At 69.0% G+C, this 55,966-nt stretch carries 59 protein-coding genes (1 of these 59 cut by a window edge); 19 read left to right on the top strand and 40 right to left on the bottom strand.

The features are described 5' to 3' along the window. Positions 1-347 (bottom strand): transposase (locus tag EB75_RS10320; RefSeq protein WP_073695328.1); only part of this gene is annotated, 347 nt, incomplete at its 3' end. 302 nt (positions 348-649) lie between these two features. On the opposite strand from EB75_RS10320, the gene EB75_RS10325 reads away from it, so the two are divergent. Beyond that, positions 650-2,827 carry a SulP family inorganic anion transporter gene (locus EB75_RS10325; protein ID WP_073695329.1) on the top strand — a complete coding sequence of 726 codons (2,178 nt, stop codon included), beginning with the start codon at positions 650-652 and terminating at the stop codon, positions 2,825-2,827. Positions 2,828-2,911: 84 nt separating this feature from the next. Here EB75_RS10325 and EB75_RS10330 read toward each other — a convergent pair whose 3' ends face one another. From EB75_RS10330 to grcC1, 3 genes are all read right to left on the bottom strand, one after another. Continuing rightward, positions 2,912-3,628, bottom strand: coding sequence for a DUF1326 domain-containing protein (locus tag EB75_RS10330; RefSeq protein WP_073695330.1), 717 nt, complete (start codon positions 3,626-3,628; stop codon positions 2,912-2,914). A gap of 346 nt (positions 3,629-3,974) precedes the next feature. Then, positions 3,975-4,838 (bottom strand): zinc metalloprotease HtpX, encoded by an 864-nt coding sequence (gene htpX / locus EB75_RS10335; protein ID WP_073695331.1) that lies wholly within the window; start codon positions 4,836-4,838, stop codon positions 3,975-3,977. Between the two features lie 97 nt (positions 4,839-4,935). Next, entirely contained in the window at positions 4,936-5,943 is a 1,008-nt protein-coding gene (gene grcC1, locus EB75_RS10340; RefSeq protein WP_073695332.1) for a nonaprenyl/(2E,6E)-farnesyl/geranylgeranyl diphosphat synthase, read from the bottom strand. Positions 5,944-5,964: 21 nt separating this feature from the next. Here grcC1 and menJ point away from each other — a divergent pair, with 21 nt between their 5' ends. Further along, complete coding sequence (gene menJ / locus EB75_RS10345; RefSeq protein ID WP_073695333.1) at positions 5,965-7,185, top strand: menaquinone reductase MenJ; 1,221 nt, start codon at positions 5,965-5,967, stop codon at positions 7,183-7,185. Here menJ and EB75_RS10350 read toward each other — a convergent pair. From EB75_RS10350 to EB75_RS10365, 4 genes are all read right to left on the bottom strand, one after another. Continuing rightward, positions 7,178-8,236 (bottom strand): alpha/beta hydrolase, encoded by a 1,059-nt coding sequence (locus EB75_RS10350; protein ID WP_073695334.1) that lies wholly within the window; start codon positions 8,234-8,236, stop codon positions 7,178-7,180. The two genes, menJ and EB75_RS10350, sit on opposite strands and share 8 nt — an antisense overlap. Before the next feature lie 78 nt (positions 8,237-8,314). Then, positions 8,315-8,599 (bottom strand): pyrimidine/purine nucleoside phosphorylase, encoded by a 285-nt coding sequence (ppnP, locus tag EB75_RS10355; protein ID WP_286150144.1) that lies wholly within the window; start codon positions 8,597-8,599, stop codon positions 8,315-8,317. Between the two features lie 40 nt (positions 8,600-8,639). After that, positions 8,640-9,581 carry a CobW family GTP-binding protein gene (locus EB75_RS10360; RefSeq protein ID WP_073695335.1) on the bottom strand — a complete coding sequence of 314 codons (942 nt, stop codon included), beginning with the start codon at positions 9,579-9,581 and terminating at the stop codon, positions 8,640-8,642. After that, the gene (locus EB75_RS10365) at positions 9,578-10,264 is read right to left on the bottom strand and encodes a demethylmenaquinone methyltransferase (protein ID WP_061003345.1); all 687 of its coding nucleotides are present in this window, start codon (positions 10,262-10,264) and stop codon (positions 9,578-9,580) included. Before EB75_RS10365 ends, EB75_RS10360 begins: the two co-directional genes overlap by 4 nt. Before the next feature lie 85 nt (positions 10,265-10,349). Here EB75_RS10365 and EB75_RS10370 point away from each other — a divergent pair, with 85 nt between their 5' ends. Then, entirely contained in the window at positions 10,350-11,174 is an 825-nt protein-coding gene (locus tag EB75_RS10370) for an SDR family oxidoreductase (protein ID WP_073695336.1), read from the top strand. Positions 11,175-11,188: 14 nt separating this feature from the next. Beyond that, positions 11,189-11,464, top strand: a complete 276-nt coding sequence (locus EB75_RS10375; protein WP_064858463.1) for a hypothetical protein — start codon at positions 11,189-11,191, stop codon at positions 11,462-11,464. Between the two features lie 147 nt (positions 11,465-11,611). Here the strand turns inward: EB75_RS10375 and EB75_RS10380 are convergent, their stop codons facing one another. Beyond that, positions 11,612-12,739, bottom strand: a complete 1,128-nt coding sequence (locus EB75_RS10380; protein WP_073695408.1) for a glycosyltransferase family 4 protein — start codon at positions 12,737-12,739, stop codon at positions 11,612-11,614. A 122-nt stretch (positions 12,740-12,861) separates the two neighbouring features. On the opposite strand from EB75_RS10380, the gene EB75_RS10385 reads away from it, so the two are divergent. After that, positions 12,862-13,545: a DsbA family protein gene (locus EB75_RS10385; RefSeq protein WP_073695337.1), complete on the top strand. Its 684-nt coding sequence runs from the start codon at positions 12,862-12,864 to the stop codon at positions 13,543-13,545. On the opposite strand, the gene EB75_RS10390 is transcribed toward EB75_RS10385, so the two are convergent. The 12 genes from EB75_RS10390 to EB75_RS10445 form a co-directional block, all read right to left on the bottom strand. Then, positions 13,542-14,045 carry a DUF3592 domain-containing protein gene (locus EB75_RS10390; protein WP_073695338.1) on the bottom strand — a complete coding sequence of 168 codons (504 nt, stop codon included), beginning with the start codon at positions 14,043-14,045 and terminating at the stop codon, positions 13,542-13,544. The genes EB75_RS10385 and EB75_RS10390 overlap by 4 nt on opposite strands. Further along, positions 14,042-15,679, bottom strand: coding sequence for a 2-succinyl-5-enolpyruvyl-6-hydroxy-3-cyclohexene-1-carboxylic-acid synthase (gene menD, locus EB75_RS10395; protein WP_073695339.1), 1,638 nt, complete (start codon positions 15,677-15,679; stop codon positions 14,042-14,044). Before menD ends, EB75_RS10390 begins: the two co-directional genes overlap by 4 nt. Before the next feature lie 12 nt (positions 15,680-15,691). Next, positions 15,692-16,480: an alpha/beta fold hydrolase gene (locus tag EB75_RS10400; protein WP_142239531.1), complete on the bottom strand. Its 789-nt coding sequence runs from the start codon at positions 16,478-16,480 to the stop codon at positions 15,692-15,694. Positions 16,481-16,558: 78 nt separating this feature from the next. Then, a complete protein-coding gene (locus EB75_RS10405) occupies positions 16,559-17,272 on the bottom strand; it encodes a DJ-1/PfpI family protein (RefSeq protein WP_073695340.1) in 714 nt (237 codons plus the stop codon). Positions 17,273-17,281: 9 nt separating this feature from the next. Next, positions 17,282-18,277 carry a GlxA family transcriptional regulator gene (locus EB75_RS10410; protein WP_142239532.1) on the bottom strand — a complete coding sequence of 332 codons (996 nt, stop codon included), beginning with the start codon at positions 18,275-18,277 and terminating at the stop codon, positions 17,282-17,284. 71 nt (positions 18,278-18,348) lie between these two features. Next, entirely contained in the window at positions 18,349-18,660 is a 312-nt protein-coding gene (locus tag EB75_RS10415) for a heavy-metal-associated domain-containing protein (protein WP_286150145.1), read from the bottom strand. Between the two features lie 11 nt (positions 18,661-18,671). Further along, on the bottom strand, positions 18,672-22,793 hold the full coding sequence (locus tag EB75_RS10420) for an AMP-binding protein (RefSeq protein ID WP_073695343.1): 4,122 nt from the start codon (positions 22,791-22,793) through the stop codon (positions 18,672-18,674). Further along, positions 22,780-23,025 carry an acyl carrier protein gene (locus EB75_RS10425; RefSeq protein ID WP_073695344.1) on the bottom strand — a complete coding sequence of 82 codons (246 nt, stop codon included), beginning with the start codon at positions 23,023-23,025 and terminating at the stop codon, positions 22,780-22,782. The genes EB75_RS10420 and EB75_RS10425 overlap by 14 nt, the downstream gene beginning before the upstream one ends. Next, entirely contained in the window at positions 23,018-24,514 is a 1,497-nt protein-coding gene (gene fadD10 / locus EB75_RS10430; RefSeq protein ID WP_073695345.1) for a fatty acid--CoA ligase FadD10, read from the bottom strand. Before fadD10 ends, EB75_RS10425 begins: the two co-directional genes overlap by 8 nt. After that, positions 24,511-25,056, bottom strand: coding sequence for an FcoT family thioesterase (locus EB75_RS10435; protein WP_073695346.1), 546 nt, complete (start codon positions 25,054-25,056; stop codon positions 24,511-24,513). Before EB75_RS10435 ends, fadD10 begins: the two co-directional genes overlap by 4 nt. Beyond that, positions 25,053-25,922, bottom strand: a complete 870-nt coding sequence (gene scoE, locus EB75_RS10440; RefSeq protein ID WP_073695410.1) for a (3R)-3-[(carboxymethyl)amino]fatty acid oxygenase/decarboxylase — start codon at positions 25,920-25,922, stop codon at positions 25,053-25,055. Before scoE ends, EB75_RS10435 begins: the two co-directional genes overlap by 4 nt. A 134-nt stretch (positions 25,923-26,056) precedes the next feature. After that, positions 26,057-27,508, bottom strand: a complete 1,452-nt coding sequence (locus tag EB75_RS10445) for a PPE domain-containing protein (RefSeq protein ID WP_073695347.1) — start codon at positions 27,506-27,508, stop codon at positions 26,057-26,059. 252 nt (positions 27,509-27,760) lie between these two features. Between EB75_RS10445 and EB75_RS10450 the strand changes: the two genes are divergently transcribed. After that, positions 27,761-28,570: a class I SAM-dependent methyltransferase gene (locus EB75_RS10450; protein ID WP_073695348.1), complete on the top strand. Its 810-nt coding sequence runs from the start codon at positions 27,761-27,763 to the stop codon at positions 28,568-28,570. On the opposite strand, the gene EB75_RS10455 is transcribed toward EB75_RS10450, so the two are convergent. Genes EB75_RS10455 through EB75_RS10465 form a run of 3 tightly spaced genes read right to left on the bottom strand, consistent with a single transcriptional unit; the run spans position 28,563 to position 32,766 of the window. Beyond that, a complete protein-coding gene (locus EB75_RS10455; RefSeq protein WP_083612148.1) occupies positions 28,563-29,546 on the bottom strand; it encodes an o-succinylbenzoate synthase in 984 nt (327 codons plus the stop codon). The two genes, EB75_RS10450 and EB75_RS10455, sit on opposite strands and share 8 nt — an antisense overlap. A gap of 14 nt (positions 29,547-29,560) precedes the next feature. Next, complete coding sequence (locus tag EB75_RS10460) at positions 29,561-31,126, bottom strand: long-chain-fatty-acid--CoA ligase (protein WP_073695349.1); 1,566 nt, start codon at positions 31,124-31,126, stop codon at positions 29,561-29,563. A gap of 29 nt (positions 31,127-31,155) precedes the next feature. Continuing rightward, the gene (locus EB75_RS10465) at positions 31,156-32,766 is read right to left on the bottom strand and encodes an amidohydrolase (RefSeq protein WP_073695350.1); all 1,611 of its coding nucleotides are present in this window, start codon (positions 32,764-32,766) and stop codon (positions 31,156-31,158) included. 61 nt (positions 32,767-32,827) lie between these two features. Between EB75_RS10465 and fadD8 the strand changes: the two genes are divergently transcribed. Continuing rightward, complete coding sequence (gene fadD8, locus EB75_RS10470) at positions 32,828-34,429, top strand: fatty-acid--CoA ligase FadD8 (protein ID WP_064858453.1); 1,602 nt, start codon at positions 32,828-32,830, stop codon at positions 34,427-34,429. Between the two features lie 56 nt (positions 34,430-34,485). Here the strand turns inward: fadD8 and EB75_RS10475 are convergent, their stop codons facing one another. Next, the gene (locus EB75_RS10475) at positions 34,486-35,196 is read right to left on the bottom strand and encodes a FadR/GntR family transcriptional regulator (RefSeq protein WP_073695351.1); all 711 of its coding nucleotides are present in this window, start codon (positions 35,194-35,196) and stop codon (positions 34,486-34,488) included. Positions 35,197-35,243: 47 nt separating this feature from the next. On the opposite strand from EB75_RS10475, the gene EB75_RS10480 reads away from it, so the two are divergent. Next, complete coding sequence (locus EB75_RS10480) at positions 35,244-36,512, top strand: CynX/NimT family MFS transporter (RefSeq protein WP_064858451.1); 1,269 nt, start codon at positions 35,244-35,246, stop codon at positions 36,510-36,512. Here EB75_RS10480 and EB75_RS10485 read toward each other — a convergent pair whose 3' ends face one another. After that, entirely contained in the window at positions 36,513-37,145 is a 633-nt protein-coding gene (locus EB75_RS10485; protein WP_064858450.1) for a hypothetical protein, read from the bottom strand. A gap of 173 nt (positions 37,146-37,318) precedes the next feature. Between EB75_RS10485 and EB75_RS10490 the strand changes: the two genes are divergently transcribed. Next, positions 37,319-37,771: a nitroreductase family deazaflavin-dependent oxidoreductase gene (locus tag EB75_RS10490; RefSeq protein WP_064858449.1), complete on the top strand. Its 453-nt coding sequence runs from the start codon at positions 37,319-37,321 to the stop codon at positions 37,769-37,771. A 57-nt stretch (positions 37,772-37,828) separates the two neighbouring features. Here the strand turns inward: EB75_RS10490 and EB75_RS10495 are convergent, their stop codons facing one another. Further along, entirely contained in the window at positions 37,829-38,104 is a 276-nt protein-coding gene (locus tag EB75_RS10495) for a hypothetical protein (protein WP_061004016.1), read from the bottom strand. Positions 38,105-38,205: 101 nt separating this feature from the next. Between EB75_RS10495 and EB75_RS10500 the strand changes: the two genes are divergently transcribed. The 5 genes from EB75_RS10500 (at position 38,206) to EB75_RS10520 (ending at position 41,678) form a co-directional block, all read left to right on the top strand. Then, complete coding sequence (locus tag EB75_RS10500; RefSeq protein WP_064858448.1) at positions 38,206-39,123, top strand: 1,4-dihydroxy-2-naphthoyl-CoA synthase; 918 nt, start codon at positions 38,206-38,208, stop codon at positions 39,121-39,123. 118 nt (positions 39,124-39,241) lie between these two features. Further along, a complete protein-coding gene (locus EB75_RS10505; RefSeq protein WP_064858447.1) occupies positions 39,242-39,709 on the top strand; it encodes a hypothetical protein in 468 nt (155 codons plus the stop codon). Between the two features lie 19 nt (positions 39,710-39,728). After that, on the top strand, positions 39,729-40,388 hold the full coding sequence (gene bluB, locus EB75_RS10510) for a 5,6-dimethylbenzimidazole synthase (RefSeq protein ID WP_073695352.1): 660 nt from the start codon (positions 39,729-39,731) through the stop codon (positions 40,386-40,388). A 23-nt stretch (positions 40,389-40,411) separates the two neighbouring features. Beyond that, positions 40,412-41,284 carry an SDR family oxidoreductase gene (locus tag EB75_RS10515; protein WP_064858446.1) on the top strand — a complete coding sequence of 291 codons (873 nt, stop codon included), beginning with the start codon at positions 40,412-40,414 and terminating at the stop codon, positions 41,282-41,284. A gap of 4 nt (positions 41,285-41,288) precedes the next feature. Further along, on the top strand, positions 41,289-41,678 hold the full coding sequence (locus EB75_RS10520; protein WP_073695353.1) for a VOC family protein: 390 nt from the start codon (positions 41,289-41,291) through the stop codon (positions 41,676-41,678). A gap of 60 nt (positions 41,679-41,738) precedes the next feature. Here EB75_RS10520 and EB75_RS10525 read toward each other — a convergent pair whose 3' ends face one another. Genes EB75_RS10525 through EB75_RS10535 form a run of 3 tightly spaced genes read right to left on the bottom strand, consistent with a single transcriptional unit; the run spans position 41,739 to position 43,619 of the window. Further along, complete coding sequence (locus EB75_RS10525) at positions 41,739-42,047, bottom strand: DUF3349 domain-containing protein (RefSeq protein WP_064861223.1); 309 nt, start codon at positions 42,045-42,047, stop codon at positions 41,739-41,741. Positions 42,048-42,058: 11 nt separating this feature from the next. Beyond that, the gene (locus EB75_RS10530; RefSeq protein ID WP_064861222.1) at positions 42,059-42,340 is read right to left on the bottom strand and encodes a hypothetical protein; all 282 of its coding nucleotides are present in this window, start codon (positions 42,338-42,340) and stop codon (positions 42,059-42,061) included. Positions 42,341-42,371: 31 nt separating this feature from the next. After that, positions 42,372-43,619: an inorganic phosphate transporter gene (locus EB75_RS10535; RefSeq protein WP_064861221.1), complete on the bottom strand. Its 1,248-nt coding sequence runs from the start codon at positions 43,617-43,619 to the stop codon at positions 42,372-42,374. 274 nt (positions 43,620-43,893) lie between these two features. On the opposite strand from EB75_RS10535, the gene EB75_RS10540 reads away from it, so the two are divergent. From EB75_RS10540 to EB75_RS10550, 3 genes are all read left to right on the top strand, one after another. Further along, complete coding sequence (locus tag EB75_RS10540) at positions 43,894-44,217, top strand: DUF3349 domain-containing protein (RefSeq protein WP_064861220.1); 324 nt, start codon at positions 43,894-43,896, stop codon at positions 44,215-44,217. Continuing rightward, complete coding sequence (menE, locus tag EB75_RS10545) at positions 44,214-45,362, top strand: o-succinylbenzoate--CoA ligase (RefSeq protein WP_073695354.1); 1,149 nt, start codon at positions 44,214-44,216, stop codon at positions 45,360-45,362. Before EB75_RS10540 ends, menE begins: the two co-directional genes overlap by 4 nt. Before the next feature lie 97 nt (positions 45,363-45,459). Beyond that, complete coding sequence (locus tag EB75_RS10550; protein ID WP_168176024.1) at positions 45,460-47,187, top strand: DUF4407 domain-containing protein; 1,728 nt, start codon at positions 45,460-45,462, stop codon at positions 47,185-47,187. Positions 47,188-47,243: 56 nt separating this feature from the next. Here the strand turns inward: EB75_RS10550 and EB75_RS10555 are convergent, their stop codons facing one another. Genes EB75_RS10555 through EB75_RS10565 form a run of 3 tightly spaced genes read right to left on the bottom strand, consistent with a single transcriptional unit; the run spans position 47,244 to position 49,503 of the window. Continuing rightward, complete coding sequence (locus EB75_RS10555; protein WP_073695356.1) at positions 47,244-48,359, bottom strand: NAD(P)H-dependent flavin oxidoreductase; 1,116 nt, start codon at positions 48,357-48,359, stop codon at positions 47,244-47,246. 49 nt (positions 48,360-48,408) lie between these two features. Continuing rightward, positions 48,409-49,185: an S-methyl-5'-thioadenosine phosphorylase gene (locus EB75_RS10560; protein ID WP_073695357.1), complete on the bottom strand. Its 777-nt coding sequence runs from the start codon at positions 49,183-49,185 to the stop codon at positions 48,409-48,411. 3 nt (positions 49,186-49,188) lie between these two features. Beyond that, a complete protein-coding gene (locus tag EB75_RS10565; RefSeq protein WP_073695358.1) occupies positions 49,189-49,503 on the bottom strand; it encodes a hypothetical protein in 315 nt (104 codons plus the stop codon). Between the two features lie 35 nt (positions 49,504-49,538). Here EB75_RS10565 and EB75_RS10570 point away from each other — a divergent pair, with 35 nt between their 5' ends. Further along, the gene (locus EB75_RS10570) at positions 49,539-50,411 is read left to right on the top strand and encodes a 1,4-dihydroxy-2-naphthoate polyprenyltransferase (RefSeq protein WP_064858629.1); all 873 of its coding nucleotides are present in this window, start codon (positions 49,539-49,541) and stop codon (positions 50,409-50,411) included. 13 nt (positions 50,412-50,424) lie between these two features. On the opposite strand, the gene EB75_RS10575 is transcribed toward EB75_RS10570, so the two are convergent. Next, positions 50,425-50,715 carry a DUF4229 domain-containing protein gene (locus EB75_RS10575; protein ID WP_061004043.1) on the bottom strand — a complete coding sequence of 97 codons (291 nt, stop codon included), beginning with the start codon at positions 50,713-50,715 and terminating at the stop codon, positions 50,425-50,427. A 76-nt stretch (positions 50,716-50,791) separates the two neighbouring features. Here EB75_RS10575 and EB75_RS29275 point away from each other — a divergent pair, with 76 nt between their 5' ends. Then, the gene (locus EB75_RS29275) at positions 50,792-50,935 is read left to right on the top strand and encodes a hypothetical protein (protein WP_165605505.1); all 144 of its coding nucleotides are present in this window, start codon (positions 50,792-50,794) and stop codon (positions 50,933-50,935) included. Between the two features lie 7 nt (positions 50,936-50,942). On the opposite strand, the gene EB75_RS10580 is transcribed toward EB75_RS29275, so the two are convergent. The 6 genes in view from EB75_RS10580 to EB75_RS10605 are tightly spaced (at most 29 nt apart) and all read right to left on the bottom strand, a layout consistent with a single transcriptional unit that may run on beyond the window. Then, entirely contained in the window at positions 50,943-52,004 is a 1,062-nt protein-coding gene (locus EB75_RS10580) for a nucleotide-binding protein (RefSeq protein WP_073695412.1), read from the bottom strand. Positions 52,005-52,032: 28 nt separating this feature from the next. Further along, positions 52,033-52,995 carry a c-type cytochrome biogenesis protein CcsB gene (gene ccsB, locus EB75_RS10585; RefSeq protein WP_061004047.1) on the bottom strand — a complete coding sequence of 321 codons (963 nt, stop codon included), beginning with the start codon at positions 52,993-52,995 and terminating at the stop codon, positions 52,033-52,035. Next, positions 52,992-54,539 carry a cytochrome c biogenesis protein ResB gene (gene resB / locus EB75_RS10590; RefSeq protein ID WP_073695360.1) on the bottom strand — a complete coding sequence of 516 codons (1,548 nt, stop codon included), beginning with the start codon at positions 54,537-54,539 and terminating at the stop codon, positions 52,992-52,994. Before resB ends, ccsB begins: the two co-directional genes overlap by 4 nt. Beyond that, a complete protein-coding gene (locus tag EB75_RS10595; protein ID WP_073695361.1) occupies positions 54,539-55,309 on the bottom strand; it encodes a cytochrome c biogenesis CcdA family protein in 771 nt (256 codons plus the stop codon). The genes resB and EB75_RS10595 overlap by 1 nt, the downstream gene beginning before the upstream one ends. Then, positions 55,306-55,884 (bottom strand): TlpA disulfide reductase family protein, encoded by a 579-nt coding sequence (locus tag EB75_RS10600; protein ID WP_073695413.1) that lies wholly within the window; start codon positions 55,882-55,884, stop codon positions 55,306-55,308. The genes EB75_RS10595 and EB75_RS10600 overlap by 4 nt, the downstream gene beginning before the upstream one ends. A 29-nt stretch (positions 55,885-55,913) precedes the next feature. Beyond that, positions 55,914-55,966 carry the 3' portion of a histidine phosphatase family protein gene (locus tag EB75_RS10605; RefSeq protein ID WP_073695362.1) on the bottom strand. 556 nt of this gene lie beyond the right edge of the window, so the window shows 53 of its 609 coding nt (coding positions 557-609); the start codon falls outside the window, past its right edge; it ends in the stop codon at positions 55,914-55,916.

Consider the following 55,966-nt stretch of genomic DNA (forward strand, 5'->3'; position numbering starts at 1 on the left):
CGGTCTCTCACCGCCTCTCGATATACCCAGCGCCTCGTGGCGCACAGCTCGGCCCCGAAGAAAATCGCCGCTGCTTTCAAGATCTCATTGGCCCGACGCAACTCGGCGATCTCCTTACGCAGCGCCTTGTTCTCCTCGGCCATCTGCGTGGTCACCCCCGGACGCTGGCCGGTATCGACCTCCGAGCGGCGAATCCAGGTCCGCAAGGTCTCCGGGGTGCCGATCCCCAACATGCCCGCGACCGCGGTGATCGCCGCCCACTGCGACGGGTACTGCGGACGGACCTCGGCGACCATGCGCACCGCACGCTCACGCAACTCGTCGGGGTACTTGCTCGGACGTCCCATAACTCAGATCCTCCCAAGATCGGGAGCCTCCGGAAACGCCGGGACGGGTCATCTGGCCCACGGAGAAGATTTGCGTTCTCTATGGGAACTCTTCCTCGCCTTGCGACCCTGTCTGGCGATAAATACTCTCACACTTAGCAATTGACGTCGCTTATCGTCGGCGACCGTCGAACAGTTCTGAAACATGTTGTCTCGCAACATGTTTAATCGACAATGGTGTCGGCGGGTTTGCGGACCGAAACTCGCGCAGCGCATCTGCACATGTGTCCATCGGACAACAATCGGAGAACGGAAACCTAGACATGCTAGAAACCGCCCCGCCGGCAAAGGGTCTACGCGCCATACTGCGCTACGACCTGCCTGCGTCACTTGTCGTATTCCTGGTGGCACTCCCACTGTCGCTCGGCATCGCCGTCGCGTCCAACGCGCCCATCCTGGCCGGCATCATCGCCGCCATCGTCGGCGGCATCGTCGCCGGCGCGCTCGGCGGCTCGCCGCTGCAGGTGAGCGGACCGGCCGCCGGCCTGACCGTCGTCGTCGCCGGATTGATCGCCCAATTCGGCTGGGGCGTGACGTGCGCCATCACCGTCGGCGCCGGCATCCTCCAGATTCTGTTCGGCCTCAGCCGCGTGGCCCGGGCCGCGCTGGCCATCTCGCCGGTCGTCGTCCACGCCATGCTCGCGGGCATCGGCATCACCATCGCGCTGCAGCAGCTGCACGTGCTGCTGGGCGGCAAGTCCAACAGCAGCGCGTGGGAGAACATCCACGAGCTGCCGGCGCAGCTGATGAACGTCCACGGCCCCGGCTTCGTGCTCGGCATGCTGGTCATCGTCACGCTCGTGGCGTGGCGCTGGGTGCCGGCACCCGTCAACCGGATCCCCGGTCCGCTGGTCGCCATCGTCGGTGTGACGGCGCTGTCCGTTCTGCTGCCGTTCGACGTCAAGCGCATTCAGATCAACGGCTCGCTGCTGGACTCGCTGTCTTTGCCGACCCTGCCCGACGGACAGTGGGCCGCCGTCTTCGCGGGCGTCCTGACCGTCGCCCTCATCGCCAGCGTCGAGAGCCTGCTGTCGGCGGTCTCGGTCGACCGCATGCACAACGGCCCGCGCACCAACTTCGACCGTGAGCTGATCGGCCAGGGCGCGGCCAACACCATCTCCGGCGCCATCGGCGGCCTGCCCGTCACCGGCGTCATCGTGCGCAGCTCGACCAACGTCGCCGCGGGCGCCAAGTCCCGGGCGTCGGCCATCCTGCACGGGTTCTGGATCCTGCTGTTCGCAGTGCCGTTCGCCGGCCTGGCCCAGCTGATCCCGACGTCGGCGCTCGCCGGCCTGCTGATCGTCATCGGCTGCCAGCTGGTCAAGAAGGTGCACATCGAAACCGCCCGGCGCACAGGCGATATCGCGGTTTACGCCATCACGGTGCTCGGCGTCGTCTTCCTCAACCTGCTCGAGGGTGTGCTGATCGGCCTCGCCCTGGCGGTCGCCCTGACGGTGTGGCGCGTCATCCGGGCCAAGATCGTCACGGAGCACGTCGCCGGCAACGACTGGCGCATCGTGATCGAGGGCTCGGTCAGCTTCCTGTCGCTGCCGCGCCTGACCTCGGCCCTGGCTTCGGTGCCGACCGGTTCGGACGTCACCGTCGAGCTGTCGGTGGACTTCATCGACCACGCCGCCCACGAGACCATCGACGAGTGGAAGCGCCAGCACGTCGCCGGCGGTGGCTCCGTCGAGATTCACGAGCACGGCACCGCCGAGCTGCACAGCGCGGCCGCCGGTCCGCCGACCCGCACGTTCACGCCGTTCGACAAGCGCTCGGGTGTCGTCCCGTGGAAGTCGCAGCCGCAGACCTCTTCTGTGATGGAGGGCCTGGAGACCTACCACCGCCGCACCGCACCCGTGCTGCGCCCGCACATGGAAGACCTGGCCCACACCCAGAAGCCGGAGACGCTGTTCATCACCTGCGTCGACTCGCGGGTCGTGCCCAACGTCATCACCAGCAGTGGCCCCGGTGACCTGCTGACGGTCCGCAACGTCGGCAACCTGATCCCGGAGGGACGCGCCGACGCCTCGGTCGAGGCGGCCATCGCCTTCGCCGTCGAGGTCCTGGAGGTCTCGTCGATCGTGGTGTGCGGCCACTCCAGCTGCGGCGCCATGACCGCGCTGCTGGGCGGCGATCAGGGTCACGACGAGCACCTGCACACCTGGCTGGAGCACGGCGATGCGACGTTGCGCGCCTTCGACGAGGGCCGGCACCCCGTGGCCGTCGCCGCGGCCGAGGAAGGGTTCGGCGTCGTCGACCAGCTGTCGATGGTCAACGTCGCACTTCAGGCGCAGACCCTCGCCGCCCACCCGCTGGTCCGGGCCCGGCACCGCGCCGGCGACCTCGAGGTGATCGGGTTGTTCTATGACATCGGCACCGCGGCCGCCCTCCGGGTGACGCCGGTCAGCGTGGACCGTCTGGTCGAGGTTGCCGAGTAGTACCTGATTGATCCTGCGCCCAGGGCCGTACCCCGCGAGAGCGGCAGGCCCTGGGCGCAGTGTCATTTCCGGGTCCTCGTCAGCTCAGCCGCAGCAGCATCCGCCGGCCGCCTCCGCGGCGGACGGCAACTCGACGTTCGGCAGTTCGCCGTCGGGCCGCCAGTCGAACGGGAAGTGCTTGCTGGAGACGCCGAGGTACTCGTGGGAGAAGTCGAAGCCGACGGCGTCGGCCTTCCTGACCACACCCCACGTCGCGACCTGTCCCGGCCCGACTTCGGCACCCGGAGCGTTGACGGTGGTGACGCGACGGTTCGGGTCGGCCGTCGGGCCGGTCAGCGCATCCACCCGGACGTCGACCTTGCCCGGAATCTCCGCCCGCCAGTAGGCCAGGTCGTCGGCCGCGGCGAAGTTGATCGGGGCGTACTCGATACCCCGCAGCTCGCTGATCAGGGCGCCGAACTCCCCCGGCCAGCCGCCCTCGTCGCCGCGGAAGATCCGCTCCAGGGCTTTCCGTTGATCAGCGTCCGCCTTCTCGTCGATGTAGAACATGAGCTTCATGGTGGCGTCCGGGTCGCCGATCCACATGTTGCCGGCGAACTCGCCCAGGGCCACCACGCCAAGGCCACTCAAATCGGTTGTGCCGTAATGCCCTTCGTGGACCTGCCAGACGAGCGTGAACAAGCAGTCGCCGTGCGTGGGCTCCTGCGCGAAGCTGCACGGGCACGGCAGCTTGCAGCTGCACACATCGAACCACTCGCCGCGTAGATGCCAATCGGTCTTCGGAGTTACCGCCGCCGTCATCGCTGAATCCCTTTCTCATTTACATACCCCCTATGGGTATCTGACGTCGACGACGTTACGCAGCGAGGCGAGTGTCCGTCAAGTACCCCCGGGGGGTATATTCCTATGAGCTTGGCGTGCCTGATGAGGTGGCCATCGTCGAGATGCACGAAATGGTCGTCGAACGAGCTGCAAACCAGCCATTTCGTCCATCTCGGCGATGCGGCCATCACTTCGTCGCCGCTCTACCCCTGGCACCTCGCGCCAGGAGTCGTCGACTTTCCTTGACGGTCAACGAAAGTTGACGGCGTCGGGCCGAACATGTCGAGGCTCCGCTCCGCGCGATGCGACGGCCGGGCCGGCGGAACTACCGCCCGGCCATGCGCTCCAGGCGCGCGATGCGGTCCTCGATGGGCGGATGTGTCGAGAACAGCTTGCCGATCTTCTCGCCGGCGCGGAACGGGTTGGCGATCATCAGGTGGGCCTGGTCGGCCAGCTGCGGCTCAGGGGGCAGCGGGGCCTGCTGCACGCCCACGCTGATCTTGCGCAGTGCACTGGCCAGCGCCAGCGGGTCGCCCGTCAACTCGGCTCCCGACTGGTCGGCCTGGTACTCGCGCGAGCGCGACACCGCGAGCCGGATGATGGTCGCGGCCAGCGGACCGACGATCGAAAGAACCAGCAGGACAAAGGGATTGGGGCGGTCGTCGCGATCGCCGCCGAACATGCCGATGAAGTACGCGACGTTGACCAACGCCGTCACCACCGACGCCATGGCGCCCGCGACGCAGGAGATCAGGATGTCGCGGTTGTAGACGTGTGAGAGCTCATGGCCCAGCACGGCGCGCAGCTCGCGCTCGCTGAGGAGATTCAGGATGCCCGTGGTGCAGCACACCGCGGCGTTACGCGGATTACGCCCCGTGGCGAAGGCATTGGGCGCGGCGGTGTCGCTGATGTACAGCTGCGGCATCGGCTGCCGCGCCGTGGTGGCCAGCTCGCGGACGATGCGGTACATCGCCGGCGCCTGCATCTCGCTGACCGGCTGTGCGTGCATGGCCCGCAGCGCCATCTTGGCGCTGTTGAAGTAGACGTAGGCGTTCATGCCGATGGCGAACAGCACCGCCAGGTACATGATGTTCTTGCCGAACAGCGACCCGATCAGCACGATGAGCGTCGAGAAGCCCACCAACAGCGCGAACGTCTTCACGGTGTTCGCGTGCGGGTTCCACGTCATCGGCTACCTCCTCCAAGCGCAGTACTCAGCGCAGTCAAACTCACTGAATTGAACGCTCGGCAACTGGTGCCGGGTTCCGCGGTGTCCCGATCGGCGGTCAGCCGTGGCGGTCAGCGGTGTACTCGACCAGGTTGAGCAGGGCTACCCGGCCAGGCAGGTCCGGGAGGTTGTCCAGTTCGGTGCGGGCGTCCGCGGCGAACCGCTGCACGGTGCGCTTGGCCTCGACCATGCCCTGTGACGCCCGCAGCAACCCCAACGCCTCGGCGAGGTCGGCGTCGTTGTCGATGGGCGTGGCCAGCAGCTCCCGCAGCCGGTCGGCGTCGGCCCCGGTGTCGCGCAGCGCGTACAGCACCGGGAGTGTGTGCACGCCTTCGCGCAGGTCGGTGCCCGGCACCTTGCCCGACTCGTCAGGATCGCTGTCGATGTCGATGATGTCGTCGGAGATCTGGAAGACGGTGCCGACGATGCCGCCGAGCCGGCTCAGCCGCTCGATCTGCTCCTCGTCGGCGCCCGAGAACGTCGCGCCGAAGCGGCCGGATGCCGCGATGAGGCAGGCCGTCTTCTCGTACACGACCTTGAGGTAGTGCTCCACGGGGTCGGCGCCCTCGACGGCGCCGCGCGTCTCTCGCATCTGGCCCGTCACCAGCTGGGCGAACGTGTCGGCGATGACGCGGACCGCGTCGGGCCCCAGCCTGGAGACCAGACGCGAGGCGGTGGCGAACAGGTAGTCCCCGGCCAGGATCGCGATGTTGTTGCCCCAGCGCGCATTGGCGCTGTCCGCTCCGCGCCGCACCTGGGCCTCGTCCATGACGTCGTCGTGGTACAGCGTCGCCAGGTGCACCAGCTCGATCACGGCGCCGGCGATGGCGACGTCGTCGTTGTCCGGATCGGGCCCCAGCGACGCCGACAGCACGGTGAACAGCGGGCGGAACCGCTTGCCACCGGCCTGGAACAGGTGCTGGACCGCCTCGGCCATCAGCTCGTCGGCCTTACCCAACTCGGTCGACATCAGGTCTTCGATACGCGCCACCGCGTCACGAACCTGCGCGGCAAAGTCGGCGTCACCAAAGTCCACGCCCGCGACCACTGTCGCTGGTGTCTTCATGGGTCCAACATACTGGGCGGCATGGTCGTGCACGCAGATGTGGTCGTGGTCGGAGCCGGGCCGGCTGGTTCCGCGGCTGCCGCCTGGGCAGCGCGCCGGGGCCGCGACGTCCTGGTGGTCGACTCCGCGCAGTTCCCCCGGGACAAGGCCTGCGGCGACGGGCTGACGCCGCGGGCCATCGCGGAACTGCGCGAGCTCGGGCTGGGCGAGTGGCTCGACGGCCACGTGAGCCACCACGGTCTGCGGCTGGCCGGGTTCGGCGCGGAGCGCGAGGTGCGGTGGCCGGGGCCGTCGTTCCCGGCCACCAGCAGTGCGGTGCCGCGGACCGAGCTCGACGACCGGATTCGTCAGGTCGCCGCCGACGCCGGCGCGAAGATGCTGTTGGGCGTCAAGGCCGTCGGCGTCTCGCATGACGCCACCGGCCGGGTGTCCACGTTGCAGCTCGACGACGGCCAGGAGATCGGTGTAGGCGAGCTCATCGTGGCCGACGGCGCCCGGTCGACGCTGGGCCGCGTGCTGGGCCGGCAGTGGCACCAGGAGACCGTCTACGGCGTCGCGATCCGCGCCTACATCGAGACGCCGCGGCACGCCGAGCCGTGGATCACGTCGCACCTGGAGCTACGGTCGCCGGAAGGCGAGGTGCTACCCGGTTACGGCTGGATCTTCCCGCTGGGCAACGGCGAGGTGAACATCGGTGTGGGGGCACTGGCCACCGAGAAGCGGCCGGCCGACGCCGCGCTGCGGCCGCTGCTCGCCCACTACACCAACCTGCGCCGCGACGAGTGGGGCTTCGAAGGTCAGCCCCGGCTGGCCAAGTCGGCGCTGCTGCCGATGGGCGGCGCGGTGTCCGGGGTGGCCGGGCCCAACTGGATGCTGGTCGGTGACGCGGCGGCGTGCGTCAACCCGCTCAACGGCGAGGGCATCGACTACGGACTGGAGACGGGCCGGCTCGCCGCCGACCTGCTGGGCTCAGGTGACCTGAGCGCGGCCTGGCCCGCGGTGCTGCAGGAGCACTACGCCGCGGGGTTCTCCGTGGCCCGTCGCCTGGCAATCCTGCTGACCGTGCCGAAGTTCCTGCCGCTGACGGGTCCCGTCGCGATGCGGTCGCAGTACCTGATGACGGTCGCGGTCCGGGCCATGGGCAACCTGGTGACCGAAGAGGACACCGACATGATCGCCCGCCTCTGGCGCCGGGCCGGCCGGGGCTCGCGCCGGCTGGATCAGCGCAAGCCGTTCAGCTGACCGACCGCGCGAACCCGACGATGTCGCGCACAGTGGCGGCGAAGACCTCGGGCATGGCACCGGCCAGCAGGATGTCGCCGGCGTGGCAGGTGCCGGCGACGATCCGGCCGACGACGCTGACGCCGGCCGCAGCGAGCCGGCGGTAGTAGATCAGGCCCTCGTCGCGCAGCGGGTCGAGCTCGTTGACCGAAATGACGTGCGGCGGAAGGCCTTCCAGCTCGGTATCGGTGGCCGCCCCGGCCCAGCAGGTGCCGTCGTTGTCGTGTTTGCGGTCCGGATCGTAGATGGATCCCAGCAGGGCCAGTTGCAGGCAGCTGATGAAGTACCCGTCGTTCTCCCGCAGCGACGGCAGATCGTCGGCCTCCTCGAGCCACCGGTTGGAGATGTACGGGCACTGGGCGTAGACGCCGGCGATCTCGCCGATCCAGCCTTCCCGCTTGGCTTTCAGCGCGACCGTCAGCGTCAGGTTCCCGCCGCCGGACTCCCCCGACACGATCAGATGGCTGACGCCCAACTCGTCCTTGTTCGCGGCCGTCCAGCGCACGGCCGCGGCGCAGTCGTCGAGACCGGCCGGGAACGGGTGCGGACCGAGCGCGCCGCCGGAATTGCGGAATTCGACGCCGACGACCACGAGCCCCGCGGCCGCGAGGTTCTCGCGGAGCCGGACGTACTGGATGTCCGCGGCACTGAGGATCGCCATGCCACCTCCGTGCAGGTGCACGACGGCGGGCAGCGGGCCGGTGGCCTCGGTGGGCCGGCTGATGAACAGCGTGATCTCGTTGCCGTCGGCGCCGGTGATCGTGGTGGTCGAGGTGGTGACGCCTTCGGGCGCGGGGGCCTGGTCCCCCAGCATCTTCAGGACGGCGCCGGTCCCCTGCTCCGCGAACGCGGTGAACTCGAGGCGCTGGGCGAGCGGAGCGTCGACCGTGAGCGGCGGTTCCGGGAGGCGGCCGTCCATCCCGAACGCGGCGAGGGCCTTGACCATGCGCGGGTCCGAGCGGCGGTCGGTACCGATGGTGGAGTCGGGATCAGCGAGGCGTCCATAGGGCATGCCTCATCTTGGTGCACGAAGTGAACTCGGTCGAGACTTTGCGAAAAAGTCGCGACCAAGTTCACCGTGGGCGGAAAGTTACCGGTATTCGCAGAGGTAGGCGGTCTCGACCTCGACGCGCACGCCGAACTTGCTGTCGGCCGGCACCGTGAATTGCGTTCCGGCAGCATAGGTTTCCCACTCGTCACTACCGGGCAGCTTGACGGTCAGGGCGCCGGACACCACGTGCATGATCTCGAGGCTCGAAGTCCCGAATTCGTACTCGCCGACAGCCATGACACCGACGGTCGCGGGGCCCTCGGCGGGCGCGAACGCGATCGATGCGACCTTGCCATCGAAGTACTCATTGACCTTGAACAACACATCTCCTCGAACTCAGGTGAGGGGCCAGAATATCCGGGGCCTACTGCACCACGTACTTGTGGACTCCGAGGATGGCGTTCTCGTCGGCCGGTTCGGTCGTGCACTCGTGCAGCGCCGCCCGCACCTTCTCGGTGTCCATGCCGGTGCCGATGCACACCAGTTGGGTGCCGGTGCCGCGGCGCTTCTGCAGCCGCAGCGAGCCGCCCACCAGCTGCAGCAGGTATCGGTGTCCGGCGCCGAAGTCGACGAAACCCTTTGCCCGGTAAAGCCCTTCGGGCCGGTCACGCAGCAGCGCCAGCAAGCGGCGCGGGTTCAGCACGTCACCGGTGGTGTATTCGACGGACTGGTAGACGGGATGGTCGTGGTCGTGGTCGTGATCGTCGTGCAGCAGCTCGTCGAACGACAGCTGGGCCTGCGGGGCGCGCTCCGGGATGTCGATCAGCAGCGTCGGGTCGATGCGCGCGAAATCGGTGGGCTGCACGGGGACTCGCGGATTCTGCGCGCGAATCCGGGCCACCACGGCGTCGACGTCGGCGACGTCGGAGGCACGATTGAGCACGACGAGGTCAGCGACCGGCAGCCCGTGCCCGAGCTCCGGCTCGCATCCGTTGACCACCAGGATCAGCCCGGCGTAGTGGAAGTCGTCGGAGTCGGCCGTCATGATGGTCCGCGCCACGGCGGGCGGCTCGGCGACGCCGCTGGCCTCCACCACGATCAGATCGAGGGCCGGGCGGACGGCCGCCAGCTTGCCCAGCATCTCGGCGACCTCACCGTCCTCGGCGACGCAGCAGATACAGCCGTTGGACAGTGACGCCATGGCGTCAACCTGACCGGCGACCAGCATCGCGTCGATGTTGACGGACCCGAAGTCGTTGACCAGCACGCCGATTCGCGCTCCGCGGCCGTTACGCAGCAGGTGGTTCAGCAGCGTGGTCTTGCCCGCACCGAGAAAGCCGGCGACGGCGAGGACGGGCAGGCTCACGGCTTGACAGCGGCGTGCAGCGCGACGATCCCTCCGGTCAGGTTGCGCCAGCGCACCTGCGACCAGCCGGCCGCCTCGATCTTGCGGGCCAGGTCGTCCTGATCGGGCCAGGCCCGGATGGACTCGGCGAGATAGACGTACGCCTCGGGGTTGGACGACACCGCGGTGGCCATCGTCGGGAGCGCCTTCATCAGGTACTCCTTGTAGGCCGTCGCGAACAGGCGGTTGGTGGGCGTGGAGAACTCGCACACCACCAGGCGGCCGCCGGGGCGGGTCACCCGAGCCATCTCGCGCAGGCCGGCGCTGAAGTCGACGACGTTGCGCAGCCCGAAGCTGATGGTCACGGCGTCGAAGACGCCGTCGTCGAACGGCAGCTTGGTGGCGTCGCCGGCCACCTTCGGGACGTTGCGGGCCGCACCGGCGGCGAGCATGCCGACCGAGAAGTCGCAGGCCACACACCAGGCGCCCGACGTCGCGAGCTCGACCGTCGACACCGCCGTCCCAGCGGCGAGGTCCAAAACCTTGTCACCTGGGCCGATGCCCAGCGCGGCGCGCGTCTGCCGCCGCCAGAACCGGTCCTGTCCCAGGGACAGCACGGTGTTGGTGATGTCATAGCGACGGGCGACGCCGTCGAACATCGACGCAACCTCGTGCGGATCCTTCTCCAATGACGCGCGACTCACGGATATGACGCTACCGGCTGGTCCTGCGCCCCGCGTCTGCGGCGGCCCCGGGAATGGAACGGCCACCACGGGAGCTGTAAGCCGCATGGGTCAAAAAGTCTGGTTCATCACGGGGACATCGCGCGGGTTCGGACGCGAGTGGACGGCTGCCGCGCTGGAGCGCGGCGACAAGGTGGCCGCGACGGCGCGGGACGTGTCGACGCTCGACGACCTCGTCGCCAAGTACGGCGACGCGCTGCTGCCCGTCGCGCTCGACGTCACCGACCGCGACGCCGACTTCGCCGCTGTGAAGGCGGCGCACGAGCACTTCGGCCGGCTGGACGTCGTCGTCAACAACGCGGGCTACGGCCAGTTCGGTTTCATCGAGGAGTTGTCGGAGGCCGAGGCGCGGGATCAGATCGAGACCAACGTCTTCGGCGCGCTGTGGATCACGCAGGCGGCGCTGCCGTACCTGCGGGCGCAGGGCAGCGGGCACATCATCCAGGTGTCCTCGATCGGTGGCATCAGCGCGTTCGCGGGCCTCGGCGCCTACCACGCGTCGAAGTGGGCGCTCGAGGGTTTCTCACAGTCGCTGGCCGCCGAAGTGGAGCGGTTCGGTGTACACGTCACCTTGATCGAGCCCGGTGGCTTCGCGACCGACTGGGGCGGCGCGTCGGCGAAGCGGACCACGGAACTGCCGGAGTACGACGGACTTCGGGCAGACGTCGCGCGCTGGCGCAGCGAGCGCAATGCGGTACCGGGCAGCCCGGAGGCCTCGGCGGCCGCGGTGCTCAAGATCGTCGACGCCGAAAAGCCGCCGCTGCGAGTCTTTTTCGGCAGCGCACCGCTGCAGATCGCCAAGACCGACTACGAAAACCGGTTGCGCACCTGGGAAGAGTGGCAGCCGGTGTCCGAGCTGGCGCAGGGCTGAACGAAGGAACTCCGATGGCGGGATTGAAATTCGTCCGACGGGACGACGGGTTGACCTATGAGTTCACCGAAGACGGCGAGGCGCACGGGTTTCCGTCGTACAAGCGGGTCGATCTGGACATCTGGTGCCGGCGGCTGCCGCACTTCGGGTGGGTGGTGTGCACGGAGCGGGGCGCGGTGTCGAGTCGCCCGTTCGACCACGCGGGGTTCGGTTACCTGCCGCCCGAGGGTGCGTGGGTGAGTCGCAAGGACGACCGCTCGTATGTGTACGACCTGGTCCATGTGAGCTGATCTTCTCTGATCGAGCGTGCGTGTTCTGCGCAAGCACGCTCGATCAGCATGTGCAGTTTCGTCGCGCTCGGCGGCCGCGAGCGGGACGTTTGTGTACACCAAATACGGTGTGTCGCCGTACAAACACGGGCCGCTCGCGGGAAATAACTAGGCAGCGAGGGCGCGGCGCTCGCCGAGGACGGCGGCATAGTGGCCGAGCAGTTCGTCGCACACGGCGGGCCAGGTGCGGCCCAGCACGCTGCGGCGGGCGGCGAGCGAGTAGCGGGACCGCTCGGCGAGCAGGTGATCGACCGCGGCCGGCAGCGCCGCCTCGAAATCCGCTACCGGCAATAGCAATCCGGTGTGCATGGGCGTCACCAGGTCACGCGGGCCGCCGGCATCGGGCGCGATGACCGGCAGACCCGACGCCATGGCCTCCTGGACGGCCTGACAGAACGTCTCGTGCTCCCCCGGGTGCACGAAAACGTCCATGCTGGCGTATGCCGTGGCCAGTTCCCGGCCGTACAGCGCGCCGGTGAAAACCGCTGTGGGCATGAGTTTTTCGAGCTTGGTCTGGTCGATGCCCTCACCGACCACCACGAGCTGCAGGTCGTCGCGTCCGGCCAGCGCGGCCAGCCGCTCCACGTGCTTCTCCGGCGCCAGTCGGCCGACGAAACCCACCACCGGCTTGCCCTCGGGCGACCACTGCGCCCGCAGCGCGGTGCTGCGCGCCGATGGCGCGAAACCGGTGACGTCGACGCCGCGACCCCACTTGTGCACACGCGGAATCCGTTGGGTGACAAGGTCTTCCATCGTCGCGCTGGACGGCGCGAGAGTCCGGTCAGCACGCGAGTGCAGGTGCCGGTTCCAGGCCCACGCGGTTTTCGTCATCATGCCGACGCCGTAACTCTGCGCGAAACCGGCGATGTCGGTCTGGAACACCGCGACGGTCGGGATGCCGAGGAAGCGCGCGGCGTGCAGGCCGCCGTAACCCAGCAGCGCGGGCGAGGCCAGGTGCACCACGTCGGGCTGAAAATCGCGCAGTACCCGCACCATTCGCGGCCGCGGCACACCCAGCGGCAACGACGTCACCTTGGGGAACATCCGGGACGGGATGCGGTGCACGGGCACATCGCCGTGGAAAGTGTCCGCGGGCTTTTCACCCCGGGGCGTGTCGGGCGCGATGACCAGCGCCTGATGGCCGTTCCGGTGGAGGTGCTCCAGCACCCGGAGCACCGAATTGGTGACGCCGTTGACATTCGGGAGAAAGGACTCCGCCACGATCGCAACTCGCACACCTGCAGGCTGGCAGCGCAGCCTGACCGTCAGGTGACCGTCAGGGATCCGCGACGCGAAGACACGCACAACTCGGGTACCACCGGTATCGTCTGTCGCACCGCGGCGAGAAAGGGGTCGGCATGCGTCTACCTCGGCTGATCCTTGTTCTGGCCACCGCGCTGGCGCTTCTCACCGCATCAACCGGCTGCGGCCGCACCGTCACCGGATCGGCACTGCGGGACCCGGATCTGCCGGGCGTCACCCTCACCGCGGACGGCTTCGGCATCATCGCGGGCCGGCCCGACGCCCCCGCGCAGATCGAGGTGTACACCGAGCCGCAATGCACTCACTGCGCGCACCTGCAGGACACCGACGGGCCGGAGATGAAGAGCCTGATCGCCCTCGGCCTGCTGACCGTCACCTACCGCCCGGTGACATTCCTGGACACCGAGTACGGCTATTCGGCCAAGGTCGCCAACGCGATGTTCCTGGCCGCCGCACACGGCACGTCGGCGCCCGCCCTGCAGGCGTACGTCGCGACGCTGTGGGGCCACCAGAATCCGGGCGGGTCGGCACCGTCGGACGGTCAGCTCGCGGGCTGGGCCGCCGACGCCGGCGTCAGCGCCGAGGCCGTGGCCACCATCCAGTTCGGTGAACACGCCGTCGACACCGACGAGATGACGATGACCAACGAGACCCGGCTGCAGGAGATCCGCGACGGCGATGCGGGCACACCCACGGTGTACGACCTCACCGGCAACACCGTGGTGGACATCCAGGAAACCGGGTGGCTGGCGAAGCTGACGGCGGGGCGGCAGACCTAACCCAGCCGGCGCTGCACGAGAGTGACGATGCCGAGCAGCACACCGGCGACCAACCAGCCGACGACGGCGATCGAGCCGGCCGGGATGACGGCCAGCGACGCGTTGCGGTTCTGCACCCGCACCAGGTCCGGGTTGCTGCGGTCGTATTCGACGTAGATGCGCATCCCGGTCTCCAGCTCGGACGGGTACAGCACGCCGAGTTCGGGCCGGTAGGTGACGCGGTCGGGCGTCACGAACTCGATGGTGGAGCGCCGCGGACCGGCCGAGAGCACCTCGGCGGCCGCGGTTCCCATGTTGTGCTCGATCTGCTGATCGTTGCGCCACGCCCCCAGCACCAGCAGCACCGATTGCAGTGTCACCAGGCAGGCCATGATGACGATGCCGATCCGGATCCGGCGGATGACGCGCTGTGACCGGGTCTCCTCGCCGTTGCCGAAGAGACGCAGGATCAGGTTGTCCCACAACGTGTTCAACCGGCAGCGCAGGGGTTCGGGAATCACGGAGCGGCCTTGATCGCCGCCCGTATCGAAGCGTGCAACGACCGTAGGGTGGACCGGTCGGCCTTGACCTCCAGCACCCGCATCCCATCGAACGGTTCGCGCAGCGCGGCGGCCAGTCCGTCGGCCTCCACCTGCCGGCACTCGACGTGGTACGCCCGGCACAGGGCGGCGACGTCGACGTCGTGCGGGGTGCCGAAGATGCGCGACGACACGTCGGAGAACCGGGGATCGCCCTGCTCCAGCAGCTCGAAGATGCCACCGCCGTTGTCGTTGGAGACCACGATGGTCAGCGCCTTCGGTGTCGGCTCGGTGGGGCCGATCAGCAGGCCCGAGCTGTCGTGGACGAAGGTCAGGTCACCGATGAGCGCGACGGTCCGGCCCGAGGTGTGGGCGAGCGCGGCGCCGATGGCCGTCGACACCGTGCCGTCGATACCGGCGACGCCGCGGTTGGACCGCACCGAGATGCCGTGCGAGTTCAGCCCGACCAGCGCGGCGTCCCGCACCGGGTTGGAGGCGCCGAGCACCAGCTGGTCGCCGGGCTGCAGGCCGTCGGCGACGGCCGCCGCCACGTGCAGGCCGGTGGTCAGTTCGTAGGCCGCGAGCTGGTCACGCACGGCGTGCTCGGCACGGGCGTTGGCGTCGGCACACTTCGCGAGCCAGGCCGGATCGGGCGTGCCGGAGGTGATGGCGCGGGTGCCGGTGGCCTGCGAGTTGCCCGACACGTCGGGCCAGCGCGGGCCGGTGGTCAGCGCGTAGACGGGCGTGTGTGGGTCGGCCAGCAGGGTGGACACCGGCCGGTGCAGCGTCGGGCGGCCCAGCATGATCACCTGCTGCGGCCGGACCAGCGACAGCGCCAGCGGGTGCAGCGGGTTGTCGGCCGGCGGCGCGGTCGGTTCGGCGACGGTCGGCAGGTGCGCCAGGTTCTCGTGGCGGCCCGCGCCATGGCCGGCGATGACGACCGTGTCGGCCGTCAGGCCGATCTCGAGGGGCTGGTCGAACGTGACGGGCGGCGTGTACGTCCACGGCCGGCCGTCGGGGCGGCCTTCCGGCGCGTAGGGGCCATCTTCGGCGGTGTCCGGGACCAGCGGCTCCCGCAGCGGGATGTCGAACTGCACGGGTCCGGCATTGGCGGTGCGAGAACCCTTGGCCGCCACCAGAACCCGGCACGTCGCCGACCGCCACTGTGCGTTGGCCGCGGCCACGTCGGCCGTCGGCTCGGCGAGGCCGAGGCTGATGGTGGCCCGCACCTGGTTGCCGAAATAGCCGAGCTGCTCCATGGTCTGGTTGGCGCCGGTGCCCAGTAGTTCGTAGGGCCGGTTGGCGCTCAGCACGATCAGCGGCACGCGGGCGTAGTTGGCTTCGATCACCGCCGGGCCGAGATTGGCGACTGCGGTACCCGACGTCATCGCGATGCACACCGGCGAGCCGGCCGAAACCGCCAGCCCGACGGCCAGGTAGCCGGCGGTGCGCTCGTCGATGCGGACATGCAGCCGCAAGCGGCCGGCCCGGTCGGCGTCGGCCAGCGCGAACGCCAGCGGGGCGTTACGCGAACCGGGGCACAGCACCACGTCGCGGACGCCGCCGCGAATCAGTTCGTCGACGACGACCCGCGCCTGAATCGTCGACGGGTTCATTGCTACAGCGTGTCACACCGGGTTGGCAGCGAAGAATTCCAGCGCGGCGGCGTTCACCGCATCGGGACGCTCGATGAAGCCGAGGTGGCCGGCGTCGGGGATCTCCAGATAGCGGCCCAGCGGAATGGCGTCGGCCACTTCCTTGGACAGGTGCGGCGGCAGGACCACGTCGTCGGCGAACCCGATCACCTGCACCGGCACCGCGATCTGCCGGTAGGCCGGCAGCCGGTTGGTCTCCGGCGCGACGGCCAGCTGGGCCCGCAGACCCGGCGTGGGCTTGGTCGGCCACATGGTGAACATCTCGATCCAGTCCTGGACGGCGCGGTCGTCGTTCAGGGTCTTGGGTGAAAAGTTCTCCAGCAGACGGTTTTTCGCGTCCACCTCGGGCGGCAGCTCGATTCCCGCCGCCAGCAATGCCCGCTCCGCCTCACGGAAGAAGGTGCGGGCCCGGTCCTCGCGGCCGCGGGTGGCCATCAGCACGGCCGACGACACCAACTCGGGCCGGGCGACCATGAGCTCCTGGGCGATGAACGACCCCATGGAGACGCCGACCACACGCACCGGGCCGCCGACCACCTTGTTTATCAGCGACGCCGTGTCCGCGACCACCTGGTCGGTGCCGAAGCCGATGGCGTTCTCGGTGGCGCCGATGCCGCGGTTGTCGAAGGTGATGCAGCGATAGCCGGCCCGCTGGAACGCCGGTACCTGGTGCAGGTGCCAGGTGCGTCCCGCGCCGCCCCGGCCCGCGATGAACAGCACCGGCTCGCCGGATCCGCCACGGTCGTCGAATGCCAGATTCACCCGGCCGAGGTTACTGGACCCGGGATTTGTGCACGATTTTCCGCGGTCGGCGCGGAAAATCGTGCACAAATCCCTCGGTCAGCGGCGCGATCGGACGCGCTTGATGGCCTGGTCCCACAGCAGCAGCGTGGTGGACTTGAGCGCCGTCGGCTTGAGCAGCTCACGGGACATCAGCGCCGTCGCCGTGGCCTTGGTGGCGGCCGACGCCTTCGACATGTGCCCGGAGTCGAACGGCGGCTGCGGGTCGTACTCCATGGACAGCTGGATGGCTTTGGCCTTGTCATCACCGGCGATCTGACCCGCGAGCCAGAGGCCGAGGTCGATGCCGGCAGAGACGCCCGCGCACGTGACGATGCGGTCCCCGGCCGGCACGATCCGCTCGTCCGTGACGGGTTCGGCGCCGAAGGTGCGCAGCAGTTGCACGGCCGCCCAGTGCGACGTCGCGCGCTTACCGGTGAGCAGACCCGCGGCGCCCAGGATCACCGAACCAGAACAGACCGACGCCGTCCAGGTCGTGGTCTTATGGGCGCGCCGGACCCAGTCGAGCACCTTCTCGTCGCGCGCGTGCTCCATGGTGCTGAACCCGCCCGGGATCAGGATGATGTCGGGCGACGGGGTCTCGTCGAACGAATGCGTGGCGCCGACCAACAGCACGCCGGAGTCGGCGGCGATGGGGCCGGGCTCGTGCCAGACGAAGCGCACCTCGGTGTCGGGCAGCCAGCGCAACGACTCATAGGGCCCGATGAAGTCGAGGGCCGTGAACCCCGGGTACAGGACGATGGCAACTTGCATGATTTCTCCCTACCTCGCGCCTTCTCTGCTCCTCGCGTGCGCGAAAGTTCTGCGGTACTGATCTGGTGAAACCCCAACGCGCCGAACAAAACTGCGACGCAGCGTCTCGGCGCTGCCGAAGCCGCACCGCGCGGCGATGGCGGTGACGGTGTCGTCGGTCTCGGTGAGCTGCCGGCGGGCCGCATCGGTGCGGACCCGCTCGACGTACGCCGCCGGCGGCTCCCCCACCTCGGCGGTGAACGTCCGGGTGAAGTGCCGCGGGCTCATCGCCGCGGCGCGCGCCAGCTCCGGAACACTGTGCGCCCCACCGGGTTCGGCCTCGATGAGCTCCTGCACGTCGCGAATCGGTTCCCGCTTGGCGCGCGGCATCCAGACCGGCGGCGCGAACTGCGTCTGCCCGCCGGGCCGGCGCAGGTACAGCACCAGCCACCGGGCGACGTTCTGGGCGACGTCGGTGCCGTAGTCGTCTTCGACGAGCGCCAGTGCCAGATCGATGCCCGCGGTGACGCCCGCCGCCGTCCACACCTGATCCGAGCTGCGGACGAAGATCGGATCGGCATCGACTGCGATGCAGGGGAATTCACTGGCCAGTTTCTCTGCCGAGGCCCAGTGCGTGGTGGCCGAGCAGCCGTCGAGCAGGCCGGCCTCCGCGGCGAGGAACGCGCCGTTGCAGACGCTGACGATGCGGCGCGCGTGCGGTGCGGCGGTGCGGATCCAGTCGATGACGGCGGGGTCGGCCCGGGCTTCGTCGATGCCCATGCCGCCGGGCAGCACGATGGTGTCGATGGGTTCGTTCGGGTCGGGCGGCGGCTTGGTGACGAACTCGAGCCCGGTCAACGTGGTGACGGGGCCGCCGTCGGCCGCGGCCAGGACCGGCGCGTAGCCCTCATCCGTGCGTCCCATCGCGGCCAGCTGCAGCGTGGCGCCCGTGAACACCTCGAACGGGCCGACGACGTCGAGGGCCTGCACCCCGCGAAAGCCGAGCAGCACCACAGATCGCGTCACGCCTCTATCGTGCGACGCCCAGCCCCATGGCGTCTACGCCATGGGGCCCACAAATTAGGACAAACCTGTCGCTACCCGCGGCCGAGCAGGCCGCCGACGAGCCGCTGCAACGGGCCGCGCGCCGAGTCCTCCACCACGGGCGCCTCGGCGCGCGGTGCGGCGCCATAGCCCGCTGCCACGACGGCGTCGCACAGTTCAGCCGGGCCGACATCACCGGCGGTCTCGATGGTGGCGGTCTTGGTGGCGAAACTGGCCGACGCGTGCACGCCGTCGATCTTGTTGAGTGCCTTCTGCACGCGGCGGGCACACATGACGCACGACATTCCGGTGATGTCGAGATAGATGGCACCGACTTCCGGTGCCTCGTGCCGGGGTTCAGTCACATCGGTCAATGTCATTTCCTCACAATCTGCTCAGCGCCGAAGACACTGCGAAGTGGCTCAGGCGCACTGGTGCATTCCGCGACAGCCGCGAAATCGACCTCGACACTGGGATATTCGGCCAGATAGTCGGCATACGTGCGGCCCCGCAATCTGGCACCCAACCCGACCCACGCATCGAGTACCGCCCACCGCTGCGGATTTCGGGTAGCCCACACGCTGCGGTCCAGCCGGTCCTTCCACTCCGCGAGGGCGATGGCCTCGAATCCGAGGCTGCCGAGAAACGCTGTGTAGGAGACTTTCTCGCCGCGTAGTACCGCCATGCCGCGGCCCAGCTCGACCGCCGGTGACAGCTGCGGAAGCAGACCGAGAATGCTGTGGGCGGCGGCCACGCCGGTGGTGACCTCTTCGGTCACCGGCACCACGGGACATACGCCCAGCGCGGTGCACGCATCGACCATCGCGACCAGGATGTCCGACGACTGCGCGAGCCGGCGGGCGTCGCCCAGCACCCGGGGCAGCCGCACCACCGAGAAGTCCAGGTCGCCCGCGGCGCGGGACACCACGATCTCCGCCAACGACTTCGAGGCGGCATAGGGGTATGGCGCGTGGCGGGGATCGGTGACGCGGGGCGCTGTCACGTCGGCGTTCACCACGAAGGTCGACAGCTGCACCAAACCGGCGCCGCGCCGCGCACACGCATCGGCGATCGACGCCACCGCCGACACGTTGGCCGCCCGCAGCCGGCGGTAGGGCACCAATACATTCGTGTTGCCGATGCAGTTCACGACGGTGCGGGCGCCGACGCCCTCGAGGAGGGCACCCAGCTCTGCGGCGGATGGGTCGGCAGGTATCCGCACGACGTCGACGCCGTCGACCGATTGCAGACCGGACCACGGATCGCGTTCGGGCAGTGGTGATCTCGCAGCGAACACGACGCGTGGGCAGTCGAGTCCGGCATGTGTGCGGTCGAGAATCGCCTGCGCGAAGCCGGTGCCGAGAATGCCCGAGGCACCCAGGATCACGACGGTCTGTGCGCTGCCCCCGCGTGGGCGCGCGCGGGCGGCCGGCGCCGCCGACTGCCCCACCGCCGCCAGATCGTCGGCGATCTGGGCCGCGGTCTCGTCGTCCATCCAGGTGTCTACGTCAGGCCGGCGGTCGACGACATCGGCCGCGGAGTCCGCACCGATCAGATCGAGAATGGACAGCTGCCAGTCGAGGAATCGTCGCGTCTCCGGCAGGATCCGAATCAGGTCGAGTGAACCGATGCCCTCGTCCAACAGCGACGCGCTGGGCCCGATGGGGCGTTCCAGCATCCGGCTCCAGAGCGCGGCAAGCGCGGCGGCCCGCGGATCGTGATCAGCGCCGTCGCACGGAGCCGGAACGTCCACAGCCAGTTTCGCGCGGTCGACTTTTCCGTTGGGCTGTCGTGGGATGCCCGGGACACCGAATACGGAAAATGCCGGTGCTCCTTGGGCTCTCGCCAGGCTGCGAACCCGGGCGCGGGCGGCCGGATCGTCGTTTCCGGTGCGGGTCAGTGCGGATTGGAACCAGATGCCCAGGCCGTTTCCGGCCGGTTCCACTGCGACATCGGAGATCTCGGGCGCCGCCGCCAGCCGGCGCAGCAGCTCGGCGGTGTCGAATCGCTTACCGGCGATCTTGATCACGGCGTCACGACGCCCGGCCAGCACGGGATGGCCGCCGTCTGGCGTCACGCGGTCGCCGGTGGCGAACGCCCGCTGCCGGGAGCCGTCCGGCGCCTGCACGGTGCCGAAGCTCGGGCTGTCCAGCCCGAGATAACCGGCCGACACCAGCTCCCCTGCGACGACGACCTCGCCGAACGCGACGAACACCGAGCCGGGTACCAGCGGATGCCCCAGCCGGGCCGTGGCACACGCGGGTCCATCGGCACCGATCGGCAAGTGCGTGACGACCACCGTCGTCTCGGTCGGGCCGTACGTCGAGACCAGTGAGATTCCCTGGCCCGCAGCCGAATCCAGCCATTTGTCGACAGCGGCAGGACGGACGGCCTCGCCGCCGATGATCACCTGGCGCAGCGCCGAGCCGCCCAGCGCCGCCAACGCCGCGTCGTCCTCGCACAGCAGGTGCCAGACCGCGGTGGGCAGGTCGAGCACGGTTGCGATGTGCGCCGCGACATCGCGGGTCAACGCGGGCACGTCACCGGCGCGCATCGCGGCGGACCGCACCACGCGCGCGCCACCCGACAGGGCGCCGAAAATCTCCTCGACGCTGATGTCCGACGTCAGCGGGGCGCACTGCAGGACGGTGTCCGCCGGCCCCCAGCCGTAGGCGTCCCGCGCCGCGGCACAGAAGATCGCCAACGAACCGTGTGTCACCGGAACAAGTTTGGGTTTCCCCGTCGAGCCGGACGTCGGCATCACGTACGCGAGCCGGGAGCACAGCAGGTGGTCCCGGCCGGCCTGACCGATACGTTCTTCGACGAGTTGTCTTGTCGCGCCGTTCAACTCGGTACCAGGGCGGTTGAGCTCGACCGCGTGTGCGGCGGTGGCGCACTGCTCGGTGATGGCCTCGACTCGTGCAGCCACGTCACCGGGTGCCGCGCAGACGCTGTAACCGCAGCCTGCCAGGTGGCATGCGATCAGCAGCTCGACCGCGCGCTGCGAATCGTCGTCGGCGAAGACCACTACGTCGCCGGGATCGACACCGCGGCCGATGATCTCGGCGATCCACTGGTCGACGCCGGGTCCGCGGCACTGGCCGAGATCCACGTCCAGGAACCACGCGCCCGCACCGGCCGGCGGTTGCGCCGGTATCCCGGCGCCGGCTTCGAGCCGGCCGTCGGCGGCGAGCCCGGACCACTCGCCGACGGTCAACGCGATCGGCAGGTCCCAGTGCGCGTCCATCGCTCGCAGTGCCGCGACGATGCGGTCGGCGACGCCGGTTCGGCCGGCGCCTTCGGGTTGGTCGTGCCGGGTCCAGATGGCGACGTCGATGGTGCGCCGCGCTTCATCGTGGACGCAGGCCACCGTCATCCCTTCCACCGGACCGATATCGGTGACCACCGGGGGTTCGGACAGGTACGGACTCAATTCGGCGGCGGACCGGCCACGCAGGTAGTTGATCGTCAGCGCGTCGACGGGCGCGCCGCGGGTGATCGCCAGATGCATGCGGCGGTACCGCTCTTCGCGAAACCACCGGCGCCGCAACGCTTTCACATAACCCCGGTCGATCACGGTCACCACGTCCCGGACCGCGGCGAACGGCGCGAATCGAACCGGGTGCGCGACCGAATTCACCAGGCAGGTGGCGACATCCAACTCCGGCGCGCCGAAGCGGTTGTCCACCGGGTGCACGAGGTGAGCCTCGGTGCTCTGGCGCAGACTCGCGTGCACCGCCGTCGCGGCGGCCGCGACCAGGATGTTCAGCGGAACCTGCCGGGTCTCCGCGAGCGCGACGATCTCGTCATAGGCCCGGTCAGCGACCCGAGAGGATTCCCGCAGCACGCCGCGGCCGGCGGTGCCGGGCGCCGCATCGTCCGAGCCCGGCGCGGAACTGCCGCGCCGGGCTTCGTCGGTCAGCTCACGACGCACCGCGGCGACATGGCGTTCGGTCGATTCCGCCACTTTCCCGCTCTCACTGCGGTGCGCCGCCGCGACCAGCGCCAAACCCGCTGCGGCGCCGGTCTTCTGCTCGGACCCGGCCAGATGCCGGGCGAGGTCGGCTTCGATGATCGCCGTCGCCGCACCGTCGAGCAGGATGTGGTGGCTCTGCGCGTCCATCCCGACCACCTGGCCGTCGGCATCGGTGTGCACGACATAGCGCACCAGTGGGGTACCGAGTATGCCGCCGGTCCACAGCTCCGGCAGAGTCCGGGTTGACCCGGGCTGCACGCAGACGATGTCCTCGAACCGCAGCCGGGCGACGAGCTCGGGATAGCCGTCGCCGGTCGCCGGCGGCTCCAGCACGCACAGCTGAATGGGGTTGTCGAGCAGCGTTGCTTGCAGCGCCGACAGGAATGCCGCCGGTGCCAGCGGCCGGAACCGGTAACTCTTGCCGATCAGGTACAGCGCGGGATCCGGGTCCTGCAGCACCCCGTGATAGATGTTCTGCTGCGAGATGCTCAGCGGAATCCGGCCGTCGTCAGACGCCGCCACGGACGCCCTCCAGCTCCCGGGCCCAGCCGGCGATCGTCAAATCCTGTGCCAGGCGCTTCAGCAGGTCCGATTCCCGGTCCACGCCGAGGCGTTTCATCAGCAGGACGAACCGCACCGAGTCCAACCCGAGTTCGCGCAGATCGGTGGCGTCGCCGTCGAACAGATCGGATTCATCGATGTAGAGCACGTCGGCGACGGCGGCCAGGACGCGTTCGCGGAGCCCGTCAGCCATGAACCGCCGCTGCCAGTGCGGCGCGAATGACCTTGCCGGACTGCGTCCTCGGTATCTCGGTCACCAGCGTGATGGTCGACGGCCTGGCCATCGACTCCGATTCCGCCCGATAGCGCGCCGCGATGGCCTGCTTGAGCTTGCGGGCCTGGCCTTCGTCGAGTTCCCCGGACGGGATCACCGCCAGGCCGATCAGCGCGCCGAACTCGGCATCGGGGATTTCGAAGCAGGCCGCCGCGCCGACACCGGGGACGCTCTCGGCGATGCGGTCCACCTCGTCGGGTGCGACATTGACGCCGCCGGAGATGATCATCTCCGCGGACCGGCCCTTGATGTAGAAGTACCCGTCGGCACCGCGCTCGAAGATGTCGCCGGTGTTCACCCAGCCGTCGACCAGGACTTCAGCGGTGCGCTCGGGATTGTTCCAGTACCCCAACATGTTTGCCGGTGACTTGATCCACAACGTGCCCGAGTCAGCGCTGTCTCCACCGGTCAGCCGGACCTCGACCCCGGGGTAGGGCCGCCCTACGGCGCCGGCCTCGATCCGGGTGATCGATCCGTCTGACGTCGGCAGACACAATGCGGTACAACCTGTTTCGCTCAGGCCGAAGACCTGAGCCGCATGAACGCCGGCCGCTTCGACGAAGTGCACGTCGGCCGCGATGGCACGCGAGCCTCCGTAGCCGATCATCCGCAGCGGCGGCAGCGCGACACCCGCCTTGACCTCCGACACCAGTCGCGTCAGCAGCGTGGGCACCAGACAGGTCGAGGCGATCTGGTTCGCGGTGAGAACCTCCGCCAGCGACGTGGAATTCTCACCGCCGGTCACACATTCACTGCCATGCATCAGGCAGTTCAGGATCCACCACAGGCCGCCGATGTGGCTGGCCGGCAGCGGCGAGTACGTGGCTTCTCCCACCACCCAGCTGATCCAGGTGAGGTTCTCGCGCGCCAGGATGTCGGCCACGGCGAAGAACGTGCGATTGGCCAGCAGTACGGCTTTCGGCTCACCGGTGGTGCCGCTGGTGAAGATCATCGCCAGCGGATCGTCGGCGCCCAGTTCCGCCGGCGCGACGACGGGCGCGTCGTCTCTGTGCTCCGCGACGTCGACGAGGATCACCGGGATCGCGCCGAGAGCACTCGGCAGTGCCGTCGGGTCCGCGCCCGGGGTCAGGAGAACCGCACTGGGGCTGGTGATCTCGCCGAAGCGCGCGACCGTCGCGGTCGGGACACCACGATCCACCAGCACCGCGATGGCACCGAGGTGCGCACATGCCAACACCGCGACATAGGTCTCGGGACCGTTGTCGGACATCACGAATACCCGGCCACCGCGAGCGACCCCGTGCTTGTGCAACTCGCCGGCCAGCCGATGCACCACCGCGGGGAGCCGGCCGTACGTGACGGCGCTGGTTCCGTCACAGCGCCGCAACGCGATTGCCTGCGGGTGCTGCTGCGCCTGCGCCAGCAGCCGCCCCAATACGGTGCTCACGGGATGTTGAGGATCGCGAGTTCGAACTCGCCGGACGCAGATCCGCCGTCGTCGTCGTGGAACTCGATGGCGCACGGCACTTTCAGGTACCGCCAGCTCCGCTCGACGACTTCGATGCCTTCGCAGGTCAGTCGGGCGGAGAACTTGCGCGCATCGATCTGCCGCTTGTAGCGCGACGCGGTGGACCGGATCAGCATGCTGGCCAACTGGTTCTCGAAATAGTCATCGAGCGTCCAGCCCCGGAACCCGTCGATCTCGCCGTGGCGGACCGCCGGCGCGAACGCCGAGTAGGCGAGCTGGTTGAAGCACAGCACCAGTTCGACGGCGTTGAAATGCCCGGTGCTGCGGATGTACACCGACTCGGGAATGCTGAAGTTTCCCGTCGCGAACATCGAATCACCGCTGGCCCGGTATGTCGCGTCCGTGAGATAGCGGCAGCCTTTGTAGGAGTAGGGTTCCAGCACGCGGGCCAGGAGTTCTTCCGGAATCTGCTCGGTGTCAAACAATTCGGTGACGGGTGCGGTGAGTTCGGTGGCGCTCATGCCGCGAACCCCGGCGTCGCCAGGCCGTCGAGCATGGTCAGCCGATACGTCGTCAGGGTCCCCGTCGCAGTGCCGTGTTTGGCCCGGTGAATCAGCGCCCGGTTGTCCCACAGGATGATGTCGCCGACCTCGTAGTGCTGCGTATGGATGAACGGCGATGCGAAGTCGGCGTCGAGCTGGCCGGTGGCAGTGAGGAGTTCATGCAGGACCGCGGGGTCCAGGACCTCGCCGTCGCCGTCTTCGATCTTGCTGGTGCCGGTGGAGCAGATGTACAGGATCTCCTGGCCGGTGTGTGGGTGCCGGATCACCGTGGGCCACTTGATCGGTGGCGTGGCGCGGTTGATCTCGTCCCACACCTCGCCGATCGGCTTGTACACATCGCTGGGCCGAATCTTGATGTGGCGCCGCGGATCATGCGTGCTGAAGGTGCCTCGCACCGGCTCCTGCTGCGCCGGCTGCAGGGATTCCCAGACCTTGTTGAGGTCGATGAAGTACGTGCCGCGGTCGGCGCCCGGGACCGTCAGCGGCATCACCATGGAGAACGCGAACGGCTCGGGCATGAACATGTAGTCGATGTGCCAGAACGCACCCGTGCGCGGCACGCCCTGCCCTTCCTCAGTGGATGAGACGAAGATCTCCGGGTGCTCGTTGTGGTGGTACACGGGCTCGTAGTACGTGACGATCTCACCGAGGATGCGGCCGAGCTCGATGAACTGCGCGGGCGACGGCTTGACTCCCTTGAGGACGACAAGCTTGTTCTCGTAGACGATTTCGCGGAGCTCGTCGGTCGAGATGTTGCCCAGATTGTTCGGATCGATTCCGACGACCTGCGCTCCGAGCCCTCGTCCCTGCACATTGAGCGTCATCGACGCGCCTCCCCAAGTTTGCTGCACCACGCCGGTGTGCATCGAAATTCGTTGCCCCACAACGCAGAAAGTCGTTCAGTTGTTGTCTTCAATTGATGTAGTCGTCGGGACCTCGAGAAAAGTTCCGCGCCCCTTCACAATTCGTGCTCTTGCTGGTTGCGCCCGTGCTCCACGCCGGACAGCCAGGTGGCCGGAAGCAGTGGCGCCGACGGGCTCGCACCCGCCGGCAGCCGCTCCACCATGCCGTTCGGTGCGGTGCTCGCCGTGGTCACCGCACCGGTGAACCCGACCGGTTCCGCGCCGCGCGCGCCGGCCGTGACGACGGGTGCGCTCGGCGAATTGTCGCCGGCGCCAGTCAGATCGGCCTTCATCTCAGGAAGCTCATCGCGATAACCCCGGGCTCCGCGCCGGGCTCGACGCACACGTTTGGCCCGGTCACGGACGCCGGCGACGGCACGAGCGGAGGCTGCGGCATCGATGCTGTCGGTGCTGATATCGGGCGATTCACTGCCCGATTCCGGCCCTGGTCCCGCTCCATGTCGCGACAGCCCGGGTACGGCGTAGACCAGGTTGGCTGCGGGCGCGGCGCCGCCGGCCCCGGGAGTGGTCGGCGCCGGCGCGGAGAGCCCGGAGGCCGGTGTCATACCGACCTGAACACCGGGGACGAGAGGGACACCCTGGGCGCGCGGCGCAGCTCCCGCAGGCTGGACCACAGCGGGTTCGGCGGGCACCGGCGCCGCGTCCGCGGCCGGCAGCACTGGCGATTTCACCAGCGCCAGCGCCGCGAGCGCGCTGAGTGCCGGCGCGAAGAACGATGCCAGCGGCAGTAGGTAGGAGGCGTAGTAGGGGTACCAGAGCATGTCGTAGAGCGTCAACGCCACCAGGGCCAGCACCGCGGACGTGGCGGGATTGAAGCCCAATTGCTCGAAGAAGCGCGTGAAGTTCTCGAGCAGCTGGTCGACCTGGCCGGTGGTGCCCAGTTGCGAGAGGAACTGCCAGAGGTCGCTCAGTGGTTGGCCCGGCGAGGTGGGCGCGTTCGACAGCGACTGCCGGGCTTCACCACCGGGCGCGACGATCGACGGCGCCGGCTGCGCGGGCGGTACCGCCGCCGTGGCCACCTCGGCGACCGCTTGGTAGACGATCATGGTGTCGGCCGCCTGTATCCACATGCGCGCGTAGTCGGCCTCGTTGACCGCGATGGGAATCGTGTTGATACCGAAGAAGTTTGTCGCCAACAGTGCGGCGTTCGTCACATGATTGGCGGCCAGTTCCACCAGCGTCGGCATGGTCGCGACGGCGGTGCCGTAGGCGGCGGCCACCGTTTCATGCTGTGCCGCCGTCGCGGCCGTCGTCAGCGCGGACTCCTCCAGCCAGGCCAGGTAGGGCACGTGCGCGGCGACATACTGGACCGCGCTCAGCCCCTCCCAACTGCTCCCCTGCACGTCGGCCAGGACGGTCGACAGCTCGGCGGCCGCCTGGCCGTACTGCAGGCTCAGCTGTTGCCATTGCGCGGCGGCAGCGAGCAGTGAACCGGGCCCCGGGCCGGCCGTCAGCAACGCCGAATGCACCTCAGGTGGCATGGCCATCCAGATCGGCACAGTCACGTCGCGGTCTCCTCGCACGGCACAGCAGGCCGCGCACCGTCGTGGCGCGACCGCCCTGGATACCCCCACGGCACCCGTACGTCTAGCTAGTCGGTGGATGCATCGAGAAAGTTCCCGGCCCGGTGGCCCGGGCGAAATCGCCTATGCGACAGCCGGTTATCGCGGCACCGCGCGGCGGGTGATTTTCGCGACCGGTTTTGACAGCCACCCGATCGGTGGACGTACGGTGGCGCCATGCCAGTCATCGACGCCCGCCATCTCGACGGCGTATCCGAAACCGCGCTCCTCACGTTGCACCAACGCGCCACCGAGGCCGCCCGCCCCGACGGCATCATCGACGACCCGATGGCGATCGCGCTGCGGGACCGCCTCGATTACGACTACCAGGATTTCGGCCGCACGCATCAGGCCACCGCACTGCGGGCCCTGGTGTTCGACGCGGTCACCCGCGACTATCTGGCCGGCCATCCGCGCGCGACCGTCGTGGCGCTGGCGGAGGGGCTGCAGACCAGCTTCTGGCGCGTGGACAACGGCGAAATGACTTGGTTATCAGTGGATTTGGCGCCGATCATCGAGCTCCGGCAGCAGGTACTCCCGACGCCTGATCGGCTCGGGTACTGCGCGCAGTCCGCGCTGGACCACTCCTGGATGGACGCCGTCGACGATTCCGATGGCGTGGTGATCACCGCCGAAGGCCTGTTCCAGTATCTGACGGCGGATGTCGTGTTCGACCTCATCGCCGCATGCGCCGCGCGGTTTCCCAACGGACAGTTGGTCTTTGACAGTGTGCCGCGGTTGCTGAGCGCGTATTCGCAGCGCCGCGGCTTCCGGCTCAGCGAGCACTACACCGTGCCCCCGATGCCGTTCTGGTTCACCGCCGATCGATACCCGCGTTTGCAATCCATCCCCGGTGTCCGCAACGTGAGCGAACTGCGCTATCCGGCCGGCCGCGGCAAGCTCGTGCCATGGGCCACCCGGCAGTCCTACCGGTTGCCCGCGTTGGCCCGCTTCCGCGCGCCGGTCACGCTCGTCGAATTCAGTTGACAGACAAAGTCTCCAGCACCGGATAGCACTCCCGGACACGCTCGATCCACCAGTCCCGACGCGCGGGGGCCGCCGCCAGGCCGGCCAACCGCGCCGGGTCCGGCGCCACCGGCCCGACGGGCAGGAACCCGTCGACCGAACGCGCCACGTCCGCAACGTCTTCCACGAACAAGCCGCCCGTACCCAGCCCACAGGCGTGCTGCAGCGTCGGCAGACAGCCGGCGGCCAGCAGCCCGCGCGTCATCCCGACCGCGGAGTCCAGCGCGCTCGACACCACGATCGGGATGTCGATCTGACGCGCCACGTCCAACAACCGGGCCACCCCGCCCAGCGGCGCGACCTTGACCACCGCGACGTCGGCGGCGCGCTCGCGAACGACACGCAGCGGGTCGGAAGCCTTGCGGATGGACTCGTCGGCCGCCACCGGCACGTCGACCAGCCGCCGCAGTTCGGCCAGTTCCGGCACCGTCGCGCACGGCTGCTCCAGGTATTCGAGCGGACCAGAGGCGGTCAGGGCCCGCGCCGCGGCCGTCGCTTCCGCGACGGTCCAGCCCCCGTTGGCATCGACCCGAACCACCGGCACCAGGGCCCGGACGGCCTCGACGCGGGCCACGTCGTCGGCCAGCGTCTGGCCCGGCTCGGCCACCTTGACCTTGGCGGTGCGGGCCCCCGGGAACCGGGCCAGGACCTCGGGCACCCGCGCCGCCTCGACGGCGGGCACCGTGGCGTTGACGGGGATGCGGTCGCGCACCGGCGCGGGCGACGGCCGGTACGCCGCCTCGATGCCGGACGCCAGCCAGTGCGCGGCTTCAGGCGGCTGATACTCGACGAACGCGCCGAATTCACCCCAGCCGCACGGTCCTTCGATCAGTGCGACTTCACGAACGTCGATGCCGCGGAACCGGACCCGCATTGGCAGCGAGACGACGTACAGGCGCTCGAGCAGTTCGTCGAGCGCAGGCAGAGCGGGTGGCACTCCTCTATCGTGCCTCACACGGTGGCGCGGTCCCGACCCTCCCAGTACGGCTTGCGAAGCTCCTTCTTGAGGATCTTGCCCGTGGGGTTGCGCGGCATGTCGTCGACGAAGTCGACGGTCTTCGGGCACTTGTAGGCGGCGAGGCGCTCGCGGGCGAACGCGATGAGGTCGGCGTCGGAGACCTCCCCCTCAAGCGTCACAACGGCTTTCACCGATTCGCCCCACTTCTCGTCGGGCACGCCGATGATCGCGACCTCGGACACCGCCGGGTGTTCGGCGAGCACCCGCTCCACCTCGATGGAGTAGATGTTCTCGCCGCCGGAGATGATCATGTCCTTGAGCCGGTCCTCGACGAAGATGTAACCGTCGGCGTCGACGCGGCCGATGTCCCCGGTGCGGAACCAACCGTCGGGCGTGATGGCCTCGGCCGTGGCGTCGGGCCGGTTCAGGTATTCCTTCATCAACGTCGGTGTGCGGAACCACAATTCACCCTGCTCGCCGGCCGGTGCGTCTTCGAGGGTTTCCGGGTTGACCACCCGCACCTCGGCCTCGGGAATCAGCACGCCGGCGCTGACCAGCCGCTCCTCGTTGTCGGCGCGGTGGTCCTCGGGCATCAGCCGGCTGACGACGCCGCAGACCTCCGTCAGGCCGTACACCTGGATGAACTCGGTGTCGGGCCACGCCGCCAGAGCCTGGCGCAGCAGCGGCAGCGGCATCGGGGACGCCCCGTAGGCGTAGGTCTTCAACGCGCTGAACAGCTTCACCGCATCCGGGCCGGACTCGAGCACCTTGGCCAGCACGGCCGGCACCAGGAAGGTGCGGTTCGCCCCGTTCAGGATGCCGCCGGCGAGCGACGCCCCATCGGCGTCGCGCGTCATGTAGCTCGGGACCCCGTTGTGCAGCCCGTACTGCATGTACGACGAGCCGCCGACGTGGAACAGCGGCATCGCCACGAGGTTCTTGTCGTCCGGCGTGCTCTCCCAGCTCTCGAAGGCGTTGATGGTGTGGGCGATCATGTTGGCCTGCGTGAGCGCGACGCCCTTCGGCCGGCCCGTCGTGCCCGAGGAATACATGATGATGGCCACGTCGTCGGGCTGGACGTCGGGCGCGCGGTCCACCGGCGTAGCGCCGGCCAGCAGCGCCTCGTACTCGTCGCCGTCTCCGCCCTCGGGCGTCACGCTGACGATGTGCTCGACGGCCGTCAGCTTGTCGGCGATGGCGTCAACCGCCGGCCGCAGCTCGGCGCCGACGATGAGAACCTTTGCGCCACAGTCGTTCAGCACGAAATCCAGCTCGTCGGCGGCCAGCCGGAAGTTGATGATCGCGTTGGCGGCCCCCAGCGACGCCGCGGCCAGCGTCAGCTCGACGCATGCGGGGTGGTTCTTGTCCAGGAACGCCACGACGTCGCCGCGTTTGACGCCCCAGGCCGCCAGCGCACCGGCCAGCCGGCGGACCCGGTCGTTCCACTGCGACCACGTCCAGGTCCGGCCCAGATAGGTGATCGCTTCTTCGTCTGGCTTGGTCGCGGCCCAATGGGCAACACGTTCGTCGAGGAATCGGGGTGCCGACAGTTCAGTCATGTCCTGAGCCTGCCACGTCTGCCGCGCGCTCAGTCGGCTTTGGCGTGAACCTGTTGTCCTGCCAGGTAAGTCGCGAGCACCTCCAGGTCGGCGACGTCTTCCGGCGGCACCGTCCGCGGATCGGCGGACAGCACCACCAGATCTGCGTACTTGCCGACTTCCAGCGAACCGATGACATCGTCGGAGAACAGCTGCCAGGCCGCGTCGATGGTCTGCGCCCGGATCGCCTGGTCGACGGTGAGCCGTTCCTGCGGCGCCAGCACGCGTCCGCTGGGGGCGACCCGGGTGGCCGCGACGCTGATGTTGCGCAGCGGCTCCTCGGGCGTCACGGGCGGGTCGTTGTGCAGCGAGATCCGCATGCCGGTCGCGACCGCCGACCCGGCCGGCATCCACACGTCGCCCTTTTCCGGGCCGAACAGCCCGTCGACGATGACGTCGCCCCAGTAATGGATCTGGTCGACGAACACGCTGCACGTGACGCCGAGATCGTGCGCCCGCTGCAGCTGCGCCGGCGTGATGGCGCCGACGTGCTCGAGCCGCAGCCGGTGGTCGTCGCGCGGCCAGCGCTGCAGCGCTTCCTCATAGACGTCCAGGATGGTGTCGACGCCGTGGTCGCCGTGCACGTGACAGGCCATCTGCCAGCCCTGCGGGAAGAAGGTGTGGACGATCTCGGCGAGTTGCTCGCGGGTGTAGTTGGCGTGGCCGCACGACCCCGGCACCACACCGATGGTGCGGGTGGCCTCGGTGTCCAGATACGGGAAGGTGAGGTCGATGTTGCCGACCCACGGGGACCCGTCGACCCAGATCTTGATGCCGGCCTGCCGGACCATGTCGTCGCCGTTGTCGGGCGACGCATCGGTGTGCAGCGCCGCGGTGGACATCTCGTAGGTGCGCAGCCGCACCGTGAGCTTGTCGCGCATCTGGTCCAGGACCGGCCGGAACATCGGGTCGAACGCCATCTCCGAACACGTCGTCAAACCGGCCTGGTTCAGCCGCGCGCATTCGGCGAGCAGCAGCGCCGGATAGTCGCTGGGCGTCAGCACTCCGGTCACCAGCGGGAACACCGCGCCCGTCTCGATGGCGGTGCCGTCGAGCTCGCCGTCGGCGTCGCGGCCGTACTTGGCGCCGTGCGGGTCCGGGGTGTCGCGGGTCAGGCCGGCGGCCCGCGCTGCGGCCGAGTTGAAGTACGCCTTGTGTCCCGAGTTGTGCACGATCACCAGCGGGGTGTCGGGCGCCGCTTCGTTCAGCCAGGCCTGCGTCAGCTCGGGCAGCCCCTTTTGCAGCAGCGGGTCCCAGCCGTTCAGGTAGGCACCGTCGGCGCCGCGGGCGGCGACCTCGGCGTGGATCGCGGCGACGACGTCCGCGGCATCGGGCATCGTGACGGGCCGGATGTCGACCATGCGGCCGCCCAGGACCACGGCCTCCATCAGGGGGTGGCCGTGCGCCTCGACGAAACCGGGCAGCACGCAGCCGTCGACTTCACGTACCTGGGTGTCGGCGCCGATCCACGGCTGCACGTCGGCACGCGTTCCGACGGCGACGATCCGGCCGTCGGTTACGGCGAGCGCCTCGGCGGTGGGCCTGTCGGGGTCGACGGTCAGGATGTTTCCGACGATGACGAGGTCCGCAGCGCTGGCCATGAGGTGGATGCTAGACCGCAGGGCTTGACCTACGGACTAGAACACGTTCTAGTCTTAGGTCATGAGTGACGAGCTGCTGCGCCATCCCCTGCATTCCGGGCACTTGACCGTTGGCGCCCTCAAGCGCAACAAAGACAAGCCGGTCCTGTTTCTCGGCGATACCACGCTGACCGGCGGCCAGCTCGCCGACCGCATCAGCCAGTACATTCAGGCCTTCGAGGCGCTCGGTGCCGGCTCCGGCGCCAGCAGCGGCCTGCTGTCGCTGAACCGGCCCGAGGTGCTGATGATCATCGGCGCCAGCCAGACGCAGGGTTACCGTCGCACGGCACTACACCCTCTCGGCTCGCTCGACGATCACGCGTACGTCCTGACCGATGCCGGCGTCACGACGCTGATCATCGACCCCACCGAGGCTTTCGTGGAGCGGGCCATCGGCCTGCTGGAGAAGGTGCCCTCGCTCAAGCAGATCCTGACGATCGGCCCGGTGCCGGACGCGCTGATCGGTTCGGCGATCGACCTGGCCGCCGAAGCCGCGAAGTACGAGCCGCAGCCGCTGCAGGCCGCCGACCTGGCGCCCGATCACGTCGGCGGGCTCACCTACACCGGTGGCACCACCGGCAAGCCCAAGGGCGTCATCGGCACGACGCAGTCCATCAGCACCATGACGACCATTCAGCTGGCCGAATGGGAATGGCCCGAGCACCCGCGGTTCCTGATGTGCACGCCGCTGTCGCACGCCGGCGCCGCGTTCTTCACGCCGACCATCGTCAAGGGCGGCGAGCTGATCGTGCTCAAGAAGTTCGACCCCGCCGAGGTGCTGCGGGTCATCGAGGAGCAGAAGATCACCGCGACCATGCTGGTGCCGTCGATGATCTACGCCCTGATGGACCACCCCGACTCGCATACGCGCGATCTGTCGTCGCTCGAGACCGTCTACTACGGCGCCTCGGCCATGAACCCGGTGCGCCTGGCCGAGGCGATCCGCCGGTTCGGCCCGATCTTCGCGCAGTACTACGGCCAGTCCGAGGCGCCGATGGTCATCACCTACCTGGCCAAGGGCGAGCACGACGAGAAGCGGCTGACGTCCTGCGGGCGGCCGACGCTGTTCGCGCGCACCGCGCTGCTCGGCGACGACGGCCGGCCCGTCAAGCAGGGCGAGGTCGGCGAGATCTGCGTGTCCGGCCCGCTGCTGTCGGGCGGCTACTGGAACTTGCCCGAGGCCACCGCCGACACGTTCAAGGACGGCTGGATGCACACCGGCGACCTGGCCCGCGAGGACGAGGACGGCTTCTGGTTCATCGTCGACCGCACCAAGGACATGATCGTCACCGGCGGCTTCAACGTGTTCCCCCGCGAGGTGGAAGACGTTGTCGCCGAACATCCTTCGATCGCGCAGGTGTGTGTGGTCGGCACCCCCGACGAGAAGTGGGGCGAGGCCGTCACGGCCGTCGTGGTGCTGCGCCCGGACGCCGACCGCTCCGAGGAGGCCATCGCGAAGATGACGGCCGAGATTCAGGCGGCGGTCAAGGAACGCAAGGGCTCGGTGCAGTCGCCGAAGCAGGTCGTCATCGCCGACGCCGTGCCGGTGACAGCACTCGGCAAGCCCGACAAGAAGGCCGTCCGCGCCCAGTTCTGGGCCGGCTCGGAGCGCTCCGTCGGCTAGCAGTCAGTTCCGCGAGCAGACGCAAAACTGTCAATTTCCGCCCGAAATCGACAGTTTTACGTCTGCTCGCGAGTGGTAGGTACCCCCGGTTCGCGAGTGGATCTCAACCCGGCGAGGAGGCGGTCAAAGAGCTCGGCTGCCGCAGCGGCCGCGCCGTCGGGATCCCCGGCGACGATGTGATCGAGCAGCCGGTGGTGGTCCTCGAACTCGGTCTCGACGGGCGTCTCGTTCATGACGGACACGCTCGCGGTGATGACCTCGATGAGCCCGAGGTACAGGTCGATCAACATCGCATTGCCCGACGCCCGCATGACGGCGCAGTGAAATTCGGTGTCGGCATGGACGAATTGGTCGTGATGGCCGACGCGCTGCTCGTCGTCGCGGCCGTCCAGCAGCCGCCGCAGGGTGACGATGTCGTCGTCGGTCCGGTGGGCGGCGGCCAGCCGGGCGCCTTCCACTTCCAGTCCGCGGCGGACCTGCAGCACGTCACGCAGCTCGTCGCTGCAGAGCCGGCGCAGCGCGCCTGACACCTCACTGGTGGCGCGGACGTACGTGCCGTCGCCCTGCCGTACCTCGAACAGTCCGGCGTGCGCCAGCGCCCGGACGGCCTCGCGCACCGTGTTGCGGCCGACGCCGAGCGCCTCGACCAGATCGGTCTCGTTGGGGATGCGATGCCCGACGGGCCATTCCCCGTCCGCGACAGAACCCCGGAGCTGTTCGATGACCTGCTCGACCAAGCCGGTACGACGAGCTGTGTTCAGCGCCACCAAATCATCCTTTCAACCAATCATAGGATGTATGTCATCATAGCAAGATGAGTGCTGCCGTGAACGGAACCAAACACGCCCGTTACGAGGATGAATTGGCACTCGAGCTCGACGGCGCCATCGAGATCACGGACGTCCCGGCGAGCCCGAACACCCGTCTGGCCAGTGGCGTCCTGCTGGCGCTCGCCGTCGTCGTCACCGCGCTGAACCTGCGGCCGTCGGTCACGAGCGTCGCTCCCCTGCTCGGCGAGATGCGCGCCGCACTCGGGGTGTCGTCGGTCTGGGCCGGCATCCTGACCACCCTGCCCGTGCTGTGCTTCTCCGCCGCCGGCGCGACCGCGCCCTGGCTGGCGAAACGGCTCGGCCTGGGCCGGACCGTCACGCTCGCATTGCTCGCCCTGGCCGTGGGGCTGGCGGTGCGGCCGTTCGGCGACGGCGGCCTGATGCTCGGTGCCACGCTGCTCGCCTCGTCGGGCGTCGCGCTCGCGAACGTGCTGATCCCGGTGGTCATCAAGAGTTCGTTCCCCGCGCGCGTCGGTCTGATGACCGGCATCTACACCAGCGCCTTGCAGGCGGGCGGGGCCTTCGGCGCCGCCGTCACGCCGGCCGTCGAACACAGCGTCGGCGGCTGGCGCCCATCGCTGGCCATCTGGGCGGCCCTCGCGCTGGCGGCCCTGCTCCTGTGGGTCCCCGCCGCCCGGCGCCATCGCGCCGATTGGGCCGCCACCGCGGCACAGACCACCAAGCGCCGCTCACTTTTGCGGAACCCGCTCGCGTGGACCGTGACGGTCTACATGGGCAGCCAGTCGTTCCTGGCCTACGTCATGATGGGCTGGCTCCCACAGATTTTCATCGACAACGGCATGGACAAGACCAGCGCCGGCGTGATGTCCGGGGTGATGTCCCTCATCGGCGTCCCGATCGCGCTCCTGCTGTCGCCGCTGGCCGCGCGCAGCACGCACCAGAGCCTGTGGAACGTCGGCCTCGGCGTGCTGGGTGTGTCCGGCACCATCGGCCTGCTGATCGCACCGATGGCGGCGCCGGTGCTGTGGAGCACGATGATCGGCATCGGGTTGAGCGCGTTCTCACTGGCGCTGACCATCATCGCGCTGCGCGCCCGCAACGCCGAGGACACCGCACAGCTCTCGGGTATGGCGCAGGGCTTCGGCTACCTGTTCGCCAGCACCGGCCCGTTCCTGTTCGGGCTGCTGCATGACGTGTCCGGCAACTGGCACGTCCCGTTCGTGTTGTTCTTCAGTGTGTACGCGGTGCAGCTGACGGCAGGCTGGTTCGCCGGGCGCAACCGCTACGTCTAGCTAGAACTGCGGCGGATAGCCCGGGTAACCGACGGGAGCGACGGGCGCCGACTGCCCGCTCTTCCACCGGCACCACGCCTGCGTCGAATTCAGGGCGGCCAGCACGCCGGTGGCGAGCGCGAACACGATCGGTATCGCGGCACTCATCACCGACAGCCCCGCCATCGCCTGCATGCCGTCGTAGCTGCCGCCGAGGGTGGAGTCAATGCTCTTGAGGATGGTCAGCGAGGCGAACAGGCCGACCACATTCGCGAGCACCACGGCCGTGCAACCGCCGATGACGATCCAGCGGCCCACCGCACGACCCAGGACCAGCAGCACGCCACCGGTGAGCAGCACGATCGCCACAATCGTCTGCACGATGGCCATGCCGGTGGTCAGGCCCATCAGCTCGGACCGGGTGTCACTCGCGTAGGAGCCGATCAGCGCGCCCAGCGTCGCGACCGCGTACCAGCTGGAGAACGCCTGGAACGCCGTCGACAGGGCGCCGAGCATGCTGAGCACCGCGGCGATGATCGCCGTCACGCCTGACGGTCCCGACGGCCCGGCGGGCACCGGCGCGCCGTAACCCATCGGCTGGGGGTACTGCGGCTGCGGCTGGGGATACTGCGGGTAGGGCACGCTCGGCGGCACGCCGGGAGCCCCGTAGGGGTTGGGCCCATACGGTTGACCCGGTGGTTGACCGGGTCCGAACTGCCCAGGCCCGAATTGCCCGGGGGGCCACTGATTCGACATCGAAACCCCTCCTTCAGCTGGGCGAACATAGCACGCCACCGCCGTTTCGGCGCCTCGTCTAGCCTCGAATCATGACCCGGGACAGCGACGCGAATCTCAAGCCACCGTGGTGGCTCAAGCCCATGAACAAGGTGATGATGGCGGTCATGCGGGTGGTCCCGATCAAGGGTCCCGTGGTGCTGACCGTGCCCGGCCGCAAGTCCGGTGAACCGCGGTCGACGCCCATCACCCCGTTCGAGGTCGACGGCGCGCGCTACGTGGTGGGCGGGTTCCCCAATGCCGACTGGGTGCGCAACGCGCGCGCCGCGGCGACCGCCACCGTCACGCAGGGCCGGCACCGTGAAGAGGTCCGGCTGTTCGAGGTACCCGCCGAAGAGGCCCGACCGCTGTTGCGGCAGTTCCCCATCCTGGTGCCGACGGGCGTCGGCTTCATGAAGAACGCCGGCCTGGTGACCGGACCCAACCCCGACGAATTCGAAGCGCTCGCCGGCCGCTGCGCGGTGTTCCGGTTCGACCCCGTCTAGAGACGAGTGTGGGGGTTGACGAGAAATTCTCGTCAACCCCCACGCTCGGGCAGCCGTCTAGATGTGCGGCGCGTTCTTGATCGGGGCGTCCTGCTGGCCGACCGTCTGGCACCACGCCAGCGCCGACGCGCGCGTCCCCGACACCTCCAGCGACGACGGATCGGCGCCCTTGCGGTCCTTGATCATCTTGTTGACCGCCTCGTTCTGCGTCTTCTCGTCGGCACCGACGAAGTCCTTGCACTTGGTGTCGCCACCCTGCACGGCCGGCGAGCATCCGACCAGCATCAGTCCGGCAATGACACCCGACACCACCACGCCTGCTGACCGCTTCATCAAGGACCTCCCTGTATTCGGGCCGCGAACGGCCGCTGTTTGTGTCGATCTAGTACCCCTGGGTGGCGCGGACCAAACACAGTCGGCTCTAAGGTCGAGGCGTGAACGCAGACAATCCGTTTGACCCGCAGCTCTGGCAGCCGGTGACCGAACTCGGTGAACTCACCGACATCACCTACCACCGTCACGTGCGCGACGGTGAGCCGCAGCCGACGGTCCGGATCGCCTTCGACCGGCCCGAGGTCCGCAACGCCTTCCGGCCGCACACCGTCGACGAGCTGTACCGCGCCCTCGACCACGCCCGGATGAGCCCTGACGTCGGCGTCATCCTGCTGACCGGCAACGGACCGTCGCCCAAGGACGGCGGCTGGGCCTTCTGCTCGGGTGGCGACCAGCGCATCCGCGGCCGCAGCGGTTACCAGTACGCGTCCGGCGAGACCGCCGAGACCGTCGACCCCGCGCGCGCCGGACGGCTGCACATCCTCGAGGTGCAGCGGCTGATCCGGTTCATGCCGAAGCCCGTGATCTGCCTGGTGAACGGCTGGGCGGCCGGCGGCGGCCACAGCCTGCACGTGGTCTGCGACTTGACCCTGGCCAGCCGCGAACATGCCCGGTTCAAGCAGACCGACGCCGACGTCGGCAGCTTCGACGGCGGCTACGGCTCGGCGTACCTGGCCCGCCAGGCCGGGCAGAAGTTCGCCCGCGAAATCTTCTTCCTGGGCCGCGCCTACGACGCCGAGACCATGCACAAGATGGGCGCCGTCAACGAGGTCGTCGACCACAAGGACCTGGAAACCGTTGCGCTGCAATGGGCTGCCGAGATCAACGGCAAGTCGCCGCAGGCCATCCGGATGCTGAAGTTCTCGTTCAACCTGATCGACGACGGTCTGGTGGGGCAGCAGATCTTCGCCGGCGAGGCCACCCGCCTGGCCTACATGACCGACGAAGCCGTCGAGGGCCGCGACGCCTTCCTGCAGAAGCGCGACCCCGACTGGAGCGAGTTCCCGCGCTACTTCTGAGTTCCGCCGGCGTCCTGTCGGTCGGGCGGACGACGGGACGCTGTGCGCTTTTCATGAGTGCGCTGTGTATCCGCTTGGGCGCGTGTCGATGCGGGATGCCTCGCGTCACACTGGGCACGTGAACGTCGGGGCACAGGCGCGGATCGGCCGCTGGGCGCTGGGGGCCCAGGGCTTCGCCCTGGGCGTCTTCGGCGGCACCGGCCTGGCCTGGTCCATGGCGAACCCGCATTTCGGCGCCGCCGGGGCACCGATCATGTGGCTGCGGGTGACGCCGCTGCACTGCTCGCTGCTGCTCGTGGTCGGCGTGCTGACCGTCTTCGCCGCTTTCGGCCGCAGCGCGGCACTGTTCAACCGCATCGCGGCCGTCGGCTGGTTCATCGTGACGGTGGTGTGCATCGCGGCCACCTCGAGCCACAGCCCGGGACCGCTGGGTTTCGACGCGCGCGACTCCGTGCTCTACACGATCCTCACCGGCTACAACGTGGCGCTGGCGGCGTGGTTCGCCTTCCCCAACCGAACCACGCCGGCAGCGCGCCCGTCCCGCCGGTCCCACCGGCGGCACTCCGACGTGATCGGATCCCGCTGACCCCTGTTAGCCTCCCGGGGTGAGCGAGCCGAGTTACTCCGACGCCGAACGCGCAGCCGTCTACCGCGTCATGTCCGAGCGCCGGGACATGCGGCACTTCACACCGAATTCCCAAGTGCCCGAAGATGTTCTGCGCCGCATCCTGGAGGCCGCGCACATGGCGCCGAGCGTCGGGCTGATGCAGCCGTGGCGCTTCCTGCGCATCACCGACCCGGCCACGCGGACTGCGATCAAGGAGCTCGTCGACGCCGAGCGGATCCAGACGGGCGAGGCCCTCGGACCGCGCGAAGCCGAGTTCCTGGCACTCAAGGTCGAGGGCATCGGTGACTGCGCGGAGCTGTTCGTGGTGGCGCTCGGTGACGATCGGGAGCGCCACATCTTCGGCCGGCGCACCATGCCGCACATGGACCTGGCGTCGGTGTCCTGCGCCATCCAGAACATGTGGCTGGCGGCTCGCGCGGAAGGCCTTGGGCTGGGCTGGGTTTCGCTGTTCGAGCCGACGGAACTGGCCGCACTGCTGGGGATGCCCGAGGGGGCGGATCCGATCGCGGTGCTGTGCGTCGGCCCGGTGCCGGAGTTCCCGGACCGCCCCGAACTCGAGATCGTGGGCTGGACGACGGCGCGCCCGCTCGACGAACTCGTGTACACCGACGTCTGGCCTGTCACCGGAGCGAGCTGACGCCCCGGCCCTAAGCTCAGGGGGTGAGCAAGAGTCCACTACGGCGCGTCAGCGAGAGCCTGCTGCTCGCCGGCATGCGACCGCCCCTGATCGAACGGTTGTCGGGCCACGGCGAGGTGGACCTGGCCGGGAAGCGCATCGTGCTGACGGGGGCGTCGTCGGGCATCGGGGAGGCGGCCGCCGCAAAGTTCGCGCGCCTCGGCGCGACGGTCGTCATCGTCGCCCGCCGGGCCGACCTGCTGGACAAGGTGGCCGCACGCATCACCCACGGTGGCGGCGACGCCATCGCGCGGCCGTGCGACCTGTCCGACATGGACGCCATCGACAAGCTGGTCACCGACGTGGAAGCCGAGCTGGGCGGCGTGGACATCCTGATCAACAACGCCGGCCGGTCGATCCGCCGCCCGCTGGCCGAGTCCCTGGACCGCTGGCACGACGTCGAACGCACCATGACGCTGAACTACTACTCGCCGCTGCGCCTGGTCCGCGGCTTCGCCCCCGGCATGCTCGCGCGCGGCGACGGGCACATCATCAACGTGTCCACGTGGGGTGTGATGAACGAGTCGTCGCCACTGTTCGCGGTGTACAACGCCTCCAAGTCGGCCCTGACCGCGGTGAGCCGGGTCATCGAAACCGAGTGGGGCGCAAGCGGAGTGCACTCGTCGACGCTCTTCTACCCGCTGGTGAAGACGCCGATGATCGCACCGACCCGCGCCTTCGACGGGGTGCCCGGCCTGTCGGCCGACGAAGCCGCCGACTGGATGATCACGGCGGCCAAGACCCGCCCGGTGCGCATCGCGCCCCGGATCGCGGTGACGTCGCACGCGCTCAACAGTTTCGTCCCCGGCTTGGTCGACCAGATGATGAAACGTCGACGCGCACAACCGGCCGGGTGACGCGATGGAGATCCTGGCCAGCCGCATCCTGATCCGGCCCGTCGACTACGCGAAGTCCGTGGCCTTCTACCGCGACGCCATCGGCCTGGCCATCGCCCGCGAATACGGCGCCGGCACAGTGTTTTACGCCGGGCAGTCGCTCATTGAGCTCGCGGGCCACGGCCGTGCCGACGACGGCCCGACGGTCCCGTTCCCTGGCGCGCTGTGGCTGCAGGTGCGGGACGTCTATCAGACCCAGGCCGAACTGGAGTCCCGCGGGGTGCCGATTGCCCGTGCCGCACAACAGGAACCGTGGGGACTGCACGAGATGCACGTCACCGATCCCGATCAGGTCACCCTGATCTTCGTCCAGGTGCCCGACACCCACCCCCTACGACGCGACACCCGGAGTTAGCACTCCGGGTGTCGTGGGTGGTGAATCTGTGGCGCGTCAGCGCGTCAGCGCGTCAGCGCGTCAGCGCGCCGGCGTCGCCAGCGGCCAGCCGACCGAGGCCAGCCGCGCCGACACCTGGTGGATGTCGTCCGCGCTGGGCTCCTGGTTGGTGACGGCTGCGATCGCGAGCTGAATCTCGGCCTCGGTGACCGGGCTCTCGCCGTCGTTGGTCCGCAGGATGGACCGCGCCGCCTCGACGACCTCGTCCTCCGTGAGCGACCGCTTCAGCAGCGCCAGCACCGGGTAGTAGTCCTTCGGCGGGACGCCGTCCGGGTATCCGGCCCGCAGCCAGCGCAGGACATTCTCGAACAATCCGTTGGATTCAGTCATTGTCCGTCAGCTCACTTCTTCAGAAAGGGGAACAGGTCGACGCCGGTGTGGTGGATGATCGTGGACCGGGTGATCCACAGGATCGCGAGCAGGACCACCGCTCCGACCAGCACGAACAGCGCGAGACCCAGGAACTTGAGGATCGGGTTGGGGGCCGCGACCGTCCCGTCGGAGTGCTCGCCGCCGGCGCCGTTGGAGTAGGCGACCAGGCCGCCCGCGAACACCGCGGGGAGTCCGGCACCGAGGACCAGGCCCACGACGAGGACCTTGAGGATGGCTTCCACGTAATTCATCAGTGAATCCTTCTGCTTGGTTCTCGGGGAATCAGACGCCGGCGGATTCGGGCGACTTGGCGGCAGCCCCACGGACATCGGCGGGCACCACCGAGTTGGTCGACGCGTCCCAATCAGCGTTGACGTTGTTGTGGTCGACCTTCTGCTGCTGCGCACGCCAGTACATGAAGCCCGACAGCGCGACCAGGATGACGAAGATCGTGCCGTCGCCGACCAGCGCGGAACCGGTGGCGGACTTCAGGCCGTAGGACAGCCAGTACGACAGGGCACCGACCAGAGCGGCGGCCGGCAGCGTGATCAGCCAGGCCATGGCCATGCGGCCGGCGACGGCCCAGCGGACCGAGGCGCCCGGCTTGCCGACGCCACTGCCCAGGATCGAACCCGTCGCAACATGGGTGGTGGACAGCGCCATACCGGCGGCGCTGGAGCTCAGGATGATGGCGGCCGAGGACGCCTCGGCGGCCAGGCCCTGCGGGGACTCGATCTCGACGAGGCCCTTGCCCAGGGTGCGGATGACGCGCCAGCCACCGATGTAGGTGCCCAGACCGATGGCCAGGGCGCACGAGGCGATGATCCAGAACGGCAGGCCGTCCTTCTTCACGTCGCCGGTCAGGTGGCCGGTGGTGATGAGGGCCAGGGCGATGACGCCCATGGTCTTCTGCGCGTCGTTGGTGCCGTGCGACAGCGCGACGAGCGACGCGGTGGCGATCTGGCCCCAGCGGAAGCCTTCCTCACGGCGCTTCTTGATGACGTTGCGCGTGATCCGGTACACCAGCCAGGTGCCGACGGCGGCCACGAGGCCCGCGATGAACGGCGCGGCGACTGCCGGGATCAGGACCTTCTGGATGACACCGGTCCAGTTGATGCCGGCGGTGCCGAGCGCGGCCAGGCCGGCACCGATCAGTCCGCCGAAGAGCGCGTGCGACGAGCTGGAAGGGATGCCGAACAGCCAGGTGAGGAGGTTCCACAGGATGCCGCCGATGAGGCCGGCGAAGATGATGGTGAGTCCGGTCGACGCGTCGATGGACTTCAGGAGGTGCCCGGACTTACTGTCCTGAATCTTCAGCACCGAGGTGGTGACGGTGACGGCGACCTCGACTGACAGGAACGCGCCGACCAAGTTCAGGACGCCGGCCAGCAGCACGGCGGTCTTGGGCTTCAGCGCGCCTGTGGCGATCGAGGTCGCCATGGCATTACCGGTATCGTGAAATCCATTCGTGAAGTCAAAAGCCAGTGCTGTTGCGATCAACAGCACCAGGATGACCAACTCTGCGCTCATGGCGCTCATTCTGGTGTAACGGCGGCGTTTTTGACCAGTTACAGAAGTCCTCGATCTTGACCGCGACCTGGGTGTTTTCCACTCCCACAGAGGTGTTCATGGAGTGTTCACCTGTTAGCTTCGTCTAATTGGTCTGGCAAAGTGCTGCGCGCGGCGCCGGGGGCTACGGTGGCGATATGCCCACGTCACAGCATGGGCATAGGATTCGGTGCGCAATTTCGGGGCACCCAGCGCACAGCTGGGCCGCCCCTTCCCGAGATCAGGAGGTGACGCCATGAACTCGTTTCTCACCAAGATCGTGGCGTGGCTGCAAGCCGGGTATCCCGACGGCATCCCCGCCACCGACCGGGTGCCGCTCCTTGCCCTGCTGTCCCGGCGCCTGACCAACGACGAGGTGAAGTCGGTCGCGCGCGGTTTGATGAACCGCGGCGAGTTCGACCACATCGACATCGGCGTCCTGATCACCCGCATCACCGATGAGCTGCCCCGCGCCGAGGACGTCGAGCGCGTGCGAGCGCGGTTGGCCGCCAAGGGCTGGCCGCTCGACGACCCCCGCGATCCCGCCGACGGCGGGCCTGCCGACGGAGGCACGCCATAGGCGTGCTGCGTCCGGTCGCCGTCGGGTCCGGCGCGGCGGCCCTTGCCCTCATTCCCGAGTTGGCGCACGCCCTGGACGGTGCCGGCGCACTGTTGCCGGTACCGGCCGACGACGACCGCCAGGCCGCGCTGCTGACCGAGACGTTGCGCGCCGGCGAGCCCGTCGGCGACGGCGTGGCACTGGTGGTCTCGACGTCGGGTTCCACCGGAATCCCCAAGGGCGCCTTGCTTTCCACGGCGGCGTTGCACGCCAGTGCCGACGCCACGCACGACCGGCTCGGCGGTCCCGGCCGCTGGCTGCTGGCGCTGCCCGCCTATCACGTCGCCGGCGTGCAGGTGCTGGTGCGGAGCCTGCGGGCCGGCACCACGCCCGTCGCCCTTGACCCGGGTTTCGACGTCGGCGAATTACCTTCCGCCGTCAGCGCTTTGGGCCCGGGCCGGCGTTACACGTCGCTGGTTTCGGTACAACTGGCCAAGATCCTGGCCGATGCCGCCGCGACCGCGGCCCTGGCCGAGCTGGACGCCGTCCTGATCGGCGGCGGCCCCATGCCCGCCGGTCTCGGCGAAAAGGCCGCGGCCGCAGGCATTTCCGTGGTCCGCACCTACGGGATGAGCGAAACCTGCGGCGGCTGCGTCTATGACGGAACACCGTTGGCCGGCGTCCAGCTGCGCGTCGACGACACCGGCCGGGTCGCCCTGGGCGGCCCCACGCTGGCCTCGGGTTACCGCAATCCCGTCGACCCGTCGCCGTTCGTGGACGGCTGGTTCGTCACCGATGACATTGGCGCCGTGGATGATTCGGGTGTACTGCGGGTGCTGGGCCGCGTCGACGACGCGATCGCCACGGGCGGGCTCAAGGTGCTGCCGGCCCTCGTCGAGTCGGCCGTGGCCGGCCATCCGGCCATCGCCGAATGCGCGGTCTTCGGCGTACCCGACGACCGGCTGGGCCAACGGGTGGCCATCGCCGTCGTGCTCCACCCGGGGACAACCGCTCCCACCGTCGCTGACCTGCGGGAACACGTGAGCGCCACCTTGGCCGCCACCGCCGCCCCGCGCGAGGTGCACGTGGTGGCCGAACTCCCCCGCCGGGGTATCGGGAAGCTGGACCGGCGGGCACTGACGCTGCGGTACCAGAAAAACGCCTGATCGGCCCGTGATGCCGGTCACAGTACCGGCGCTTGATTCGGTGGCGGGCCCGGCTCTCTGGGACCCTGGAACGCGGACCGGAAGAGTTGGAGTTTCCATGCCTGCCCACAGACAGCCTGACAACCACCCTGCGGTGACCGCCCTGACCTGGTCGGGAGGCGTGCTGGCCTGGCTCGTCGCCGCCGCCGTCGCGACCCCGTCCACCGGTCTGCCACTGGCCGTCGTGCTGCCCGTGACCCTGATTTTCGGTGCGCTGGTGGTCGTGGCCATCCGCAGCACCGTCGCCAGCGCCCGCGGCACCGGCGTGCGGGTGGCCCTGGCCGTCGCGATCGGCCTCCTCGTCGGCGAACTGGCCGCGATGACGCTGTTCAGCAATGCCATCACCCAGCGCATGGACGCCGAGGCCGCGGCCCGCGCCGCGGGCACGCCGGCGGTCGCCGCCGCACAGGGCCAGTTGGACGCGCTGCGCACCAACCGCGGCGCGCTCGACGCGGCCGTCGACTCCGCCCGCCAGCGTCGGGACGACGCCCAGGTCGTGGCCCGCTGCGAGTACCACCCGACGCCGGCCTGCGCCCAGCAGCCGGTCACCGGGGTGCCCGGTGACGGCCAGATCACCCAGAACACCCAGGACATCCTCGAACACGACCAGCGTGAGCTCGACGCCGCGCTGGCGGCCCGCAACGAGCAGGCCCCGAGCCTCGACGCGCGGATCGCCGGTGCCGAGCACGCCGTCACCGCCGCGCGCGACACGGCCGGCGCCGGCGCGGACCGTGGCTTCGGCGCCCGCTGGGTCGCGATGAACGGCTACACCGTCGAGACGCCCGCCGCTCTGGTGGCGCGCATCGCCGTGATCGGCGTCTGCGTCCTGCTGTACCTGCTCCCGATGCTGCTGCACGCCCGGCAGGACCGGACGCTGCGCGAGCGTCACGACGAGTCCCGGCTGCGGGCCGAGCTGCGCGCCGAGACCGCCATCGCCGTCAAACAGGCCGAGGTGCGGGCCGAAGCCGAGATCCTCAAGGCCGAACACCAGCTGGCCGCCATGCGCCTGGCCCTGGAAAGCGACGCCGAGATCAACCGCGAATACCACCGCCAGCGGGTCGCCGAGGCGCTGACCGGTGAGCCGGCACAGCCGGCGCTCGCGGGGCCGACGGCCGAGGTGCTGCGGCCCGCCGACTCGCAGCCGCAGCCCATGTACTCGGACTGGGACGAACTCATGGCGTTCCCGGATCCGCAGCGCCGTTCGTTGAGCGCCGCGCCGCCGGCGCCGGAGCCCGAACCGGCCGGCGCGCCGGCCGAACCGACCCCGACGGCCGAACTCGTCCCGGTCGACGACAAGCCCGCCGAGAACCTGCCCGTGCCGGCGTCGTCACAGCCCGCCGGTGGCCTGACGCTGCCGCAGCTGCCCGACCTCACCAAGGTGGCGGCCCGCCTGCTGCGTCCGCTGGTGGCGCCCGTGGCACCGGTGGTGGACCGCGTCATCGACACCTCGGTGCAGCAGCTGCGCTCGGCACAGAAGGTCATCGAGGAGTTCGAGGAGATCACCTTCACGCTGCGGCGCACCTCCCGGACCACCGTGAGCGAGAGCGAGCACGAGCAGTCGTCGGGCCCGCGTGACCAGGGTCAGGCGCTGGGGCCGGGTCAGGGCATGCACCCGCGCGTCGAACCCCAGTGGGCCGCACCGCAGATGAACGCGACGTTCGCCCCGACCACGCCGCTGCGCGGCGTCGACCCGTACACCGCTCTCGACGGCAGCGACACCACGATCATCGACGCTGCCGACGAGCGCCGTCAGCTCCGTGAGGGCCGCCGCGCCATCGAGCCGTAGCCCTGTGATTTGTGCACGAAAATCCGCGGCCGGCGCGGAAAATCGTGCACAAATCCCTAGGGCAACGAGCGGTTCAGGCGCTCGGTGGCGGCGAGGTAGTCCTCGATGAACTCGCGGACGACCTCGCGGGCGGGCTTGACCTTGTTCATCAGGCCGACGCCCTGGCCGACGAAGTAGGTCGCCAGCTGCTGGGCACCCGGATGGCCCTGCTCGGCCAGCCGGTCGATACGCCGGATCACCGGCTCGCTCAGCATGTTCTGCAGCGGCAGCGGAAGCGGTTTGCGGCCACCGGCATTCGGCGCCCAGGCATCCGTCCAGTCCGAAACCAGTTGACGCGCAGGCTTACCGGTGCGTCCTGCCGACCGTACGGTGTCCCGTGACGTGGCAGCGAGCATCTTCTGCTTGGTGGCCGGCGCGGTCTCGGCCTCCTCGGTGGTCAGCCACACCGAACCGGTCCAGGCCCCGGCGGCGCCCAGCGCGACCGCCGCGGCCATCTGTCGCCCGGTGACGATGCCACCCGCCGCCAGTACCGGAACCGAATCATCAATGGCCTCGATCACTTCCGGTACGACGACGAGCGTCGACACCTCGCCGCAGTGCCCGCCGGCCTCGGTGCCCTGCGCGACGATGACGTCCACCCCGGCCGCCACCTGCTTGATGGCGTGCTCCTTGGCGCCGACGAGCGCGGCCACCGGGATCCCCCGCTCGCGGCCGGCCTCGATCATGTAATCCGGCGGTACCCCAAGGGCATTGGCGATCAGCTTGATGGGGTGGCTCAACGCCACGTCGAGCAGGTCATGCCCGGTGTTGCCGGACAGCACCGATCCGCCGGTACGGACGCGTTCCTCGGGCTCGATGCCATGGTCGACGAGCAGCTGGGTGACGAATTCCCGGTATTCCGAAGGGATTCGGTCGGCCAGCTGGCCGTCGGACAGGTTCTCGCCCTTGCCCTCGAATTTCGCCGGCACGATGATGTCCGCGCCGTAGGGCCGGCCGCCGACGTGGTCGTCGATCCAGGCGAGTTCCCGGTCGAGCTGCTCGGGCGTGTACGCCGTCGCACCGAGCACGCCGAAACCGCCGGCGTTGGTGACCGCGGCGACGACGTCGCGGCAATGGCTGAAGGCGAAGAGCGGGAAGTCGATGCCGAGCTGTTCGCAGATGCGGGAAGTCACCCCGTCAGTTCTGCCACCCCGACTTGACGGGTGTCAAGAGCTGGTCCGATCAGGGCAGTTCAAACGGCAGCGTCACCCCGGTATGGGCGAGACAGTGGGTGCACGTCCGGTCGGCCGGGACGGTCGAAAGGGCCTGCTGCACCAGCGCCTTGAACATCGGGGTGTTCCGCTCGAACTCCGCGAACACGTCGACCGTGGTGACGCCGGCCCCCGCCTCGACGCCCGCATCCAGATCGGTCACCAAAGCGATTGCCGCATAACATATCTCGAGTTCACGGGCCAGCACCGCCTCGGGGTAGCCGGTCATGTTCACCAACGTGAACCCCTGGGTCGCGAACCACTGGCTCTCGGCGCGGGTGGAGAAGCGCGGCCCCTGGATGACCACCATGGTGCCGCCGTCGACGACGCCCGGCTGCCCGACCGCCACGGCGCGCAGTGTCGGACAGTACGGATCGGCGAAGCCGACGTGGATGCCGCCGGCGTCGAAGTAGGTGTCCTCGCGGCCACGGGTGCGGTCCACCAACTGGTCAGGCACGACCACCGCACCGGGGCCCAGGTCCGTCGTCAGGCTGCCGACGGCACACGGCGCGAAAATCCGCCGCACCCCGAGCTTGCGCAGCGCCCACATGTTGGCCCGGTACGGCACCGTGTGTGGCGAGTACTCGTGCTTCAGCCCGTGCCGCGGCAGGAACGCCACCTCGTGCCCGCCGACGGCCCCGATGGTGATCGGCGCACTCGGCGTGCCGTAAGGCGTGTCGACGCTGACGGTGCGCGCGTCGTCCCCGAAGAACGTGTAGAAGCCGCTACCGCCGATGACTCCCAGCATCCGTTATTCGGCGTCGGTCTTGGGGGCTTCCGCTGCCTCCGGTGTCACGGCCGTGACGGGCGTCGGGGCGGGCACGTCCGCGTCCGCCTCGTCGGTGTCCTCGACGTCCTCCTCGTCCAGTTCCAGCTCCGCGCGGGCGCGCCGGGCGCTGTCGCGGATCTCGAATGCGTCGGTGGCCAGGGAGCCGATGGAGCTCGCCACGTCCTTGACGGCGGTGACGACGATGTTCATGACCTCGCCGACCGTGCCTGCGACGGCTTCGACGGATTCCTGCACGACGTCTTTGCGAATCTCGTTCTTGCTGAGCCGATCCTTCATGCCGATAAGTGTAGGGGCGTGGGACGATTGCGCGCGTGGCCAGTCTTTCGCAGTGGATAGAGGGCGCCCGACCGCGGACCCTCCCGAATGCCGTCGCCCCCGTGCTGGCAGGCACCGGTGCCGCCGCCTGGGTCGGCGGTGAGGTGTGGTGGAAAGCGGCTCTGGCCCTTGTGGTTTCGATCTCGCTGATCATCGGTGTCAACTACGCCAACGACTACTCCGACGGCATCCGCGGCACCGATGACGACCGGTCCGGGCCGGTCCGGCTGGTCGGCGCCAAGTTGGCGTCACCGCAGGCGGTGCTGGCGGCGGCCGTGATCAGCCTGTCGATCGGCGCGGGTGCCGGCCTGGCGCTGGCCCTGGTGAGTCAGCCGTGGCTGATCGCCGTCGGCGCGGCGTGCATCGCCGGCGCCTGGCTGTACACCGGTGGTACCAACCCCTACGGCTATCGCGGGCTCGGCGAGGTCGCGGTGTTCGTGTTCTTCGGGCTGGTCGCCGTGCTGGGCACGCAGTACACGCAGGCGCTGCGGGTCGACTGGGTGGGACTCGTGCTCGCCATCGCGATCGGGTCGTTGTCGTCGGCGGTGCTGGTGGCCAACAACCTGCGCGACATCCCGACCGACCAGCTGTCGGGCAAGATCACGCTCGCGGTGCGGCTCGGCGATGCCCGCACCCGGCAGTTGTTCCAGGTGCTGACGCTGCTGCCGTTCGTGCTGACGGCGGTCCTGACGCTCGCGACTCCCTGGTGCCTGGTCGGCTTCGCGGCGGCGCCGCTGGCGGTCCGCGCGGCCAAGCCGGTGCGATCCGGCCTGGGCGGCCGCGAGCTGATCCCCGTGCTCAAGGACACCGGGCTGACGATGCTGGTGTGGGCCGCCCTGATCACCGCGGTGCTGGTGATCACGCACTAGCGCCGCGGCGGCGTCAGTCGCCCGAGGAGTCCTCGCCGTGCAAGCGGGACCGCAGCTGCTCGCGCTCGGCGCGACGGCGCTCGTCGACGGCGGCGATCCCGGCGGTGGCCCGGCGGCGCAGCGGCGCGAAGAGCCAGATGCCCAGCGGCATGCCGAGAACCAGCGCGAACAGCAGCGCCACCATGGCCGGGAAATCACGGATGCCCAGCAACGCGACGACACCGAAGATCGCGCCGGCAATCGCCGCTACCAGCAGCAGGCGGGCGAGCGCGTACAGAAAAACGTCGAGCAGCAAACGTGGCATGGACGGGGTGGCGGGCGCATCAGACACCGCACGAGTTTACCGACGGACGCGTATATTCGAATAAAGGAGGTTTTACGTGCAGTTCCTGCTCCTGATCACGCTGCTGGCGCTGTTGGCCTACGTCGGCTGGCGCGCCACCCGCGCCACCGCCGGGCGCCCGACCACGCGCGTCATCGGCCCGGACGACGATCCGGAATTCCTGCGTCGCCTCGGTTCCTAGCGACGCTCTACAGCGACAGCGGAAATCCGTCGGCGACTGCCACGGCCAATTCCAGCAACGCATCCCTGGTGTCCGGCCGGAGCCGGTCCAGACTGACCTCGGCCCCCTCTTCCAGGTGCGGATCGAACGGCACCACCTGCACTGCCCGGCACCGGCGGCCGAAGTGGTCGACCACCTTGCGCAGATCGACCTTGCCGGAGCGCGGCCGCACCGCGTTGACCACCGCGACGGCGTTGCGCACCAGCTCCTGATGACCGTGGGCATCGAGCCAGTCGAGCGTCGCCGCGGCGCTGCGGGCCCCGTCGACCGAGCCTGAACTGATCACGACGAGCACGTCGGCGTGCGCGAGCACCGCGCCCATCGCCGAGTGCAGCATGCCGGTGCCGCAGTCCGTGAGCACCAGGCGGTAGTACGGCTGCAGCACCGCCAGCGTGCGGGCGTAGTCCTGCGAGCTGAACGCCTCCGACACCGCCGGGTCGCTCTCCGACGCCAGCACCTCGAGCTGGCTCTCACCGCGCGAGGTGTAGTTGCGGACGTCGCTGTAGCTTGAGATGCCCTCGGCGTCGCGCAGCAGATGGCGGACGGTCGCCGGCGTCTCCAGCGGCACCTTCTGGCTGAGCGTGCCGCGGTCCGGGTTCGCGTCCACCGCGATGACCCGGTCGCCGCGGATCGACGCGAACGTCGCACCCAGCGTCGCGGTGATGGTCGTCTTACCCACGCCGCCCTTCAGGGACAGCACCGCGATCCGGTAGCAGTCCCGCAGCGGGCGGTTGATCTGCGCCGTCAGCCGGGCGCGGTGCAGGGTCTGGGGACTGTCGCCGGGGTTGAGCAGCGTGCCCGTCGCGTAGTACAGCGCCTTGCGCCAGCCGGACGACGGCGCACGGCTCGGCCGGCTCAGCAGCGCGACCGTGGCAGGGTCCAGACTCCGCGGCTTCGCGGGCGTCGGCGCCACGACAGGCGTCACCGCATGCGCGATGACGATGCGGGCCTCCGGCGCCGCGGTGGGCGTCGCGGCAGCGACGGGATCGGCCGGGTCCTTGAACCGGCCCTGGGCGCGGAAAGAAGTCATGGTCACCCGCGGTATCTGATCTGTCGGCTCAGCCGACGCCGGCGTACGAGTGCAGGCCGACCGTCACCAGGTTGATGAAGAACAGGTTGAACACCATCGCCACGAAGCCGACGACGTTGATCCATGCCGCCTTCTTGTCACGCCAGCCCGCGGTGGACCGGGCGTGCAGGTACGCGGCGTAGACGACCCAGGCGACGAACGACACCGTCTCCTTGGGGTCCCAGCCCCAGTAGCGGCCCCACGCCTCCTCGGCCCAGATGGCGCCGAAGATGACGCCGAACCCGAAGATCGGGAACGCGAAGATCGTGGTGCGGTAGGCGATGCGGTCCAGGGTCTGGGCATCGGGCAGGCGCTGGATCATGCGACCAAAGCCGTTGTCCTGCACGGCCAGCGGCGACATCTTCAGCAGGAACAGGATGCTGGCGACGCCGGCGACCAGGAACACGCCGGAACCGATGCTGACCACCGAGACGTGGATGGGCAGCCAGTACGACTGCAGCGCGGGCATCACGGGCGCGGCGTTGGTGTACAGCCACTTCCCCGACACCGACAGCAGGATCAGCTCGGGCACCAGCACGAAAACCCACAGCGCGCGGAACTGCGGCTTGCGCAGGACGACTGCCGCCGCGATCAGCCCGCAGAAGCTGGTCAGGTTGATGAACTCGTACATGTTGCCCCACGGCACGCGCGTGGTGGCCAGGCCGCGCAGCACGATGCACGCGAACAGCATCGCGATGCCGACGTACACGAGGGCCAGGCCGACCCGGCCGATGCGCTCGTCGGCCGTGCGCGTCGGGTCGTCGATCACGACGCCCGGCGTCATGCTGTCGGCGCCCACCCCGACCAGTTCCCGACTCTCGACCTTGCGGCCCCGGCTGTACGCCAACTCGACCGCGAGCAGCAGCAGGGCACCGACCAGCACCACGACCGACGTGGTGAAGGCCCAGTCCGAGTACCGGGCCAGGTCGATGTCGATGTGCTCTGTATTCATCGCTTGTCCTCAATCAACCGCTCAGTGAGCTTCTCGAACTCGTCGCCCCACCCCGAGTTGTCCGTGCGGGCCAGGCCGCCGAGCTCGACGTCGACGGTACCCGGCCCGGCCGACACGATCCGAATCCAAATGCGGCGGCGGCGCACCACCAACGACACCAGCAGCCCCGCCATCATCGTCAGCGCGAACACCAGCACCCACACCTGCGCCGGGTCGTGCGACACCTGCACGTTGATGAACGGCACGGCGCCGTCGAACTTGATGACGGTGCCGTCGTCCAGCTTGGTCTGCTCGCCGGCCTTGAGGTTGACGCGCGCCTGCTTGGTGAGCCGCTTCTGCTCGATGAGGCTGGGGTCCAGCGAGAACAATGACTGCGGCTTACCGCTGTCCAGGCCGCTGTCGCCGCGGTAGATGTCGATGGCCACCGCGGGCGCGTTCATCGCCGGGAAGCTCGAGGACAGCAGCTTGCCGTCGAGCTCGGCGGTCGGGGCGAACAGCCCCTGGATGGCGATCTGATGCTTGCGCCGCTCGCGGTCGTCGGGGTAGCTGCCGCCCGGCGGGTCGATGCGCGCGACGCCCGAGGACAGCAGTGTCAGCGCGTTCTCGGGCTTCCACTGCACTGTCGACGTGCGGGTCTGGCCGTTCGGGAACGTGACGGTGAAGGTCGGCGCGTAGCCGTGCCCCTGCAGGTAGATGCGTTCGCCGCCGATCCGCAGCGGGTGGTTGACCTCCAGCCGGTACGGCCGCCAGGTGCCGCTGACCAGGTCGGCGCCCTCCTGGTAGTCGATGTTCGCCGCGAAGGCCGTGGCCTGCCCGCTGGGCAGGTACCGGGCGTCGAAGTCGTGTACGCGCAGGCAGCTGGGGTGCAGCGACGTGCCGTCGACGACGTTGCCGGCACGGAACGAGTCGAACGCGGCCGGCGACGCCGAGCAGAACCCGGGCCCGCCGTCGGCGATGACGATGACGTTGCCCTCGTAACCGAACATCTTGCCGAACGCGATGGCCACCAGCAGGCCCAGCAGCGAGAAGTGGAAGACGATGTTGCCGAACTCGCGCAGGTAGCCCTTCTCTGCCGAAATCTCGCGCGCGCCGTCGTCCAGTGTGCGGGTGGTCTGGCGCCAGCCCTTGAGCCGGGCGGCCATCCGGTCGGCGACGGCGTCGGGCTCGCCGGGGACGGCGGCTTCGGCGTGCTTGGGCAGCCGTGCCAGGTTCCGCGGCGCGGGTACCGGCACGGCGCGCAGGCTGCGGACGTGCTCGATCATGCGCGGCGTCAGACAGCCCACGAGCGAGATGAACAGCAGCACGTAGATCGAGGTGAACCAGAAGCTCGAGAACACCGAGAACGCCTGCACCTTGTCGAGCCACGGCCCGATCGTCGGATGCTGCGCCAGGTACTCGTCGACCTTGCCGGCGTTGAGCGAACGCTGCGGCAGCAGCGCGCCCGGGATGGCGCCAAGCGCCAGCAGGAACAGCAGCACCAGCGCGGTGCCCATCGACGTCAGCGTCCGCCAGGTGTTGCGGAACAGCGCGAAAACCCGTGCCATCAGATCGGGAGCCTCACGTTGCTGACGAAGGCGTCGCGCACCCACGAGGTGAAGTCGTTCCACACGCCCGTGACGAGCGCGGTGCCGACGACGATCAGCAGCAGACCGCCGAAAATCTGGATGGCGCGGGTGTGCCGGCGCAGCCAGCCCAGGCCCTGCACCGCGCGGGCCGACCCGAAGGCCAACAGCACGAACGGAATTCCGAGACCCAGGCAGTACGCGATCACCAGCGCGACGCCGCGGGCGACGCTGGCGCCGTCACTGGCCGAGGCCACCGCGATGACGCCGGTGAGCGTCGGGCCCAGGCACGGCGTCCACCCCAGCCCGAACACCGCACCCAGCAAGGGCGCGCCGACGACCGTCGACACCTGGCGCGGCGTGAACCGCACCTGACGCTGCAACGCCGGCACCAGTCCGATGAACACCAGGCCCATCAGCACCGTGATGACGCCGCCGATGCGTTGCAGCAGAAGCTGATTGGCGATGAGCGTCGTGGTCAGGCCGAGCACCGCGACCGCGCCCATGAGGAACACCGCGGTGAAGCCCGCGACGAACAGCGCCGCGGCGCCGGCCACACGCCAGCGCGCGGTACGCACTTTTGTTGTCCCCTCAGCGTCATCCACACCGACCACCGCAGCCAGATACGACAGGTACCCGGGGACCAGCGGCACCACGCACGGCGAGGCGAACGACACCAGTCCGGCCAGCACGCTCACCCCGAGCGCCACCAACAGCGGTCCGGCGGCTGCGGTTTCGGCGAATCCGGTCATGCCTTGCCCTCTTTGGCGAGCCGCTCGACGACGGGCTTGAGGTCCTCGGCCAGCAGTTCCCGCAGGAACACCGCGGCCACCCGGTGCTGACGGTCGAGCACCAGCGTCGACGGGATGACCGTCGTCGGGTACTTGCCGCCGAACGCGATCATGGTGCGCATCGCCGGGTCGTAGATGGACGGGAACGTCACCTTGTGGTCGACGACGAAGTCAACGGCGGCCTGCCGGTTGTTGTCGCGCACGTCGATGCCGAGGAACGCGACGCCCTGCGCCTTGGTCTGCTCGTACACCTTCTCCAGCTCGGCGATCTCCGAGCGGCACGGGCCACACCACTGACCCCACACGTTGATCACCACGACCTGGCTGGAAAAGTCTTCCAGGGACAAGGTTTTCGACGGATCCGTGAGCGACGGACCGCGCACCGCACCCGGCTTGCCGCGGTTCGCCGGCGGGTCGTAGAAGATGTCGGTCTTGCCGCCCGGCGCCACGAACTCGAAGGTGCCGCCCTGCGCGACGGCGTCGTCACCGGTGGAGCAGCCGACGAGCAGCACGGCCGTCGTCAGGACGGCCGCCATCACTGCCCCGGCACGGGCCACCAGCGAAGTCACTGTCCGGCCAGCTCCGAATATCCCCAGCCGACCATCTGGTCGCCATGGA

The sequence above is a fragment of the Mycobacterium sp. ST-F2 genome (assembly GCF_001905655.1).
Lineage (GTDB): Bacteria > Actinomycetota > Actinomycetes > Mycobacteriales > Mycobacteriaceae > Mycobacterium.

What these genes read in the sequence shown, in the direction of transcription:
- EB75_RS10560 (WP_073695357.1), bottom strand. Translation starts at nt 49,185, where the DNA reads ATGCTGGGAGTCATCGGCGGTAGCGGCTTCTACACGTTCTTCGGGGAC.
- resB (WP_073695360.1), bottom strand. Translation starts at nt 54,539, where the DNA reads ATGGCACGGGTTTTCGCGCTGTTCCGCAACACCTGGCGGACGCTGACG.
- EB75_RS10530 (WP_064861222.1), bottom strand. Translation starts at nt 42,340, where the DNA reads ATGAATTACGTGGAAGCCATCCTCAAGGTCCTCGTCGTGGGCCTGGTC.
- menD (WP_073695339.1), bottom strand. Translation starts at nt 15,679, where the DNA reads ATGAACCCGTCGACGATTCAGGCGCGGGTCGTCGTCGACGAACTGATT.
- EB75_RS10350 (WP_073695334.1), bottom strand. Translation starts at nt 8,236, where the DNA reads ATGCCCTATGGACGCCTCGCTGATCCCGACTCCACCATCGGTACCGAC.
- grcC1 (WP_073695332.1), bottom strand. Translation starts at nt 5,943, where the DNA reads ATGAAGACACCAGCGACAGTGGTCGCGGGCGTGGACTTTGGTGACGCC.
- EB75_RS10370 (WP_073695336.1), top strand. Translation starts at nt 10,350, where the DNA reads ATGGGTCAAAAAGTCTGGTTCATCACGGGGACATCGCGCGGGTTCGGA.
- EB75_RS10490 (WP_064858449.1), top strand. Translation starts at nt 37,319, where the DNA reads ATGACCCGGGACAGCGACGCGAATCTCAAGCCACCGTGGTGGCTCAAG.
- EB75_RS10580 (WP_073695412.1), bottom strand. Translation starts at nt 52,004, where the DNA reads ATGACTTCTTTCCGCGCCCAGGGCCGGTTCAAGGACCCGGCCGATCCC.
- EB75_RS10575 (WP_061004043.1), bottom strand. Translation starts at nt 50,715, where the DNA reads ATGCCACGTTTGCTGCTCGACGTTTTTCTGTACGCGCTCGCCCGCCTG.
- htpX (WP_073695331.1), bottom strand. Translation starts at nt 4,838, where the DNA reads ATGACGTGGAACCCGCACGCGAACACCGTGAAGACGTTCGCGCTGTTG.
- fadD8 (WP_064858453.1), top strand. Translation starts at nt 32,828, where the DNA reads ATGAGTGACGAGCTGCTGCGCCATCCCCTGCATTCCGGGCACTTGACC.
- EB75_RS10385 (WP_073695337.1), top strand. Translation starts at nt 12,862, where the DNA reads ATGCGTCTACCTCGGCTGATCCTTGTTCTGGCCACCGCGCTGGCGCTT.
- EB75_RS10600 (WP_073695413.1), bottom strand. Translation starts at nt 55,884, where the DNA reads ATGGCGGCCGTCCTGACGACGGCCGTGCTGCTCGTCGGCTGCTCCACC.
- EB75_RS10435 (WP_073695346.1), bottom strand. Translation starts at nt 25,056, where the DNA reads ATGAGCGCCACCGAACTCACCGCACCCGTCACCGAATTGTTTGACACC.
- EB75_RS10465 (WP_073695350.1), bottom strand. Translation starts at nt 32,766, where the DNA reads ATGGCCAGCGCTGCGGACCTCGTCATCGTCGGAAACATCCTGACCGTC.
- EB75_RS10375 (WP_064858463.1), top strand. Translation starts at nt 11,189, where the DNA reads ATGGCGGGATTGAAATTCGTCCGACGGGACGACGGGTTGACCTATGAG.
- EB75_RS10405 (WP_073695340.1), bottom strand. Translation starts at nt 17,272, where the DNA reads ATGCAAGTTGCCATCGTCCTGTACCCGGGGTTCACGGCCCTCGACTTC.
- EB75_RS10450 (WP_073695348.1), top strand. Translation starts at nt 27,761, where the DNA reads ATGCCAGTCATCGACGCCCGCCATCTCGACGGCGTATCCGAAACCGCG.
- EB75_RS10525 (WP_064861223.1), bottom strand. Translation starts at nt 42,047, where the DNA reads ATGACTGAATCCAACGGATTGTTCGAGAATGTCCTGCGCTGGCTGCGG.
- EB75_RS10480 (WP_064858451.1), top strand. Translation starts at nt 35,244, where the DNA reads ATGAGTGCTGCCGTGAACGGAACCAAACACGCCCGTTACGAGGATGAA.
- EB75_RS10425 (WP_073695344.1), bottom strand. Translation starts at nt 23,025, where the DNA reads ATGGCTGACGGGCTCCGCGAACGCGTCCTGGCCGCCGTCGCCGACGTG.
- EB75_RS10325 (WP_073695329.1), top strand. Translation starts at nt 650, where the DNA reads ATGCTAGAAACCGCCCCGCCGGCAAAGGGTCTACGCGCCATACTGCGC.
- EB75_RS10495 (WP_061004016.1), bottom strand. Translation starts at nt 38,104, where the DNA reads ATGAAGCGGTCAGCAGGCGTGGTGGTGTCGGGTGTCATTGCCGGACTG.
- EB75_RS10595 (WP_073695361.1), bottom strand. Translation starts at nt 55,309, where the DNA reads ATGACCGGATTCGCCGAAACCGCAGCCGCCGGACCGCTGTTGGTGGCG.
- menJ (WP_073695333.1), top strand. Translation starts at nt 5,965, where the DNA reads ATGGTCGTGCACGCAGATGTGGTCGTGGTCGGAGCCGGGCCGGCTGGT.
- EB75_RS10460 (WP_073695349.1), bottom strand. Translation starts at nt 31,126, where the DNA reads ATGACTGAACTGTCGGCACCCCGATTCCTCGACGAACGTGTTGCCCAT.
- EB75_RS10540 (WP_064861220.1), top strand. Translation starts at nt 43,894, where the DNA reads ATGAACTCGTTTCTCACCAAGATCGTGGCGTGGCTGCAAGCCGGGTAT.
- EB75_RS10330 (WP_073695330.1), bottom strand. Translation starts at nt 3,628, where the DNA reads ATGACGGCGGCGGTAACTCCGAAGACCGATTGGCATCTACGCGGCGAG.
- ccsB (WP_061004047.1), bottom strand. Translation starts at nt 52,995, where the DNA reads ATGAATACAGAGCACATCGACATCGACCTGGCCCGGTACTCGGACTGG.
- EB75_RS10535 (WP_064861221.1), bottom strand. Translation starts at nt 43,619, where the DNA reads ATGAGCGCAGAGTTGGTCATCCTGGTGCTGTTGATCGCAACAGCACTG.
- EB75_RS10565 (WP_073695358.1), bottom strand. Translation starts at nt 49,503, where the DNA reads ATGAAGGATCGGCTCAGCAAGAACGAGATTCGCAAAGACGTCGTGCAG.
- EB75_RS10445 (WP_073695347.1), bottom strand. Translation starts at nt 27,508, where the DNA reads ATGGCCATGCCACCTGAGGTGCATTCGGCGTTGCTGACGGCCGGCCCG.
- scoE (WP_073695410.1), bottom strand. Translation starts at nt 25,922, where the DNA reads ATGACGCTCAATGTGCAGGGACGAGGGCTCGGAGCGCAGGTCGTCGGA.
- EB75_RS10550 (WP_168176024.1), top strand. Translation starts at nt 45,460, where the DNA reads ATGCCTGCCCACAGACAGCCTGACAACCACCCTGCGGTGACCGCCCTG.
- EB75_RS10520 (WP_073695353.1), top strand. Translation starts at nt 41,289, where the DNA reads ATGGAGATCCTGGCCAGCCGCATCCTGATCCGGCCCGTCGACTACGCG.